Source organism: Mesorhizobium sp. P3_A9 (assembly GCF_056402975.1).
Map to the genome: position 1 here is coordinate 1 of NZ_JBFUGJ010000021.1, position 41,786 is coordinate 41,786.

General features: G+C 63.8%; 34 protein-coding genes and 1 pseudogene. 21 read left to right on the forward strand and 14 right to left on the reverse strand.

Annotated features, from left to right (window positions below; genetic code table 11):
• Window positions 1–162, forward strand: a pseudogene (locus AC1DX0_RS06005) (RtcB family protein); the annotation flags it as partial.
• Between the two features lie 47 nt (window positions 163–209).
• Here AC1DX0_RS06005 and AC1DX0_RS06010 read toward each other — a convergent pair.
• Window positions 210–1,079 (reverse strand): helix-turn-helix domain-containing protein, encoded by an 870-nt coding sequence (locus AC1DX0_RS06010; protein WP_477218889.1) that lies wholly within the window; start codon window positions 1,077–1,079, stop codon window positions 210–212.
• A 93-nt stretch (window positions 1,080–1,172) separates the two neighbouring features.
• Here AC1DX0_RS06010 and AC1DX0_RS06015 point away from each other — a divergent pair, with 93 nt between their 5' ends.
• Both AC1DX0_RS06015 and AC1DX0_RS06020 read left to right on the forward strand, forming a co-directional pair.
• Window positions 1,173–2,717 carry a 4-hydroxyphenylacetate 3-hydroxylase N-terminal domain-containing protein gene (locus tag AC1DX0_RS06015; RefSeq protein ID WP_477218890.1) on the forward strand — a complete coding sequence of 515 codons (1,545 nt, stop codon included), beginning with the start codon at window positions 1,173–1,175 and terminating at the stop codon, window positions 2,715–2,717.
• Between the two features lie 6 nt (window positions 2,718–2,723).
• Window positions 2,724–3,233, forward strand: a complete 510-nt coding sequence (locus AC1DX0_RS06020) for a flavin reductase (RefSeq protein WP_027040919.1) — start codon at window positions 2,724–2,726, stop codon at window positions 3,231–3,233.
• A gap of 3 nt (window positions 3,234–3,236) precedes the next feature.
• On the opposite strand, the gene hpaR is transcribed toward AC1DX0_RS06020, so the two are convergent.
• Window positions 3,237–3,632 (reverse strand): homoprotocatechuate degradation operon regulator HpaR, encoded by a 396-nt coding sequence (gene hpaR, locus AC1DX0_RS06025; RefSeq protein ID WP_477354641.1) that lies wholly within the window; start codon window positions 3,630–3,632, stop codon window positions 3,237–3,239.
• A gap of 214 nt (window positions 3,633–3,846) precedes the next feature.
• Here hpaR and AC1DX0_RS06030 point away from each other — a divergent pair, with 214 nt between their 5' ends.
• Genes AC1DX0_RS06030 through hpaH form a run of 5 tightly spaced genes read left to right on the forward strand, consistent with a single transcriptional unit; the run spans window position 3,847 to window position 8,436 of the window.
• Complete coding sequence (locus AC1DX0_RS06030; RefSeq protein WP_477218892.1) at window positions 3,847–4,233, forward strand: 5-carboxymethyl-2-hydroxymuconate isomerase; 387 nt, start codon at window positions 3,847–3,849, stop codon at window positions 4,231–4,233.
• A 12-nt stretch (window positions 4,234–4,245) separates the two neighbouring features.
• Window positions 4,246–5,763, forward strand: a complete 1,518-nt coding sequence (gene hpaE / locus AC1DX0_RS06035; RefSeq protein WP_477354644.1) for a 5-carboxymethyl-2-hydroxymuconate semialdehyde dehydrogenase — start codon at window positions 4,246–4,248, stop codon at window positions 5,761–5,763.
• A gap of 14 nt (window positions 5,764–5,777) precedes the next feature.
• Window positions 5,778–6,758 carry a 3,4-dihydroxyphenylacetate 2,3-dioxygenase gene (gene hpaD / locus AC1DX0_RS06040; RefSeq protein ID WP_477218894.1) on the forward strand — a complete coding sequence of 327 codons (981 nt, stop codon included), beginning with the start codon at window positions 5,778–5,780 and terminating at the stop codon, window positions 6,756–6,758.
• Window positions 6,759–6,766: 8 nt separating this feature from the next.
• Entirely contained in the window at window positions 6,767–7,633 is an 867-nt protein-coding gene (locus AC1DX0_RS06045; protein ID WP_477218895.1) for a fumarylacetoacetate hydrolase family protein, read from the forward strand.
• A complete protein-coding gene (hpaH, locus tag AC1DX0_RS06050) occupies window positions 7,630–8,436 on the forward strand; it encodes a 2-oxo-hept-4-ene-1,7-dioate hydratase (protein ID WP_477218896.1) in 807 nt (268 codons plus the stop codon). Before AC1DX0_RS06045 ends, hpaH begins: the two co-directional genes overlap by 4 nt.
• 19 nt (window positions 8,437–8,455) lie before the next feature.
• Here the strand turns inward: hpaH and AC1DX0_RS06055 are convergent, their stop codons facing one another.
• The 6 genes from AC1DX0_RS06055 to AC1DX0_RS06080 are packed head-to-tail and all read right to left on the reverse strand — an operon-like array spanning window position 8,456 to window position 14,899.
• Complete coding sequence (locus AC1DX0_RS06055) at window positions 8,456–9,478, reverse strand: phosphotransferase enzyme family protein (RefSeq protein WP_477218897.1); 1,023 nt, start codon at window positions 9,476–9,478, stop codon at window positions 8,456–8,458.
• Entirely contained in the window at window positions 9,475–10,782 is a 1,308-nt protein-coding gene (locus tag AC1DX0_RS06060) for an aminotransferase class III-fold pyridoxal phosphate-dependent enzyme (protein WP_477218898.1), read from the reverse strand. Before AC1DX0_RS06060 ends, AC1DX0_RS06055 begins: the two co-directional genes overlap by 4 nt.
• A 37-nt stretch (window positions 10,783–10,819) precedes the next feature.
• Entirely contained in the window at window positions 10,820–12,169 is a 1,350-nt protein-coding gene (locus tag AC1DX0_RS06065; protein ID WP_477218899.1) for an aminotransferase class III-fold pyridoxal phosphate-dependent enzyme, read from the reverse strand.
• A 20-nt stretch (window positions 12,170–12,189) separates the two neighbouring features.
• Window positions 12,190–12,840 (reverse strand): HAD family hydrolase, encoded by a 651-nt coding sequence (locus AC1DX0_RS06070; RefSeq protein WP_477219112.1) that lies wholly within the window; start codon window positions 12,838–12,840, stop codon window positions 12,190–12,192.
• Between the two features lie 8 nt (window positions 12,841–12,848).
• Entirely contained in the window at window positions 12,849–14,129 is a 1,281-nt protein-coding gene (locus AC1DX0_RS06075) for a Tm-1-like ATP-binding domain-containing protein (protein ID WP_477218900.1), read from the reverse strand.
• A complete protein-coding gene (locus tag AC1DX0_RS06080; RefSeq protein ID WP_477218901.1) occupies window positions 14,129–14,899 on the reverse strand; it encodes an IclR family transcriptional regulator in 771 nt (256 codons plus the stop codon). The genes AC1DX0_RS06075 and AC1DX0_RS06080 overlap by 1 nt, the downstream gene beginning before the upstream one ends.
• A gap of 172 nt (window positions 14,900–15,071) precedes the next feature.
• Here AC1DX0_RS06080 and AC1DX0_RS06085 point away from each other — a divergent pair, with 172 nt between their 5' ends.
• The 6 genes from AC1DX0_RS06085 (at window position 15,072) to AC1DX0_RS06110 (ending at window position 22,214) form a co-directional block, all read left to right on the forward strand.
• Window positions 15,072–16,520, forward strand: coding sequence for an APC family permease (locus AC1DX0_RS06085; RefSeq protein WP_477218902.1), 1,449 nt, complete (start codon window positions 15,072–15,074; stop codon window positions 16,518–16,520).
• A gap of 75 nt (window positions 16,521–16,595) precedes the next feature.
• The gene (locus AC1DX0_RS06090) at window positions 16,596–17,795 is read left to right on the forward strand and encodes a cytochrome P450 (protein ID WP_477218903.1); all 1,200 of its coding nucleotides are present in this window, start codon (window positions 16,596–16,598) and stop codon (window positions 17,793–17,795) included.
• Entirely contained in the window at window positions 17,792–19,279 is a 1,488-nt protein-coding gene (locus tag AC1DX0_RS06095) for an aldehyde dehydrogenase (protein WP_477218904.1), read from the forward strand. Before AC1DX0_RS06090 ends, AC1DX0_RS06095 begins: the two co-directional genes overlap by 4 nt.
• A 255-nt stretch (window positions 19,280–19,534) precedes the next feature.
• Entirely contained in the window at window positions 19,535–20,389 is an 855-nt protein-coding gene (locus AC1DX0_RS06100; RefSeq protein WP_477354647.1) for a MetQ/NlpA family lipoprotein, read from the forward strand.
• A 90-nt stretch (window positions 20,390–20,479) separates the two neighbouring features.
• Window positions 20,480–21,577, forward strand: a complete 1,098-nt coding sequence (locus AC1DX0_RS06105) for a methionine ABC transporter ATP-binding protein (protein ID WP_477218906.1) — start codon at window positions 20,480–20,482, stop codon at window positions 21,575–21,577.
• On the forward strand, window positions 21,558–22,214 hold the full coding sequence (locus AC1DX0_RS06110; RefSeq protein ID WP_477218907.1) for a methionine ABC transporter permease: 657 nt from the start codon (window positions 21,558–21,560) through the stop codon (window positions 22,212–22,214). The genes AC1DX0_RS06105 and AC1DX0_RS06110 overlap by 20 nt, the downstream gene beginning before the upstream one ends.
• Before the next feature lie 38 nt (window positions 22,215–22,252).
• On the opposite strand, the gene AC1DX0_RS06115 is transcribed toward AC1DX0_RS06110, so the two are convergent.
• The 5 genes from AC1DX0_RS06115 to AC1DX0_RS06135 form a co-directional block, all read right to left on the reverse strand.
• On the reverse strand, window positions 22,253–22,807 hold the full coding sequence (locus AC1DX0_RS06115; protein ID WP_477218908.1) for a Fic/DOC family protein: 555 nt from the start codon (window positions 22,805–22,807) through the stop codon (window positions 22,253–22,255).
• A 267-nt stretch (window positions 22,808–23,074) separates the two neighbouring features.
• The gene (locus tag AC1DX0_RS06120) at window positions 23,075–24,190 is read right to left on the reverse strand and encodes an aminomethyl transferase family protein (RefSeq protein WP_477218909.1); all 1,116 of its coding nucleotides are present in this window, start codon (window positions 24,188–24,190) and stop codon (window positions 23,075–23,077) included.
• Window positions 24,191–24,360: 170 nt separating this feature from the next.
• Window positions 24,361–25,137 carry an ABC transporter substrate-binding protein gene (locus AC1DX0_RS06125; protein ID WP_477218910.1) on the reverse strand — a complete coding sequence of 259 codons (777 nt, stop codon included), beginning with the start codon at window positions 25,135–25,137 and terminating at the stop codon, window positions 24,361–24,363.
• A gap of 117 nt (window positions 25,138–25,254) precedes the next feature.
• Window positions 25,255–26,997 carry a hydantoinase B/oxoprolinase family protein gene (locus AC1DX0_RS06130; protein ID WP_477219113.1) on the reverse strand — a complete coding sequence of 581 codons (1,743 nt, stop codon included), beginning with the start codon at window positions 26,995–26,997 and terminating at the stop codon, window positions 25,255–25,257.
• A 16-nt stretch (window positions 26,998–27,013) separates the two neighbouring features.
• Entirely contained in the window at window positions 27,014–29,098 is a 2,085-nt protein-coding gene (locus AC1DX0_RS06135; protein ID WP_477218911.1) for a hydantoinase/oxoprolinase family protein, read from the reverse strand.
• A gap of 220 nt (window positions 29,099–29,318) precedes the next feature.
• Between AC1DX0_RS06135 and AC1DX0_RS06140 the strand changes: the two genes are divergently transcribed.
• From AC1DX0_RS06140 to AC1DX0_RS06170, 7 genes are all read left to right on the forward strand, one after another.
• Window positions 29,319–30,146, forward strand: a complete 828-nt coding sequence (locus AC1DX0_RS06140) for a ferredoxin--NADP reductase (protein ID WP_477218912.1) — start codon at window positions 29,319–29,321, stop codon at window positions 30,144–30,146.
• A 469-nt stretch (window positions 30,147–30,615) separates the two neighbouring features.
• Window positions 30,616–31,794: an efflux RND transporter periplasmic adaptor subunit gene (locus tag AC1DX0_RS06145; RefSeq protein WP_477218913.1), complete on the forward strand. Its 1,179-nt coding sequence runs from the start codon at window positions 30,616–30,618 to the stop codon at window positions 31,792–31,794.
• Window positions 31,794–34,952 (forward strand): efflux RND transporter permease subunit, encoded by a 3,159-nt coding sequence (locus AC1DX0_RS06150; protein ID WP_477218914.1) that lies wholly within the window; start codon window positions 31,794–31,796, stop codon window positions 34,950–34,952. The genes AC1DX0_RS06145 and AC1DX0_RS06150 overlap by 1 nt, the downstream gene beginning before the upstream one ends.
• A 201-nt stretch (window positions 34,953–35,153) precedes the next feature.
• Window positions 35,154–36,209: a deoxyribose-phosphate aldolase gene (deoC, locus tag AC1DX0_RS06155; protein ID WP_095202953.1), complete on the forward strand. Its 1,056-nt coding sequence runs from the start codon at window positions 35,154–35,156 to the stop codon at window positions 36,207–36,209.
• A gap of 67 nt (window positions 36,210–36,276) precedes the next feature.
• Window positions 36,277–38,649 (forward strand): aldehyde dehydrogenase family protein, encoded by a 2,373-nt coding sequence (locus AC1DX0_RS06160; protein WP_477354650.1) that lies wholly within the window; start codon window positions 36,277–36,279, stop codon window positions 38,647–38,649.
• A gap of 299 nt (window positions 38,650–38,948) precedes the next feature.
• A complete protein-coding gene (locus tag AC1DX0_RS06165; protein WP_477354652.1) occupies window positions 38,949–39,680 on the forward strand; it encodes an SDR family oxidoreductase in 732 nt (243 codons plus the stop codon).
• A gap of 26 nt (window positions 39,681–39,706) precedes the next feature.
• Entirely contained in the window at window positions 39,707–40,552 is an 846-nt protein-coding gene (locus AC1DX0_RS06170; protein ID WP_477218917.1) for a fumarylacetoacetate hydrolase family protein, read from the forward strand.
• Between the two features lie 173 nt (window positions 40,553–40,725).
• On the opposite strand, the gene AC1DX0_RS06175 is transcribed toward AC1DX0_RS06170, so the two are convergent.
• Window positions 40,726–41,724: an ABC transporter ATP-binding protein gene (locus tag AC1DX0_RS06175; RefSeq protein ID WP_477218918.1), complete on the reverse strand. Its 999-nt coding sequence runs from the start codon at window positions 41,722–41,724 to the stop codon at window positions 40,726–40,728.
• Window positions 41,725–41,786 lie beyond the last annotated feature (62 nt).

The window sequence follows — 41,786 nt, forward strand, 5'->3', positions numbered from 1 at the left end:
GCCTACAAGAACGCGGCCTCGATGCGCCGCCAGATCGAGCATTTCGGCCTGGCCGAGGTCGCCGACGAGGTGCTGCCCTATGGCTGCATCATGGCCGGCGACTGGGAAGCCAACGCGCCCTGGCGCAAGAAGCGGGAAGCGCGCCAGCAGCAGGGGCGTTAGCCGGAAACAGGATGCGGGCCGCAAGGTCCGCATCCATCGCCGTGTGATCAGTGCCCTTGCAACTGCTTGCGGCGCCAGGCGGCAGGTGCCTCGCCTATCCGTTCGCGAAAGAAGCGGGAGAAATAGGCGGGATCATCAAAGCCGATCTCGTAGGCGATGTCCTCGACCGTGCGTACGGTGAACAGCAGCAGCCGCTTGGCCTCCAGCAGCCGGCGCTCGCTGACCACCCGCTTGACGCCGCTACCCAGCACCGCGCGGCTGGCCTTGTCGAGAAGATGCGGTGTGGTGGCAAGGCTCTCGACATAACGGTCGACCGGCCAGTTGTCGCGAAAATGCGCATCGACGAGGCGGCGCAAGCCTATCGCCAGCGATGCATCGGAAGACGGTGACGCGGCAATTGTCGCCGGTGCGAGGCGCGCAATATGGGAGAGCGCGACGGCGATCAGCGCCGGCAGGACCTTGTCATTGCCGGCCTGCGCCTCGGCGTATTCGGCAGCGATCATCTCCAGCACCGCCGCCAATCTTTGCCATGCGGCGTGCTGCGGCAGGCCGTCGGCGAAGACCGGCCTGTCCAGCGGCAGCAGGCTGTGGCCGGCAAGGGCGGCGAGCGCATCGTCGGCAACCGAGACGACGATAGCGTCGGTGCCGGGGCCGATCGAGAAGCCATGCACGATCGTGCTTGGCACGAAGCTGACGGCTGGCGCCGAAAAGTCCCAGGATCTGTCCTCGATACGATAGGTGCCGGAGCCGCTGGTCCAGTAGGTGATCTGGCCCATCTGCGGATGCTTGTGGGCGGCGACCTGGCCGAGATGGATATTGCTGCGGGCAAGCACCGTCTCGACATGCAGGAAGCCGACATCGAGCGGCCGCACCGGCTCGCCATAGACGAAGAAGTCGGGAATGGAATTCTGGCTCATGGCGCCGGAAAAAGTCCAATCGGTTTTGCCGTTCCGTCCATAACCGATCCACGGCCCAGGCGCTAGGATCGACGTTATCAGTGGAGGAACATCATGCGGTCAGAAGAATTTCGTGCCGACAATGCGCGCCCGTTCACCGGGGCCGAGTATCTGGAGAGCCTGCGCGACGGCCGCGAGGTCTATATCAATGGCGAACGCATCGCCGACGTCACCACGCACCCGGCGATGCGCAATTCGGCGCGGTCGCTGGCGCGCCTCTACGACGCCCTGCATGACCCGAAACGACGCGAGACGCTGACCTCGGCCACCGACACCGGATCGGGCGGTTACACCCACAAATATTTCCGCGTCGCCAAATCCGCCGGCGAACTTGCCGCGCAGCAAACGGCGATCGCCGAGTGGTCGCGTATGTCCTATGGCTGGATGGGGCGCACGCCCGATTACAAGGCGGCGCTGATGAACACGCTCGGCGCCAATGCCGACTGGTACGGGCCGTTCAAGGACAATGCGCTTGCCTGGCACAAACGTGCCCAGGAAGCCGTGCTGTTCATGAACCACGCCATCGTCAACCCGCCGATCGACCGCCACAAGCCGGCCGAACAGGTGAAGGACGTCTTCGTCCACATCACCAGGGAAACCGATGCCGGCATCTACGTTTCCGGCGCCAAGGTGGTGGCGACATCCTCGGCGCTGACGCACTATAATTTCCTGGCGCAGGGGTCGGCGACGGTCACCGAGGATCCGTCGCTATCGGTGATGTTCATCGTGCCGATGAATGCGCCGGGGATAAAGATGTTCTGCCGCGTCTCCTACGAGCAGACAGCCAACACGGTGGCGGCACCCTTCGACTATCCCTTGTCGTCGCGTTTCGACGAGAACGACGCGATCCTGGTGCTCGACAATGTCTTCATCCCCTGGGAGGACGTGCTGGTGCTGCGCGACGCGCAGAAGATCCTGTCGTTCCATCCGGCATCGGGATTCATGCATGGCTATTGTTTCCAGGGTTGCACGCGCTTCGCTGTCAAGCTCGACTTCCTTGCCGGCCTGCTGGCCAAGGCACTGCGCGCTACCGGAGGTGATGCCTTCCGCGGCAACCAGGCGGCATTGGGCGAGGTCATCGCGCTCAGGCACATGTTCTGGAGTTTTTCCAATGCCATGGCCTACAATCCGATCCCGTGGGCGAATGGCGCGGTGCTGCCCAATCTCGACGCGGCGCTTGCCTACCGGACCTTCATGTCGGAAGCCTATCCGCGCGTCATCGACACGGTGCGCCGGGTGATTGCGTCGGGGCTGATCTACCTGCCGTCGTCGGTGCGCGACTTCAACAACCCCGAGATCGACAAATATCTGGCGCAGTATGTGCGCGGCTCCAACGACATGGGCCATATCGAGCGCATCAAGATCATGAAGCTGTTGTGGGACGCGACCGGCACTGAGTTCGGCGGCCGCCACGCACTCTACGAGCTCAACTATGCCGGTGCGCCGGAAGAGGTGCGGCTGCAGGTGCTGAAGGGCGCCGAACGCGGCGGGCGGCTGAAGGCAATGGAGGAACTCGTCGACACCTGCATGGCCGACTATGACGAGAATGGCTGGACGGGCGACACCTGGCTCAATCCGCTAGCCTCACCGGCTGGGTGAACGCCGATGGCCACGCAGATTTCGAAGACCGATTTCCGCGACGCCATGGCAAGAGTCTGCGCGCCGGTCAACATCGTCACGACCGATGGGCCGGCCGGGCGCGGCGGCTTCACAGCCACCGCCATGTGCAGCGTTTCCGACGAGCCGCCGACGCTCTTGGTATGCATGAACGGGCGTTCGACGCAGGCCGCCATGTTCCTCGCCAACCGTCGCTTCTGCGTCAACGTGCTGACGCATGACCATATGCACCTGGCGGGAAAGTTTGCCGGCGCGACACGCGACATGGAGGCGCGTTATTCGGCGGCGCGCTGGCAGACACTGACATCGGGCACGCCGGCGCTGTCGGACGCGATCGTCAATTTCGATTGCGAGATCGAGGACGTGCACATCGTCGGCACGCACAATGTCATGATCGGCCGCGTCATCGATGTCAGGCACGGCAGCGGCGGCTCGGCGCTGCTCTATGTCGACCGCAATTACACGCAGCCGACGCGGCTGGGGAGTTTTGGCGGGTGAGTCTCAGCTCTCGCCGTCGATCAAGGTCTCCAGGAGATCGAGCAACCGCTCCAACTTCTCATGGCCGAAGCGGCGCTCGATGTCGTCGTAGATGACACGGCGTTCGGGCGACAAGGCGTCGATCAAGGCTGAACCGGCCGGGGCGATGGTCAGGATGACGCGGCGGCCGTCGCCTTCCGCCTTGTTGCGGGTGATGAATTTTCGGCCCTCGAGCGCCTTGATGATGCGGGTCAGGCTSGGCGGCARSAYCGAGGCGCGATYGGCAAGTTCCGTCGCCTCGACCGAGCCGGCTTCGCTCAGCACGCGCAGCACACGCCATTGCTGTTCGGTCACGTCATGCGCCGCAAGCATCGGGCGAAACCGCGCCATCACCACTTCGCGGGCGTGAAGCAGCGCCATTGGCAGGGAACGACGAGTGTTTTCAGGCAGCAAGAAGCAGCGTCCCCAATCATGCGGTTGTCAGTCGGATTTGACCCGATATGGACAACGCCAAAACCCGACCTTTCCATCCCGTATAGTCGCCTCAGGCCGGATGCAAGGCTTGACTTCGGCGATACCACATGTAATTAACGCGTTAACTACAACAAAGCAATGATCCAGGGAACGAAACGCGGTGCCTCACTTCTCCATCGAGTATTCGGCCAATCTCGATGCCACGGTCGACATGGGCGAATTGTGCGCGCTGGTGTTGCGCACGGTGCTCGACACCGGGCTGTTCGAGACCGGCGCGGTGCGGGTGCGGGCCTTCCGCGCCGAGGCCTACGCCATTGCCGACAGGCTGCCCGAAAACACCTTTCTCGACATGTCGTTTCGCATCGGCACCGGCCGCAGCGCCGAGGACAAGAAGCGGACCGGCGAGGCCATCTTCGCGGCGGTGAGCCAATACCTCGCCGCGCTGTTCGAGACCCCGCATTTCGCTCTGTCGCTGGAGATCCGGGAAATCGACCCCGTGCTGAGCTGGAAGAAGAATGCAATCCACCCGCGGCTGCGCGGCAAGTGACGGAAGACTGACATGTCCGACCTCGAAGGCAATCTGAAAAAGGCCGAGGCCTATCTGGCCCGCTTCAAGACCAACGGCGTGTTGAACCAGATCGGCGGCGAGGCGGTGCCGGCCGCCGATGGTTCGACCTTCGAGACGCTGTCGCCGGTCGACCTGAAGCCGCTGGCCAAGGTCGCGCGCGGTGGCGCCGCCGATATCGACCGCGCTGCCAAGGCGGCGAAGGCGGCATTCCCGGCCTGGGCCGCCATGCCGGGCGAGACACGCAAAAAGCTGCTGCACAAAATAGCCGACGCGATCGAGGCACGCGCCGAGGAGATCGCCTTCGTCGAATGCATGGACACCGGCCAGGCGCTGAAGTTCATGGCCAAGGCGGCGCTGCGCGGTGCGGAAAATTTCCGCTTCTTCGCCGACCGCGCGCCGGAAGCGCGTGATGGCGAAACGCTGCGGACCACAGGCCAGGTCAACATCACCACCCGCGTGCCAATCGGCCCGGTCGGCATCATCACGCCATGGAACACGCCGTTCATGCTGTCGACCTGGAAGATCGCGCCGGCACTGGCGGCCGGCTGCACCGTCGTTCATAAGCCGGCTGAATTCTCGCCGCTGAGCGCACGCCTGCTGGTCGAGATCGCCGAGGAGGCCGGCCTGCCGAAAGGCGTGTGGAACCTGGTCAACGGCCTTGGCGAGCATGCCGGCAAGGCGCTGACCAAACATCCCGACATCAAGGCGATCGGCTTCGTCGGCGAGAGCCGCACCGGCTCGATGATCATGAAACAGGGCGCCGACACGCTGAAGCGCGTGCATTTCGAGCTCGGCGGCAAGAACCCGGTGATCGTCTTCGCCGACGCCGATCTCGAACGCGCGGCCGATGCGGCGGTGTTCATGATCTACTCGCTCAACGGCGAACGCTGCACCTCGTCGTCGCGGCTGCTGGTCGAGGCCTCGGTCTACGACCAGTTCACCGACCTGGTGGCGGAGAAGGCAAAGCGCATCAAGATCGGCCATCCGCTGGACCCGAAAACGGTGGTCGGGCCGCTGATCCATCCGGTGCACGAGGAAAAAGTGCTTTCCTATATCGAGATCGGCAAATCGGAAGGCGCGGTGGTTGCCGCCGGCGGCGGCAAGTTCGCCGGTCCGGGTGGCGGCTGCTATGTCAGCCCGACGCTGTTCACCGGCGCCAMCAACMRSATGCGCATYGCCCAGGAGGARATTTTCGGGCCGGTGCTAACGGCAATCGCCTTCAAGGACGAGGCGGAAGCGCTGGCGCTGGCCAACGACACGCAATATGGCCTGACCGGCTATCTCTGGACCTCTGATGTGACCCGTGCCTTCCGCTTCACCGATGCGCTGGAGGCCGGCATGATCTGGGTCAATTCGGAGAATGTGCGGCATCTGCCGACGCCGTTCGGCGGCGTCAAGAATTCCGGCATCGGCCGCGACGGCGGCGACCATTCCTTCGACTTCTACATGGAGACGAAGAACGTCGCCTTTGCAACGACGGCGCACGCCATCCAGAAACTCGGCGGCTGACGGAGGAGATCAGAATGCCCTTGCCCAAGCCCAACCTCTATCCCGCCTTCAACATCGTACGCCTCAGCCATGTCGAACTGGCGGTCACCGACCTTGCCAAGTCGCGCGCCTTCTATGTCGACACGCTCGGCCTGCAGGTCACCGATGAGACCTCAGGCGCCATCTACCTGCGCGCCATGGAGGAGCGTGGCCATCACTGCATCGTGCTGCGCAAGGCGACGACGCCGGAAGCGCGCGACCTCGGCTTCAAGGTGTTTTCGGACGAGGATCTCGACAAGGCCGAGCATTTCTTCAGGGCCAAGGGCCTGCCGGTGGAATGGGTCGAGCGGCCCTACCAGTCGCGCACCTTCCGCACGCGTGACCCGCACGGCATTCCGCTCGAATTCTACGCTGAGATGGCAAGGCTGCCGCCGATCCATCAGAAATACGCGCTCTATCACGGCGTGAAGCCGCTGCGCATCGACCACTTCAACTGCTTCTCGCCCAATGTCGACGAGTCCGTCGCCTTCTACAACGAGCTCGGTTTTCGCGTGACCGAATACACCGAGGATGCCTCGAGCGGGAAGCTGTGGGCAGCCTGGACGCACCGCAAGGGCGGTGTGCATGACATCGCCTTCACCAATGGCGTCGGTCCGCGCCTGCATCATGTCGCCTTCTGGGTGCCGACGCCGCTCAACATCATCGACCTGCTCGATTTGATGGCGACGACCGGCTATTTGCCGAACATCGAACGCGGCCCGGGCCGGCACGGCATTTCCAACGCCTTCTTCCTTTATGTCAGAGACCCCGACAATCACCGCATCGAGATCTACTGTTCGGACTACCAGACGGTCGATCCGGACCTCGAGCCGATCAAATGGGACCTCAAGGACCCGCAGCGCCAGACGTTGTGGGGCGCACCGGCGCCGAAAAGCTGGTTCGAGGAAGGCAGCATTTTTGCCGGCGCAGTGTCACGTCAGCCGGACCTGACAGCTTCGCCGATCATTGCGCCGTGAGCAGCGCCATGAACCGGCTCGCAACCTTCTCCATCAACGGCAAGACGCGTTACGGCGCGGTCACCGGCAAGGGCATGGTCGACCTGTCGGCCCGCCACAGCCAGTGGCCGACATTGCGCGAGGTGATCGAGGCCGGCGCCTTGCGGCGGCTGGTGGAAGAGGCCGAAGCGTTTGCCGTCGATTTCCCGCTCGACGCCATCGCCTACGGCATCCCGATCCCGTCGCCGGAGAAGATCATCTGTGTCGGCGTCAACTATCCGGACCGCAACGAGGAGTACAAGGACGGCCAGGCAGCACCTGCCAACCCGTCGCTGTTCATCCGCTTTCCCCGCTCCTTTGTCGGCCATGGCGCTGCGCTGGTGCGGCCGCCGGAATCGCCGCAGCTCGATTATGAGGGTGAGGTCGTCATCGTCATCGGCAAGAGCGGGCGACGCATCGCCGAGGCGGATGCGCTCGGCCATATCGCGGCACTGTCGCTGTGCAATGAAGGCACCATCCGCGACTGGGTGCGGCACGCCAAGTTCAACGTCACACAAGGCAAGAATTTCGACCGCACCGGTTCGATCGGCCCATGGCTGGTGCCGTTCACGGATGAGGCGCAGATCGCCGACATTACGCTCTCCACCCGCGTCAATGGCGAGATCCGCCAGCAGGATCGCACCAGCCGGATGATCTTTTCCTTCCGCAAGATCATCAACTACATCTCGACCTTCACCACGCTGGTGCCTGGCGATATCATCGTTACCGGCACGCCGACCGGCGCCGGCGCCCGCTTCGACCCGCCGATCTGGCTGAAACCCGGTGACGTCATCGAGGTCGAGGCCGACGGCATCGGCGTGCTCCGCAACAGCGTCGTCGACGAGGCAATCGCATGACCCCGGAACAAGTGGAAGACGCGGCGGCACGGTTGTTCGAGGCCGAGCGTTCACGCCGCCAGATCCGGCTGCTCAGCCTCGATTACCCGCAAGCGACCATGGAGGACGCCTATCGCGTCCAGGCGGCGCTGGTGACGCGCAAGATCGATGCTGGGCTGAAGCCGAAGGGCTGGAAGATCGGCCTGACCTCCAAGGCGATGCAATATGCGCTGGCCATCGACACCCCGGATTCCGGCGTGCTGTTCGACGACATGTTCTTCAACGATGGCGCGACAATCCCGGCCGGCCGCTTCATCCAGCCGCGCGTCGAGGCCGAGATCGCCTTCGTTATGAAGGCGCCGCTCAAAGGGCCTGGCGTGACCATCTTCGACGTGTTCAACGCCACCGACTACATCACGCCGGCGCTGGAAATCCTCGACACCCGCATCGAGCGCGTCAATGCCGAGACGAAGAAGGTGCGCACCTTCTTCGACACGATCTCCGACAACGCCGCCAATGCCGGCATCGTCATCGGCGGCCGACCGCAGCGGCCTGATGAAGCCGACATGCGCTGGATCGGCGCCATCGTCTCGCGCAACGCCGAGGTCGAGGAGACCGGGCTTGGCGCCGGGGTACTCAACCATCCGGCGATGGGCATCGCCTGGCTGGCGGACAGGCTCGCCCGCTACGGCCTGTCGATTGCCGCCGGCGAGGTGGTGCTGTCCGGGTCATTCGTGCGCCCGGTCGAGGCGCGGCCGGGCGACACGATCGTCGCCGATTTCGGCAGTTCAGGCACGGTCAGCATCCATTTCGCCAAGAGCTGACGGCTCCTGTCAGTCGTCCCTATTCGCCGCGCAGGTAGGCAATCACCACATCGGCCGCAATGTTTGACATGCGGTGCCCGACCTCCCTGGTGATGTCGCCTTCGACGCGGCTCTGAACCCAGCCAAGGAAAGCGAAGGCCCGCAACGCTGAAAACAGCGGCAAGGCCGCGACATCCTGCGTCGTCAGTTCGCGCTCTTGCCGATAGCCGTCGAGTAGGGCTGCCTCGATCAGCAGATAGATCGGCTCCTCACGGTTCTGGTAGAGCGCAACGGCGAGATCGTACATGTGCCAGCCATGGCCACAATCGTCAAAGTCGATGATGCGCACCGCGCCGTCATGGATGAGCACGTTCTCGCGCACGAGATCAGCGTGGATGATGCCGAAATTGCGGGCGGTGCGTTCATGCGCCGACAGCGCCTTCACGGCCTTGTCCCGTGCCTGGAAAACCAGTTCGCGACGGGAGCCATCGAGGAAGGGCGAGGTCTCGAAACGACCCCATGTCGGGGCCGGGCCGAAGAAGCCGTCGAAATCCCAGGCATGGCGCGCAAAGCCAGCGGGTGGCGTCCAGGCGGCAGTGACATTGTGCATGTGGGCGATGGTTCGCCCGATCGCTGTGAAGACCTGTCTTGCCTGTTCAGGGGTGTAGTCCAGCGGCACGCCTCGCGCCCCGACGGCGCGGCCGTCCAGCCAGGTCAGACAATCGGCTTGCCTGGGCTGTGTCGAAACGACCGTACTGACCAGCACGAACAGATCGCCGGCCTGCGTCGCAACCGGAGACGGTGTGGCGATACCGGCGGATTGCAGAAAGCCCATCCATTGCAGCTCCGAGCGCAGGGCGGCATCGGTGTGATAGCCGAGCCGATGGATCCGCATGGCGGCGGGCCGGCCGTCGGGTAAGCGGACGCGGAAGACTGCATTCTCGCGGTATTTCAGCAGCTCCGGCTCACTGTCGCGGACGCCCCAATGCTCGAGCGCGTGCCGGGCAAGCTCGGTGACATCAGCCGCCGTCTCAGGCTCGGATCGCGCGGGCACTGCGTTCACGCCGCCACTCCGGCGACTTCACCAAGCACCTCGTCGAGCGTGCCGATCAGGAAGGCGGCATTGTCGCGGGAAAACGGCATGGGCGGGCGGATCTTCAGCACATTGCCATGAATGCCGGTCCTGCCCATCAGCACGCCACGATCGCGCATGGCGTTGATGACGCGCCCGGCAGTGTCGGGCGCGGGCTCGCGCGTCTCGCGGTCGCGGACCAGCTCGGCGCCGAAGAACAGCCCGGCGCCCCGGACTTCGCCGATGCAGTCATACCGGTCGGCCAGCGGCCGCAGCAGGTCGAGCGCATATGCGCCGACATTATGCGCGTTGGCGACAAGGTTCTCCTGTTCCAGGACATCGAGCACGGCATTGGCGACCGCGCAGGAAACCGGATTGCCGCCGAAGGTGTTGAAGTAGCGGAAGGCATTGCGGAAGGTCGCGAGGATTTGCCCAGTGGTGACGACTGCGGCGATCGGATGACCATTGCCCATCGGCTTGCCCATGGTGACGATGTCGGGGGTGAAGTCGGCGCGCTGATGGCCCCAGAAATGGCTGCCGGTGCGGCCGAAGCCGGGCTGCACCTCGTCGGCGATGACCAGCCCACCCGCTTCGCGCACCGCCGCGATGGCGTCGTCGAAGAAGCCGGCGGGCAGCGTCGGAAAACCTTCATTGGCGAGCAGTGGGCACAGGATCATGCCCGACAGGCCGATGCCGTCCTTCGCCAGCGAGGCGATGGCTTCGCTCACGGCATCGCCAAACGCCCTGCCGTTGGCCATCGCATCGGGATGGCGAAAACTGTCGGGCGCCGGCACCAGCCTGACATAGGGAGCGCGGCCGCCGACCGGCGGCATGCGGGTTGAGAGCTGCGAAACCGCCGTGGTGTTGCCGTGATAGGTGGCGTCGGTGGCGATGATGCCCATCTGGCCTGAAGTCGCCTGCGCCATGCGCAGCGCGATGTCGTTGGCCTCGCTGCCGGTGCAGGTGAGGATGGCGGTGGACAGGCTGGCATCGAAGGTCGCGGTCAGCCGCTCGACATAGTCGAGGATCGCGGTGTGCAGATAGCGCGTGTGGGTGTTGAGCAGGGTTGCCTGCCGGCACAGCGCCTCGACCACATGCGGGTGACAATGGCCGACATGGGCGACATTGTTATAGGCATCGAGATATTTGCGGCCGTCGGCATCGTGAAGCCAGACGCCTTCGCCGCGCACCAGGTGCACGGGCTCGTCATAGAACAACTGGGATTTCGCGCCGAGCAGGCGAGAACGCCGGCTAATCAGCGTCGCCTCGGTCAGTTTCTTCTGCGATTGTGTCATCTGTAGGTACCTAGACCTCGTTGTATCCGCCGGCTCATCAGACCTTCGCCAGGCCTGCGCCGATCGCCTCACTGATCTTGGCGACATCGGCGGCGCTGATGATCAGTGGCGGCGACAGGATGATGGTGTTGCCGGAGACACGCAGCATGACGCCGGCTTCGTAGGCAGCCTCCGAAACCACGGCCATGGTCTTCTTGTCGGCTGGTTTTTTCGTCGCGCGATCCGAGACCAGCTCGACCGCAGCCATCAGGCCCTTGTAACGGACATCGCCAACGATGGCGTTTCTGGCCTTCAGCCCCTCCAGCACGGCCGCCAGTTCGACACCGCGTGCGGCCGCGTTTTCGTTCAGGCGAAGCCGTTTGGTTTCGGCTAGCGCCGCCAGTCCCGCCGCGCAGCCGACGGGATGGCCGGAATAGGTGTAGCCATGGCCGATGGCGCCAAAGCTGGTCTTGTCGGCCTCGAAGAGATCGGCAACCTTGGCGCCAATCAGCGTCGCGCCGAGGGGGAAATAGCCCGAGGTGATCGCCTTGGCGATGGTCATGAAATCCGGCTTCACGCCCGACAGCCGCGAGCCCGACCAGGCGCCGGTGCGGCCGAAGCCGGTGACGACCTCGTCGGCGATCAAAAGGATTTCGTGGCGGTCGCAGATCTCGCGCACCAGCGGCATGAAGCTCTCATGCGGAACGATGACGCCGCCGGCGCCGAGAACCGGTTCCATGATGAAAGCGGCGATGGTGTCGCCGCCCTGGAAGGCGATCTCGTCCTCCAGCGCCTTGGCGCAGAGTTTGGCCAGGCGCGCCGGGTCGGTCTCGTCGAATGGGTTGCGGAAGGTCCAGGGTGCCGGAATGTGGAAGACGCCGGGCAGCAGCGGCTCGTAGTTGCGGCGAAAATTGGCGTTGCCATTGACCGAGGCGCCGCCGAAATGCGTGCCGTGATAGCCCTTCTTGAGCGCCAGGAATTTTGTCCGGTCACCCTGGCCGCGGATCTTCCAATATTGCCTCGCCAGCCGCAGCGCGGTCTCGACCGAATCCGAGCCACCCGAGGTGAAGAAGGTCCGCACCATGCCTTCCGGCGCGAACCATTCCGCGAGTTCGTAGGCGAGCTCGATCGACGGTCCGGTCGAGGTGCCACGAAAGCCGGAATAGTAGGGCAGCGCGCCGAGCTGATCGGCGATCGCCTTCTTGATCGGGTCGCAGCTGTAGCCGAGATTGACGTTCCACAGGCCGCCAACGGCGTCGAGCACGGTGTTGCCGGCGATGTCGGTGACCATGACGCCCTCGCCCTTCATGATCACCTTGGGCGGATTGGCCCGCATCTCGGCCGGATGCGCCATCGGATGCCAGATCGGCTTGGCGTTGGTCTCGGTGAGGAAATTGATGTCGCGCATGACAAGGCTCCGCAGTGGTCTCAGGGGACGAGATCGAAATGGGCAAGGGCTTCGGCATAGGACTGCGCCGGCCGGGCAACGTCGAAATGAACGGTGCGCATGCCGGCGGCACGGCCGCCATCTACATTGCGCTGCTGGTCGTCGACGAACACGCAGGCACCGGCAGGCAGATCAAGCGCTTCGGTGACGAAGCCATAGGCGCGCGGGTCGGGCTTGAGGATGCCGGTATGGGTGGCGTCTACAATGACGTCAAAGAGGCCGAGCAACGGCAGCCGCCGACGGAAGTCGGCGCCGTAGAACAGGTCGAGTTCGTTGGACAGGATCGCCAGGCGAAAGCCGGCGGCATGGACAGCGCGGATGGTACGGTCGGCTTCGGGCCGCACCACCTTTTCCGGCTCGGCGCCACGCGCTCGCTGGACAAAGGTTTCCATCGCCTGCCAGTCCTCGCCGACCAGTCGGCCGACCTCGCTCGTGCGCGTGCGCCAATAGTCGCGCTCGCTGATCTCGTCGGCCTGCATCGAACGCCACAGCGGGTCGCTGTTCGGATCGAACGGCCCGCGCCATTGCAGCGTGCCGGGCTTCAGCCCAAGCGCCTGTTCGGTCAAGGCATGGGTTTCGAACAGCGTCCTTGTGACGACGCCGCCGAAATCGAGAACCAGCGCTTGGGCCACGGGAGCACTCACGCGGCCACTCCCTTGGCCGGCATGCCCCGCGGGATGACGCCTTCCTCGACCCAGCGGTCGAAGATTTCCAGCGCCTTGCCGACAAAGTCGTCGCTGTTGATGTGAGCGTCGATCTCGTGGAACTCGACGCTGGCGGGGATCGCCTTGCGCATTTCGTCGACAAAGGCGGCAAGCGCTTCCGGTTCATAAAGCGGCTCGCCCTGCGTGTCCCATTCCTGGATGCCCCGAGACGGCAGGATGAAGGCGGAGCGGCCTTTCGAGGCGCCGAGCTTGGCCGCGATGGCCCTGGCGACCTGGCGGCGGTCATCGGCATCAACGGTGACCGAGGCGATCAATCTGTTGTGGGCATGAAAAGGGCGCTCAGAAAATTTAGCCGGCAAATCCTGCCAGGTCGGCAGATCGACCATGTCCACCGCGCCCGGCGCCGCGATCTGCGGGATGCCGCGGGCGCCGGCATTTTCCAGCCGGTCGGCGCCGGAACTGACGACGGAGCCGGCCAGATGGTTGGTGATTTCCTGCAGGCTGAAGTCGAAGACGGCGCAGAAATGGTCCTGGCCGCCGATCGATTCGAAGGCGCGGCCGCCCATTCCGGTGGTGTGGAAGACGGCGACGTCATAGCCGCGCCGTTCCAATGCCGGCTTCAGCGTCTTCATGTAGCGCAGGCAGGAGCTGCCGAGAGAGGTCATGCCGATGGTCGGGCCGATCGCCGGCGCCGACGCGCGTTCGGCAAGCACGATTTTCGCCGCCCCGACTACCGCACCGCAGGCCTGCGACAGGACCAGCTTGCAGATCGAGTTGAGGCCGTAGAGGCCGCCGGCCCAGAGGATCATCATCAGGTCCGGCGCGACGCGCTCGGGCGGGATGAGGTGCGAATAGGCGATGGTCGAGACGACGAATTTCGGCACGCCGAGCGGCAGGGAAAGCGCCACGTCGAGCGCCAGATCGGTACCCATCGAGCCGCCTATGGCGATGAAGGCGTCGATCTCGCCATTCCGATGCAGCTTGCGCACGAGTTGCACGGCGCCGCCGGCCATCAGCGTCATGGCGGTGTTCTCGTCACCGCTCGAAACAATCTCCTCGATGGTCACGTCGACGGCGCGAGCCACGGCATGCTTGTCGTGATCGGGGCTGTAGGGCGGATTGCCGAGAACGCTGACATCCATCATCACAGCGCTGCCGCCCGATGCCTCGATGCACTGCTTCATGAACAGCAGCTCTTCGGCCTTGGTGTCGCCGGTGCCGATGACCAGGATGCGGGGCGTTGTCTGTGCAGACATCAGGCCTGCCTCCTCAGGGTTTGCAAATTGTCGCCATTGAGGCGCATCGAAATTTCCCTTGCCGCTTCCATCACCGCAAGTCCTCGTTCTTCAATTGCGACCGCCGTCGTCCTGGCCTTTGGTGCCGCCACCGCGATGGTGCCGAGCGCGAAGCCATCCGCCGCCAGGATTGCCGCCGCAACACTGATGACGCCTTCTTCGAGACCCTGATCGCAGATCGAATAGCCGCGCTCGCGCGCCTCAGCCATGGAGCGCGAGATGGCAGAGGGCTCGATCAGCGTATGCGCCGTGAACGCTTCGAGCGGACCCGCCAGACATGCCTTGATGGCCTCATCCCTGGCGAAAGCCAGATAGGCGATGCCCGACGCGGTCGAATGCAGGGGCAGAAGCTGGCCGATATCGATGTTGACCCGGTTTGCCCAGCTGGGATGTTCGACATGGACGGTGACCAGCCTGTCGGTGCCGAATTCCGACAGATGCACGGTCTCGGCCGTGGCATTTGCCAGGTCCCGTACCAGCGGCACCGCGGTCTGCAGGAAGGGAAAACGGGCCTCGCGGATGCGCGCCAGCCGCGACAGGCCGGCGCCGAGCCTGTAGTGCCGCGTGCCGGAATCCTGCTCGACAAAGCCATGGCCGGTCAGGGCCACCAGCAGCCGCCGCGTCGTCGCCTTGTCGAAGCCCGAGCGGCGCGCCAGGTCGGTCAACCCGAGCTCGGGCTCGGCCACGGTGAACAGCTCCAGAAGTGAAATCGCCTTGCCAACCGTACCCAACGCATCCTCCTGGATCGAGTAATCAATTAACGTGTGAATTAACTTGACAGGAAGCCGCTTTGTTTGCAAGTCTATATTCAAAATAAGGGTTCAAATAATGAACCGACATCCAGAGCGTGTGGGACAGGCCAAGCGGCCGGCGGACGACGATGTTCGCGAACAGGAGGGACCAATGACAGCAGTTTCGGAACAGGCGCCGGCCAACAGGCTGCGCAAGAACAGTCTCGGCGTCGGCGCCATCACCTTCATGGTGATTTCGGCGGCGGCTCCGCTCACGGCGGTCGCCGGCGGCACGCCGCTCGGCATGCTGATGGGCAATGGCGCGGGCTTTGCCGGCACCTATCTGATCGTGACAGTGCTGCTGCTCCTGTTTGCGGTCGGCTATGTCGCCATGTCGCGCCATGTCGGCAATGCCGGCGCCTTCTATGCCTATGCCGCGCGCGGTCTCGGCGGCTTGGCCGGCGGCGCCACGGCGCTGATCGCCATCCTGTCCTACAATGCCATGCAGATCGGCGTCATGGCCCTGCTCGGTGCGGCCACATCAGGGCTGTTCGCCGGTTGGGGCATCAACCTGCCCTGGTGGGTGTGGAGCTTCATCGCCATCGCCATCGTCGCCGTGCTCGGTTACCGCCAGGTCGACCTGTCGGCCAAAATCCTGACGGTGCTGGTTCTCTGCGAGTATGCCGTGGTGCTGATCCTCGATCTTACAATCCTCAAGACCGGAGGCGACAGCGGCCTGTCGGCGGCTCCGTTCAGCTGGAGCCAGATCACATCGGGCGCGCCGGCGATCGCCATCCTGTTCTGCTTCGCCGCCTTCATCGGCTTCGAGGCGACGACGATCTACGCCGAGGAAGCCCGTGACCCCAAAGTCACCATTCCGCGCGCCACCTATTTCTCCGTCATCCTGATCGGCGTGTTCTATATGGTCACCGCATGGCTGATGGCGGTCGGTGCCGGCGTCGACAAATTGCTGCCGGCATTGCAGGGCCTGCAGGATCCGACGACCTTTCTGTTCGGCCTGTCCGACCGTTATGCCGGAACGCTGCTGACGCATGCGATGAGCATCCTGTTCGTGTCGAGCCTGTTTGCCGGTGTGCTGGCCTTCCACAATGCGGTTGCCCGCTACATCTACGTCTCGGGCCGCGAAAAGCTTTTGCCGCAGTCGATCGGCGTGACGCATTCGGCGCATCAGAGCCCGCATGTCGCCTCGGTGATCCAGAGCGTGCTGGCGGCTGTCGTCGTCGGCCTGTTCGCCGTGCTTGGTCTCGACCCGGTGCTGGCACTGTTTTCGTGGCTGACAAATGTCGCGACGCTCGGCGTCATCGTCATGATGGCCGTCGCCTCGCTCGCCGTGGTGATGTACTTCCGCGCCAACCCGTCCAGCCAAGAGAACGCGCTGAAGACCACCATCCTGCCCGGGCTGACCTTCATTGCCTTCGTCGTTATCATCTACCTGATCGTCATCAATTTCGGCAGCCTGTCGGGAGCCGGCGGCTTCCTCGGCGTGTTCCTGCCGGGGCTGGTGCTCATCGCTGCGGTGATCGGCCTGCTGCTGGCCGGCGCCTTGAAGAGCCGTGACCCGGTCGCCTACGAGAACCTCGGTGTGCCCCTGAAGGACTGAGCGAAACACTGGATTGAGAGACCTGCCGGGGCGGCGTGCCATGCCGCCCCTCTCACCGTGAAGGGAGTGGCGGCCTTGAGCTTTGCCGAAAACATCACCGTCGAAGCATTGGAAGCGGATCCCTACCCGATCTATGCTGAACTCAGGCGCAGTGCGCCGGTCGCCTTCGTGCCCTCGGTCAACCTGTGGTTCGTCACCCGCTGGAATGATGTCGAACTGGTGGCGAAGTCACCCGACATCTTCTCGGCGATCGTCACCGCTGGAGTATCACCCGTCGAGCGCTCCTTCGGCAAACCGACGATCCTGACCAGCGACGGCGAGGTCCACAAGAACCTTCGCCAGGGCGTCGACCCGAAATACCGGCCGCGCACCGTCGCCTCCTACGCCGGCAATCTCGTGCGCTCAATCGCCGAACCCTATCTCGACGCGATCGCCAGCCGGGGCTCCGCTGAACTGATGGCCGATTATTTCGAGCCGGTGTCGACGCTCAGCCTGGCGCGGTCGCTCGGCCTGGCCGACATCGACATGCCGACCCTGCGCCGCTGGTTCTATGGACTCGCCCAGGGCGCCATCAATTTCGAGAAAGACCCGAAGCGGCAGGAAATCGCCGACGCGATCGGTGCCGAGGTCGGCGATGCCGTGACGCCGACGCTGGAAAGGCTCGTTCGCGAGCCTGACGATTCCGCGCTGTCGCACATGCTGCATGACGGCATGCCTGAGGGCAAAACGCGCCCGATCGACTTCCTGATGCCGACCATCAAGGTCATCCTGCTTGGCGGCATGCAGGAGCCGGGCCACGGCGCCGGCTCCATCCTTGTCGGCCTGCTGCGGAACCCCGACCAGTTGCGGCAGGTGCTCGACGATCCCGCGACCTTCGTGCCCAAGGCTGTCGACGAGGGCCTGCGCTGGGTGGCGCCGATCGGCACGCAGACGCGCGAAACGACCCGCGCGGTCGAGATCGGTGGAACGACGATCCCCGCCGGCGCCCCGGTGGCCGCACTTGTCTCCTCGGCCAGCCGCGATGAGAGCCGCTTTGCCGACCCCGACCGCTTCGACATCAACCGCGACGAAGGCAACCATGCCGCCTTCGGTTTCGGCCATCATTTCTGTTCCGGCCGGTTTTTCGCACGCGAGCAGATGTGCCTTGCGGTAAGGCTGCTGCTTGAACGCTTTCCCAATCTCAGCCTTGTGCCCGGCAAGGAGCCCGTATTCCGCGGCTGGGAATTCCGGGCGCCAACCACATTGCATGTCAGTTTCGGAGCCGGTTCCCCATGATCACTCAAAATGCCATCGACACGCTGCGCAAAACGGAGATCGGCGCGCGCGGCCTGTTCATCGATGGCGTGCAGTCGCAGGGAACAAGCGGCGCGACATTGCCTGTCATTTCGCCGATCGATGGCCGTGCCTTCGCCAGCATCGCCGACGGCAATGCCGCCGATATCGACCGCGCGGTGAAATCGGCGCGCAAGGCGTTCGAGAAGGGCTCCTGGTCGCGCGCGGCGCCCGCCTTCCGCAAGAAGGTGCTGAGCAGGCTCGCCGAACTCATCGAAAAGCATGTCGATCAACTGGCCGTACTCGGTGTGCGCGACAATGGCACCGAGATCGGCATGGCCTACAAGGCCGAGCCGCTGTCGGCGGCCGGCACCATCCGCTACTACGCCGAGGCGATCGACAAGGTCTATGGCGAGATTGCACCGACGGCCGAGAATGTGCTGGGGCTGATCCACAAGGAGCCGCTCGGCGTCGTCGGCGTCATCGTGCCATGGAATTTCCCGTTGATGATCGGCGCCTGGAAGATCGCTCCCGCACTCGCCGCCGGCAATTGCGTGGTGGTCAAGCCGCCGGAGATCGCGTCGCTTACGCTGCTGCGGCTGGCGGAACTGGCGGCCGAGGCCGGCCTGCCCGCCGGCGTGCTCAACGTCGTCACCGGCCGTGGCGCGGTCACCGGCGAAGCGCTCGGCCTGCATATGGATGTCGACGCCATCGCCTTTACCGGCTCGGGGCCGGTCGGCCGGCGGCTGCTCGATTATTCGGCCCGCTCCAATTTGAAGCGCGTCTTCCTCGAACTTGGCGGCAAGTCACCCAACATCGTCTTTGCCGATGCGCCTGACTTGAAGCAGGCAGCGGTCGTCTCGGCCAATGGCATTTTTCGCAATTCCGGCCAGGTCTGCGTCGCCGGCGCGCGCCTGCTCGTCCAGTCGTCGGTCTATGACCGCTTCATGGAGGAGCTTGTCTCGGCGACCACGCGGCTGAAGGTCGGCGATCCGCTGGATCTCACCAGCGATGTCGGCGCGGTGTCGAGCGCGGAGCAACTGAACAAGAATCTCGGCTTCGTCGCCAAGGCCAGGGAAGAAGGCGCAACGCTGGTCACCGGCGGCGAGCGGATCCTGGCGGAGACCGGCGGCAGCTACATGGCGCCGACGATCTTCGAGAACGTCACTCAGGACATGCAACTGGCCCGCGAGGAGGTGTTCGGCCCGGTGCTCGGCGTCATGCGCTTCGACACCGAGGAGGAGGCGGTGCGGCTTGCCAATTCGACGGTCTACGGGCTGGCCTCTGCGGTGTGGACATCAAACCTCTCCACCGCCCACCGCATGGTGCGCGCCATCAGTGCCGGCGTCGTCCACGTCAACACTTATGGCGGCGCCGACATCACGGTGCCGCTCGGCGGCGTCAAGCAGTCCGGCTTCGGTCGCGACAAGTCGCTGCACGCGCTGGAGAAATATCTGGAGCTGAAGACAGCCTGGATCGCGCTTTGAGGCCCGTGGCGATATCGGGCTGCCGCCGAATCTGATCTTCCCATCCAGGGCGTGCAGGATTGGGTCCGCGGCCGGCCGCGGTCGGTCCGGCGCCGTCTTGTGCTCCATGTCCGGAAATTTTTGAGAGAATATTCCCGGCATCGGGGGCAAAGGCGAAACACGTTCTTTGATAAAATCAATAGAATTTCTAACGATGTGACCAAGCCTAGGCAATCCGCCTTGCTGCCATGACTTCACAACCGCAGAGATCAAACCATGTCGGACTTCAAGAACACTTTGCCATCTTCCCCCGGGTCAACCATCAACCGGCGCGGCGGCCTTGCTCTGCTGTTCGCCTCGGCTGTCGCGGTCGGCAGCCTGATGGCGCCGCATGCGTCCCTGGCCGAAGACAAGAAGTCGATCAAGGTCGGCATCATCAGCGGCGAGGACGAGGATGTCTGGCGCGTCGTCGTCGCTCAAGCCGCCGAAAAGGGCCTGGCCATTGAGACCGTGGTGTTCAACGACTACACCCAGCCCAACGAGGCGCTGGAGCGCGGCGAAATCGACGCCAATGCCTTCCAGCACCAGCCTTATCTCGACAACCAAATCAAGACGCAGGGCTATCACATCGTGCGTGTCGGCTATACCGGCGTCTGGCCGATCGGCCTCTATTCCAAGAAGTTCAAGGCGGTTGCCGACCTGCCTGAGGGCGCGGTCATCGGCGTGCCGAACGATCCGTCCAATGAAGGCCGCGCGCTGCGCGTGCTGCAGAATGAGGGCGTGATTAAGCTGAAGGACGGCACCGGCATTCTGGCCACCACCGCCGACATCGCGGAGAATCCCAAGAAGGTCGAGATCAAGGAGCTTGACGCCGGCATCGTCGGCCGCTCGGTCGAGGATCTCGACGCCGCCGTTGTCAACACCGACTGGGCGCTGAAAAGCGGCCTGACCCCGGACAACCGCATCGCCCAGGAGCCGATATCAGACAATCCCTACCGCAACTTCATCGCCGTGAAAGTCGGCAATGAGAACGAAGCCTGGGTGAAGACGCTGGTSGCKTCCTACCAGAACGAGGCSGTSAARGCMGAGTTCGACAAGGTCTACAARGGCACCGGSMTCAGCGCCTATTGATCCGACCGGACGCCAGTTCGAGAGCAAATGCGGTCCGCGCCTGAGCGCGGGCCGCAATCGCGTTTTCGGATGGCGAGAACAGGGAACCGCATGAACCAGCATATAACGGCATCCCAGGAGATCGCCGATCCGACCCACGACCAGCCCGATACGTCGCAGGACGTAGTGCGGCTTGTCGAGCTGAAGCGCCGCTTTGGCGCCACGCCGGCGATCGACGGCATTTCGCTGACGGTCCGCAAGGGCGAGATTCTCGGCATTATCGGCCGCAGCGGTGCCGGCAAGTCGACGCTGATCCGCTGTCTGAACGGGCTGGAGCGGCCGGATTCCGGAGAAGTGTTCATCGAGGGCCGCGAGATTAGCCGGCTCGGCGAGCGCGACCTGCAGCCGCTGCGGCGGCGCATCGGCATGATCTTCCAGCACTTCAACCTGCTGTCGGCCAAGACGGTCGAGGACAATGTGGCGCTGCCGCTGAAGATCGAGGGGCGGCCTAAGGCAGAGCGGTTGGCGCGGGCAGCCGAGTTGCTCGAGCTTGTCGGGCTGTCGGAGAAAGCCCGGGCCTATCCGGCATCGCTGTCGGGTGGCCAGAAGCAGCGCGTCGGCATCGCCCGCGCGCTTGCCGCACGGCCGGCGCTGCTTCTGTCGGATGAAGCGACATCGGCGCTCGACCCGGAGACGACGCGCTCCATTCTGGCGCTGCTGAAAGACATCAACCGGCGGCTTGGCCTGACCATCCTTTTGATCACCCATGAGATGGAAGTGATCCGCTCGATCGCCGACCGCGTGGCGGTGATCGACGCCGGACGCATCGTCGAGCAAGGGCCGGTCTGGTCGGTGTTCGCCGACCCACAGTCGGACATCACCAAAAGCCTRCTCGGCGCCATCCGGCCGCAAYTGCCGGCCGARCTGGCGGCGCGGCTGCTGCCGGCGGCCGGCGCTGAGACGATCCTGCGCATCGACGTTGCCGGCGAAGCCGCAAGCGGCCCGCTGCTGTCCGATCTTGCCACGGCTGTTCCCGGCGCCTTCCGCCTCGTGCATGGCGGCATCGACCATATCCAGCAGCAGCCCGTCGGCACGCTGTTTCTCTCCGTTCCCGGTAGCGATGCAAATCATCTCGCCGAAGTGATCACATTCCTGAAGTCCCGCCAGGCGCGGGTGGAGGTGCTTGGCCATGTCGCCAATCCTGTTTGAGCTTCTGCTGCGTTCGATCTGGGAGACGGTGCTGATGACGGCCGCCTCCGGCCTGATCTCGCTGGTCTTCGGCCTGCCACTCGGTCTGGCCTTGATATCAACCGAACGCGGCGGCATTGCCGAAAACCTGTGGGTCAACCGCGCGCTGGGCGCCGTCATCAACGGCTTCCGCTCGGTGCCGTTCATCATCCTTCTGGTGGCGCTGATCCCGCTGACGCGGCTGATCGTCGGCACCTCGATCGGCACCTGGGCGGCCATCGTGCCGCTGTCGATCGCGGCCACGCCCTATTATGCGCGCATCGCCGAAGTGTCGCTGCGCGAGGTCGACCACGGCCTGATCGAAGCTGCGCGCGCCATGGGCGGCAACCGCTGGACGATCATCCGCGAGGTGCTGGTGCCCGAAGCCCTGCCCGGCATCGTCGCCGGCTTCACGGTGACGCTGGTGACGCTGATCGGCGCCTCAGCCATGGCCGGAGCCATCGGCGCCGGTGGTTTGGGCGATCTTGCCATCCGCTATGGCTATCAGCGTTTCGAGACGTCTGTGATGGTGGCGGTGGTGATCGTGCTGATCATCCTAGTTTGTGGCATCCAGTGGGTGGGTGATCGGCTGGTGGCACGGCTGGACCGGCGGGGGTGAGCCGGCCGGCGAGCTAGACTAGGCGATGATGTCTTCTATCAGGGCTTGCAGTGGCGCTCGGAACCGCTGAAACTGTCGATCATGGCCTGAATGACGCGATCTCGTTCAAGGATATCGGCATTGAATGTCAGGCCTGCATGCTCGGCGAGCATCGCGAGGAAGGTGAGCTGGGTTCGGCCGTTGCCTTCGCGAAACGGATGCACGGCATTGATCTCCGCGACGATGTGAGCCGCGTGCCCGGCAAAGCCGACGCTGTCGAGGTCGGCCAAACGGTCGGGATTGCCAAGTTCGCCGAACACCCGCGCCATCTCACTGGCTATGTGTTCGGGATAACAGAACCAACTGCCGGCCTTGCCGATGCGGATCGTGCGCGCCTGACCAGCCCAGCCATATACATCCTGGAACAAGTGCCGGTGCAGGCTGAGGTAGTGAACGTAGTCGAGTTCGCCTGCCGGAAGAGGCTGATCGGCGCGAGTCAGGAACAGGGCGAGCTCGACCTCATCAAGTTCGGCCTGGTCGCGGACGTCCAGCAGATTGATGAGCACCGTCGTGCCGGGATAGCAGAGCGGATCGAACTCGGCGGCGTAGACCAACGTCTATTTCTTTTTGCGAATTTCTTCCTTGATGAGCGAGCGTCGCTCATCCCCGGACAGCCCCTGCTTCACACTATGGCTGAGTACCTTAGCCATGCGGGGCGATAGCTTCAGACCTTCGACTGCGCTGATTTTCTCGCCATGCGCTCTCGTCAACACGAAATGACCAGTCTTGGCCGAACGGCCGATTCTTGAATTAGGAGCCTTCATTCGCAAATCATATCATGGACCCGGAGGGGAAACCAAAACGATTCCAGGCAAGCCGGGCTAACCTCGCAACCTTACCCCTTCCGGATCAAAGAACGGCATCGGCGCCACGACCGCACGCGTCGGCTTGCCGTCGATGTCGACGCTGAGTTCGGTGCCTACAGCGGTGAAGGGCAACCGCAGATGCGCGGTGGCCAGCACCTTGCCGAGGGAATAGCCGTGGTCGCTATAAGTGACGATACCGGCATCCTCGCCATCGGCCAGCACACGCGCATCCGTTGCCGCTGGTTTGTCGCCGTCGAGGATCAGGCCGGTCCAGCGCTCGTCGAGGCCCTTGTCGCGGATCTTGAGCAGCGCTTCGCGGCCGATGAAATCGCCCTTGTCGAACTTGATCCAGCGATCGAGGCCGACATGGAACGGCGTACGGCTCTCGTCCATGTCGATGCCATGCGCCGGATAGGCCTTTTCCAGGCCGAGCGTGAACATTGCCAGCACGCCATAGGGTTTCAGGCCGAAGTCCTTGCCAGCCCGCATCAGCGCATCCCAGACGGAGGCTGCCTCGTCGGCCGGCACGAATAGTTCGAAGCCGAGTTCGCCGGTGACACCGGTGCGGGAGATCAGGACTCGGGTGCCGTTGATCTGGCCTGAGGTGAACGCCCAGCGTTTCAAGCCGTCCAGATCGGCATCCCTGACCAGCACCTTCAGCAGTTCCCGTGAGCGCGGGCCCTGGATGGTCGGGAAGGCAACGGCGGCGGTGATATCGGTGACATAGGCTTTTCGCCCTTCCGAATGGTGCTGCAGCCAGGGCAGCATCTTCAAGCGGTTGACCGAGCCGGTGACCAGCATGAAATGCGCCGGCGCCAGCCGGAACACGGTGAGGTCGTCCATGATGCCGCCGTCCTCGCGGCAGATCGTGGAATAGCGCACCTGGCCCGGTTTCATCGCCGCGGCATCGTTGACGATGACATGGTTGACCAGCGCCTCGGCGTCCGGCCCCTTGATGTCCATCTTGCCCATGGTGCTCAAGTCCTGGACGCCGACATTCTTTCGGGTGTTCAGGTGCTCGTCGGCGATGCCGGAATAGTATTTGGCCGAGATGAAATCGCCGCCGACCCGACCCATGGTCGCGCCGAGCCCGACGATGCTGCTGTAAAAAGGGGAACGCCGCTCAACCAAGAAGGTCTCCATGTTTTATTGCCGTCCCGAGACCGTTTCGAAATTCGCTCTGGCGAGTCATATGATGGTGGTTTCGAGAACCGGCGCGCAGCGGACATTCGAGTCCGTGAGCACCGGAAGCGCAGAAAACGCCTTCAGATGGCCGCGAGAGTAGAGTTTCCAAAACGGTCTCAATTCCCGTAGACGTCGAACGAAAAATATTTGTCGTTGATTTCTTTGTATTTTCCGTTGGCACGCAGCGCGTCTATGGCCGCGTTGAACTTGTCGGTCAGTTCCTTGTTGCCCTTCTGCAGCGCGATGCCGACGCCAGGCCCGTGAATGGCCGGATCTGCGGTCAGCGTGCCAAGCAGCTTGCAGCAGGCGCCGTCGGGCTTCTTCAGCCATTCGGTCAGGATGATCGAGCCGTCCATCATCGCATCGAGGCGGCCATTGGCCATGTCGGTGCGGGCATCATCGCCGGTCGGATAGGCCTTGACGGTCGAGCCGGCGTATTTCTGCTCGGCGAATTTCTGGTGGATGGTGGCGGTCTGCACGCCGAGCGCTTTGCCCTTCAAATCGTCCGGCGAGGTGCCCGCGATGGTCGAATCCTTCGGCACGGCGATGGCCGGCGGCGTCTGGTAGTATTTGTGGGTGAACTCGACCTTCTCGGCCCGTTCAGGCGTGATGGTGATGTTGATAATGGCATCGAACTTGCCGGCCTGCAGYGCSGGAATMGARCCGTCGAAATCCTGCACGATGAATTCGCATTCGGCCTTCATCTCAGCGCACAGCGCCTTGCCGAGATCGATGTCGAAGCCGCCCAGCGTGCCGTCGGAACTGGCGTAGTTGAAGGGCGGATAGGCGCCCTCGGTACCGATCCTGAGCTTCTTGTCCTGGGCGGAAGCGGCACCTGTGGCAAGGGTGAGAGCGACGGAAGCGGCAAGCACGAAACGACTGAAAAGACGCATGTTCCAGATCCCCGTTGAGGACGAGAAGTCTACGGGCTTTCGTGCCTCCGGCGGAGACGGAAGCGACATGTCATGCGSCGATCACGGCGCGGCGGGTGGTCCGCGCCATAGAGGGCGTTAGCCGGCGCGGTGCTTGTCCGTTGCTTCCCGGTCAATGGTGAGATCGCCCGCCGACAGGACAACGCCGAATTTTTGGCTGGCTTCCTCTGAGGTGTAGTACCCCAGCGCCACGTCGCGCAGAACGAGATCGGCATCACGCTCGCGCGGATCGCCATAGCCGCCGCCGCCCGGCGTGCCGACGCGCACGCGGTCGCCGGCCTTCAGCGGGATGTCCTGCTCCTTGGAGAGGTGGGGCGGCACATGTTCCTCGCCGTTGCGGAAGACCGTCACCGTGTTGACCGCGCCATCCCCACCGCCGAGCGCGCCTTGCGGGCCGAAACGGCCGTGATCCATGACGAAAGAGGCGCGGGCATCGCCGCGCAGGATTTCGACCTCGTAGGCGAGGCCGAAACCGCCGCGATGCTTGCCGGCGCCGCCGGAGCCTTCGCGCAAGGCATAGTGGCGATAGAGCACCGGAAAGGCCTGCTCCATGATCTCGACCGGCGGTGATTTTGAAATGCCGATGGTCGAGCAGCCATTGGTCAGGCCGTCATGGCCCGAATTGCCGCCATAGCCGCCGCCGGAGATCTGGTACATGACGTAATCGCGGCCGCGCGCCGGGTCGTTGCCGCCAAGCGCGAAATTGCCGCTGGAACCGGCGGGTGCTGCCGTCACCTTGTCCGGCAATGCCTGCACCATCGCGGCGAACACCGCCTCGGCGATGCGCTGCGAAACCTCCGCGGCGCAGCCTGAAACAGGCCGCGGATACTTCGCGTCAAGGAAGGTGCCTTCCGGCCGCTTGACAATCAGCGGCTCGAAGGCGCCGGCACTGATCGGCACATCCGGAAAGATGTGGCGCATGGCGAGGTAGACCGACGACAAGGTCGTCGCCAGCACGCTGTTCATCGGTCCAGCGCAGGGTTTTGACGAGCCGGTAAAATCGAAGGTCAGTGTATCGCCCTGCTTCTCGACCGCGAGCGCGATGGTCAGCGGCTCGTTGACCACGCCGTCGGAATCGACAAAGGCTTTTGAGCGATAGGTGCCATCGGGAATGGCCGCGATGTTGGCCCGCATCTGTTCGGCGGCGCGGCGGCGCAGTTCGGCGATTGCCTCGACAACGGTTTCGTCCCCGTAACGATCCAGGATTCCATTGAGCCGGTCTTGGCCGATCAGCAGTGCGGCGGCCTGGGCCCTGATATCGCCAATGCGCTGATCGGCGACGCGGATGTTGGAGCAGATGATGGCGTAGATTTCGGGATCAAGCACGCCCTTCTTGAACAGTTTTACCGGCGGCAGCCGCAGGCCTTCCTGTTCGACGGCGGTCGCGGAGGCCGAAAAGCCGCCCGGCACCGAGCCGCCAATGTCGGGCCAGTGACCGGTGTTCGACAGCCAGCAGAAGATTTTGCCGCCCCGGTAGACCGGCATGGCGAACCGCACATCCATCAGATGCGTGCCGCCGAGATAGGGGTCGTTGACGATGTAGATGTCGCCGGGTTCCGGCGCCAGGCAGCGGCCATCGGCGATCATCTCGATCACCGTTCTGGTCGAATACTGCATGACACCGACGAACACCGGCAGCCCTTGGCTACCTTGCGCGATCAGCGAGCCGTCGACGGCCGAATAGATGCCGTCGGAGCGGTCATTGGCCTCGGCGATGACAGGCGAGAAGGCGGCGCGCGAAAAGGTCAGGTCCATCTCGTCGCAGACCTGCTGCAAGGCGGCCTGGAGGACCGAAAGGGTGATGGCGTCGAGCTTTGCCATATCAATGTCCGGCATCTCAGGCCTCGCCAATGTCGATGATGATGTTGCCGTCGGCATCCGAGCGTGCGCGGTCGCCGGGTTCGAGCACGGTGGTGGCATCCATCTGTTCGAGGATCGCCGGGCCTTCGATGACGGCATCGAGCGGCAGTTTTTCGCGCGCATACACCGGCGTGTCGTGCCACTGGCCGGCATACCAGACAGGCCTGATTTCGCGCCGCGCTTCTTCGAGCGTTTTTTCACGCCCTGCCGGATCGATCAGCCGCGACAGGTCGATCGCTGGCCTGACGCCGGTGACCGAAGTGTTGAGGTTGACAAGGTTGGCGCGGATTTCCGGCAGCTCGACCTTGAAGCGGGCAAAATAGGCCTTTTCGAACAGCGCCTGCAGCTCGTTGCGACTCACCGTCGACGACGGCAACGGCACGTTGATGATGTGGGTCTGGCCAACGAACTGCATATCGGCGGAATGGTTGACGCGGATCGTCTCCGGCTTCACCGCTTCCTTTCCAATCAGCTCCTCGCCTTCGTTTCGGTGCCGTTCCAATACCGCGTGAAGCTTGGTTTCATCGAGCACGGCCACCGGCTGGTTGATGGTGTTGACGAAGTCGTGGCGCAGATCGGCAACGACGCAGCCGAGCGCGTTGGTGATGCCTGGACGCGCCGGCACCAGCACCCTGGGCAGGCCAAGTTCGCGGGCGAGCGCTGTGGCATGCAGCGGCCCGGCGCCGCCGAAGGCGAACAGCGCGAAATCGCGGGGGTCATGACCGCGCGACACCGAGACCATGCGGATGGCGCCGGCCATCTTCATGTTGCCGAGCCTGAGCACGGCACCCGCCGCCTCGACGCCGGACAGGCCGGTGACCTTGCCGATCTTCTCCTCGAAGATGCCGGTGACACGCTCTGATGTGACAGGGTTTTCGACGGCCAACAGCTTTTTCGGGGCCAGCCGGCCGAGCACCAGATTGGCGTCGGTGATGGTCGGCTCCAGCCCACCGCGGCCGTAGCAGATCGGGCCGGGATTGGCGCCAGCGCTTTCCGGGCCGATCTGGATCAGGCCGGCCGCATCGACGCGCGCGATAGAGCCGCCGCCGGCGCCAACCGTGTGCACCGCCACCATCGGCACGTGGATGGGCATCGCATATTCGATCTCGATCTCGTTCGATACCGCCGGCTCGGCGTTGCGGATCAGCGCCACGTCGGTCGAGGTGCCGCCCATGTCGTAGGTGACGAGGTTTTCGAAGCCGGCGCGCTTGCCGGTATAAGCGGCGGCGATGACGCCGGAGGCCGGGCCGGACATCACCGTCTTGGCCGACTCACGTGTGACGAAGCGGGCCGAGATCATGCCGCCATTGCCGTTCATGATCAGGAAGTCGCGGGCATAGCCTTTGGCGGCGAGCTCCTTGCGCAGGCGCTCGACATAGCGCTCGAGGATCGGCTGCACCGAAGCGTTGACCGAGGCGGTGACGCCGCGCTCGAATTCACGCGCCTCAGACAGCAGCGCATGGCCTGACGTGATGTAGCTATTCGGCCAGAGCTCGGCGGCGATTTCGGCGGCGCGCCGCTCATGCGATGGGTTGGCGTAGGAATGCAGGAAATGGATGACCAGGGATTCGCAGCCGGCCGCGATCAGCGTCTTTACCGCTTCGCGCATTTCGGCTTCGTCGAGCGGCGTGCGCACCGCACCCGAGGCCTCGACGCGCTCCGACACTTCGAGCCGGAGATTGCGCGGGATGATCGGGACGAAGGTGCCGGTCATGCCATAGGGTTGAGGCCGCGTGCGCCGACCGAGCTCGATCACGTCGCGAAAGCCGCGTGTGGTGATCATGCCGGTCCTAGCCAGCCGGCGCTCCAGCACGGCATTGGTGGTGGTGGTCGTGCCATGGACGATGAGGTCGATGCCGTCGATCGCAAATCCGGTGGCGCCAAGAGCCGAAACCACGCCGAAGGCCTGGTTGTCGACCGTGGTCGGCGTCTTGGCGATATGCACCTTGCCGCCGTCCTTGCCGTCGATCAGAAGCAGGTCGGTGAAGGTTCCGCCGACATCGATGCCGGCAACGACATTTCCCAGGGAATCGCGCGCTTGCGCTGGAAAATTCTCTTTCATCGTCGAAACCCGAAATGCTGAGACTACGGATATGCGTCAGTTTGGAAAGCTGTTTTAAGGTAGCATCTTGACGCAAATATCGTTTGTATACTAATAAATTCCGGACACAAGAGCTTACCGCTTTGGAGTGTGCGAACAGCACGCCGGGACCTGAACGGTCCGGGCGCGCAGGTGAAAGTTTTGCGCCCGCGTCCTCGTTTGGGCCAGAAGGTTGGATTTGATGAACACCACATCCGCTCTCAACACCGCCGGCTCCCGCCCGCTGCAGTTTCCGATTCCGGCCAATGTCTATGCCGAAACCGTCGTCTCGGTGAAGCACTACACCGACCGGCTGTTCTCGTTCCGCATCACCCGTCCGCAGTCGCTGCGTTTCCGCTCCGGCGAGTTCGTCATGATCGGCCTGCCCAATGCAGAGAAGCCGGTCTACCGTGCCTATTCGGTGGCGAGCCCGGCCTGGGACGAAGAGCTGGAATTCTTCTCGATCAAGGTGCCGGACGGCCCGCTGACCTCTGAACTGCAGAAGATTCAGGTCGGCGACACCGTCATCATGCGGCAGAAGTCGACCGGCACGCTGGTGGTCGACGCGCTGACCCCGGCCAAGCGGCTGTTCATGATCTCGACCGGCACCGGCATCGCGCCCTTCGCCAGCCTGCTGCGCGACCCTGACACCTATGAGAAATTCGATCAGCTGATCCTGACCCATACCTGCCGTGACAATGCCGAGCTGACCTATGGCCAGGAATTGGTGGCAGCACTTGAAAGCGACCCGCTGATCGGCGAGCTGACAGCTGGCCGCGTCACGCTTTACAATTCGACGACCCGCGAAGAGTCGGCCTGCATGGGCCGCATCACCGCGCTGATCGGTTCCGGCAAGTTCTATTCCGACCTCGGCCTCGAGAAGCTCAATCCCGAGACCGACCGCATCATGATCTGCGGCTCGATGCATATGCTCAAGGACGTCAAGGAACTCGCCGAGAGCCTCGGCTTCCAGGAAGGCTCGCTCAGCCATCCAGCCACATTCGTGGTCGAGCGCGCCTTCGTCGGCTGAGGTCAGCTGCCCGGACATGCTGCCTTCCAGGTGAATGCCGCAATAGCTCGGGCCACTCCATTCCCAACCGAAAACACGGCAAGCGCGCGCCTGTCGGCGCCCACCCGCCATATCCGATTTCTGGTCAGGCAAGTTTTGCCCCGGAACGGCACCGACGACGTCTGCCGCGTCGACCGGGCCGGCATAGCCGTGGGTGGTTGAGACGCTCCTCGAGCCCTCACCCGGGCGGACCATAGAAGTCACTTTATTGCGATGCAGCATTCAAGGTGGCCTCACGCATCGTTGAATGCCGCAGCGCAACATGACCGACTTGTAACCTGACAGGGCTGGGTCATCGGGACTACTCTCCCGGTGATCGACACGGTCGGTCCTAACCCCCAACCATCCTGAAAAGGCTTGATATTCTTGCCCGCAGGTGGACGGCATCATGACCATTTCCACAACACAGCAAGTCAGGCGAAACCGACCCATGCGTTCTCGGCGTATCGTCCTATTGACCACAATCCTCGTCCTGAGCGGCGGCTACGGACTATGGCGCAACCACGCCGGCGGCGTGGCAAGGGCTGCCACTGCCACTCAATCGGCGCAGCCCGCACCCAAGATCCCGGTCACCGTGGCCACCGTGCAAAAAACCGACTTCCCGCTTTACCTCTACGGACTCGGAACGGTGACGCCGCTGAACAATGTCAGCATCTCGAGCCGTGTCGCCGGTGTCGTCACCCAGGTTCCGGTCGAGGAGGGGCAGATGGTCAAGCAGGGCGACCTGCTCGCCGTGATCGACCCCCGCCCCTATCAGGCGGTGCTCGACCAGGCGAAAGCCAAGGAGGCGCAGGACCAAGCGACGCTCAGGAATGCGCAGGTCGTTCTCGACCGTCTTTCCACGCTCCTGAAAAAGACCTTCGAAACGCAGCAGGACGTCGATAACCAGCAGGCTGTGGTCAACTCCACCGCCGCCACGATCGAGGGCGACAAGGCCGCTATCGAGGCGGCGCAACTCAACCTGGATTTTACCAGCATCACGGCGCCGCTGACCGGCAAGACGAGCTTCCGCACCATCGACCCCGGCAACATCGTGCAGATTGGTCAAAGCCCCGGGCTTTTCACGGTCGTGCAGCTTCAGCCTATCTATGTGTCGTTCACGGAACCGCAGGACAACGTTCCGACCATCAACAAGGTTTTCGCTTCTGGCCCGGTTTCGATCGACACGCTGGGCGCGGATATGAAGACCGTGCTGGCAAGCGGCAAACTGGAGGCAGTCCAGAACGCAGTCGACCAGGCTTCCGGCACGATTTCGCTCAGGGCGACATTCGCAAACCAGGACGATGCGTTGTGGCCGGGCCTGTCCGTCAACACACGCATACATATCGGCACGATGGCAGGCGCGATCGTGGTGCCGGACGAAGCCGTCCAGCATGGCCCTGACGGGCTCTTCGCCTATGTCGTCGGCGACGATGGCAAGGTCCGTCGTCAGACCGTCAAGACGGGTCCTTCGGACGGCGGCGAAACGGTCGTCACAGACGGCCTCGGCCAGGGGCAACGTGTCGTGGTTGGCGGCCAGTACCGCGTGGTTGACGGTGCAAGCGTCGATCCGACGCCAGCTCCAGGCGCCGGGCAGGTGCAGAACGGCGCTGCCGGAGGTGCAAGCTGATGGCATCGATCGGTGTTTCCACGCCTTTCATCAGGTATCCCGTAGCCACGTCGCTGTTGATGATCGGCGTGCTGTTCGTCGGCGTGGTCGCTTATCTCAACCTGCCGGTCGCGGCGATGCCGAATGTCGACTTCCCGACGATCCAGGTGTCGACCAGCCTGCCGGGCGCCGACCCGATCACCATAGCGTCGTCGGTGACCCAGCCGCTCGAGACGCAGTTCGCGCAGGTTCCCGGCGTTGCCGAAATGACGTCGAGCAGCCTGTCGGGTTCCAGCCAGATCACCCTGCAATTCGCTCTCGACGTCGACATCGCATCGGCCGCCGGGCTGGTGCAGTCGGCCATCAATGCCGCCGGTGGACAGCTGCCGAAGAACCTTCCCAATCCGCCCACCTACAGGGAGGTCAACCCGACCGATTCGCCGATCATGCTGATTGGCGCGAGTTCGACCGACTTGCCGCTGACGACGTTGAGCGACGACGTCTACACCAAGCTCGCGCAGGTGATCAGCCATGTCGACGGCGTCGGCCAGGTGCTGGTCGGCGGCCAGCAGACACCGTCGATCCGTGTCCAGCTCGATCCGGCCAAGCTGGCGGCAAGGGGCCTGTCGCTGGAGGCGGTGCGCACCCCGCTGTCGATCGGCACGGTGGACCTGCCCAAGGGCAACATCCAGGGCGAAGTGCGCTCCTTCACCATCTTCTCCAATGACCAGATGACCGCCGCCGATGACTGGAACAACGCCATCATCGCCTATCGCGACGGAGCCCCGGTGCGGGTCAGGGATGTCGGCCGGGCCGTGCTCGACGCGCAGGACTACACCCAGGCCGGTTGGACCGACACGACGCGCGGCGTCGTCCTCGTCATTTTCAAGGAGCCCGGCGCCAACATCATCGACACGGTCGACAAGATCAAGGCGGAGCTGCCGATGCTGACCGCCTCGATGCCGGCTTCGCTGAAGCTGCAGGTGCTTTCCGACCGGACGCAGACCATCCGCGCCTCGGTGGCCGACGTGCAGTTCACGCTGATGCTCACCATCGGAATGGTGGTGATGGTGATCTTCCTGTTCCTGCGCAACGTCTGGGCAACGGCGATCCCGGCCTTCACCGTGCCGCTGGCGCTGCTTGGCGCATGCGCCCTGATGTGGTCCGCCGGTTACAGCATCGACAATCTGTCGCTGATGGCATTGACGATCTCGATCGGCTTCGTCGTCGACGACGCCATCGTCATGCTGGAGAACATCGTCCGTTATATCGAGCACGGCGAGAAACCGATGGATGCCGCGATCCGCGGCGCCAGCGAGATTGGCTTCACCATCATGTCGATCTCGATTTCGCTGGTGGCCGTGCTGATCCCGCTGCTCTTGATGAGCGGCATTATCGGCCGCCTGTTCAAGGAGTTCGCGGTGACGCTAGCCATGACCATCCTGGTTTCGGCCTGTGTTTCGCTGACGCTGACGCCGATGCTGGCTTCGCGTTTCATCAAGCCGGCCAACGAGGAGCATCACGGCAGGCTCTACCGGTGGAGCGAAAGCGTCTTCGACGGCATGCTGCGCGCCTATGAGCGCGGCCTCGACCGGGCGCTTGGGCATCGTTTCATCACGCTGCTGGTGTTCCTGACCTGCGTCGGGCTTACCGGCTATTTCTTCACCCTGGTTCCAAGCGGCTTCTTCCCGCAGCAGGACACCGGCCTGATTTTCGGCCAGGTGATCGCAGGCCAGGATGTCTCCACCGGCCAGATGCAGTCCTACATGGCGCAATTTGCCGGGATCGTTTCCAAGGATCCCGCGGTGGCGCATTTCGCGGCATCGACGGGCGGCAGCGGCAACACGCAGAACACCGGCCGCATGTTCATCCAGTTGAAGCCACGCGACGAGCGCGATGTTTCGGCCGACCAGATCATCCGGCGATTGCAGCCGAAGCTCTCGGTCGTCCAGGGCGCGCGCCTGTTCATGCAGGCCTCGCAGGACGTGCGCGTCGGCGCCAGGCTGTCGGCGTCGCAATATCAGTACGTGCTGGAAAGCAGCGACCTCGACACGCTAGACGACTGGGCGCCCAAGCTGTTGACGGCTTTGCAGCGCCTGCCCGAATTGCGCGACGTCTCGACCGACCAGATGAGCTCCGGCACGACGCTGACGCTGCAGGTCGATCGCGACCAGGCCGCCCGCTACGGCCTGACGGCGAACGATGTCGACAACACGCTCAACGACGCCTTCGGCCAGCGCCAGGTCGCCCAGTACTTCACGCAGCTTTCGACCTATGACGTGATCCTGGAGGTGCTGCCGTCGCTGCGCGGCAACCTCAAGGCGCTCGACCAGATCTATCTGACGACGTCGAGCGGTTCGCAGGTGCCGCTCTCGGCCATCGCCAAATGGACGACGAAGCCCGTACAGCCGCTGGTGATCAACCATGAAGGCCAGTTTCCCTCAGTGACGATCAGCTTCAACCTGGCGCCCAACGTAGCACTCGGCCAGGCCACCGCCGCGATCGACAGGGCCGCCGCCGAGATGCGGCTGCCGGCGACCATCCAGACCAATTACACGGGAACGGCGCAGGCCTTCCAGCAGTCGCTGTCTTCGGTGCCGGTGCTCATCCTCGGCGCCCTGGTCGTGGTCTATCTGATCCTCGGCATCCTCTACGAAAGCTACGTCCACCCGCTGACCATTCTCTCCACGCTGCCCTCCGCCGGGCTTGGCGCGCTGGGCACGCTGCTCGTCTTCCATATGGAGTTCAACCTGATCGGCCTGATCGGCATCATCCTGCTGATCGGCATCGTCAAGAAGAACGGCATCATGATGGTCGACTTCGCCATCGCGGCGGAGCGGGACCAGCATCTCAGCTCGCTGGAATCGATCCGCCAGGCCTGCCTGCTGCGGTTCCGGCCGATCATGATGACCACCATGGTTTCCATGCTGGGTGCGCTGCCGCTGATGCTGGAGAACGGCACCGGGGCGGAAATCCGCCAGCCGCTTGGTTACACGATGTTCGGCGGGCTGCTTATCAGCCAGGCGCTGACGCTTTTCACCACGCCGGTGATCTATCTCTACCTCGACGACCTTTCTCATTGGCTCACCTCATTTCGCAAGCATGAGCAGGATGACAGTGAACCCGAACACATCGAGGCTGAAATCGGCCCGCCTGGGCGTAAGCTGGCGGCCGAGTAGGCTGCCTCAACGCTTAAGGTCCGCATCAGACAGGACAGGCTTGTGGCCTCGACCGAAACGATCGTGTAAGTATCGCCCTAAAGCGCGTCGCGTCGAAACGGATTCGTGCAACGCGCTTTAGGTTTTTGTTTTTATGCATGTCGTTCCCCCAAAACCGAGGTCACTTTTGGGCGACATGCATTGAACGAGAAAGGGCAGGAAATGAGCAACACGATCCGCGAAGCCGAGCCTGGCACCAGCGCGTCCAAGGTGACGCCGCTGCCGGCCCGCGCCGCCGCCAACACCCCCGTGGCGCTGGACCACCGCATCGCGCGCAATCCCGGCATGAAGCTTGATCTCGGCTTCATGGAATCGGTGCGCAGCGTCAACCGCTCGGCGCTGGAGCGCCGTGTCGCCAGCCTGACCAAGCGGCGCTCGATCAAGGCCGACAACCAGGCGGCCTGGCTGCTGCGCGCYGTCGCCTGCATGGAYCTGACGACGCTGAATTCCAACGACACCGARGAGCGCGTGCGCCGGCTCTGCGCCAAGGCGATCAACCCGTTCCGCCGCGACATCGTCGAGGGCCTCGGCATTGCGGGCGAAACCATCCGCCCAGCGGCGGTCTGTGTCTACCATCCCTTCGTCGCCACGGCCGTGGACGCCGTGCGCGGCACCGGCATTCATGTCGCTGCCGTCTCCACCGCCTTTCCGCATGGCCTGGCACCCTTGTCGACCCGTCTGCAGGAGATCGAGGCCTCGGTGCGCGATGGCGCCGACGAGATCGACGTCGTCATTCCGCGCGGCCTGGTCTTCGGCGCCAAATGGCGGGAGCTCTACAATGAGATCGTCTCGATGCGCGCCGCCTGCGGTGACGCGCATCTGAAGGTCATCCTCGGCACCGGCGACCTCGCCACTTTGCGCAATGTCATGCTGGCCTCGATGGTGGCGATGATGGCCGGCGCCGACTTCATCAAGACCTCGACCGGCAAGGAAAGCGTCAACGCCACGCTGCCCGTTGGCCTGGCCATGGTGCGCGCCATCAGGGCTTATTTCGAGGAAACCGGCTATCTCATCGGCTTCAAGCCGGCCGGCGGCATCTCCACCGCAAAAGCCTCGCTCGACTGGCTGGTGCTGATGAAGGAGGAGCTCGGCCGTCCCTGGTTGGAGCCCGAGCTGTTCCGCTTCGGCGCGTCCAGCCTGTTGACCGACATCGAGCGCCAGCTCGAGCACCATTTGACCGGGCACTATTCGGCCAATCACCGCCACGCAATGGCTTGAGCACCCACCCCGATCGGCTAGGCCGATCGACCCTTCCCGCGAAGGGGAAGGGTGAAGGAGGCACCCCATGAACATTCTCGACCGCTATCACGCCATGGAATACGGCCCGGCGCCGGAAGCCCGCAACGAGGCCGATGCGTGGCTTGCCGCGCGCGATTTCGGCAAGGCGCTGTTCATCGACGGCGGCTGGAAAGCCGCCACCGGCGGCAAGACTTTCGACACCAGCGAGCCGTCTTCCGGCAAGTTGCTGGCCAAGGTGTCCGACGCCAGTGCGGCTGATATCGACGCGGCGGTTGCGGCCGCCGCCAAGGCGCTGCCTAAATGGGCGGCGTCCTCGGGCTATCAGCGCGCCAAAGTGCTCTATGCGATCGGCCGTGCCATGCAGCGGCACCAGCGCCTGTTCGCGGTGCTGGAATCGATCGACAACGGCAAACCGATCCGCGAAAGCCGCGACATCGACGTGCCSTTGGCSATCCGCCATTTCATCCAYCACGCCGGCTGGGCGCAGGCTCTGGACAAGGATTTCCCCGGCCACAAGGGCGTTGGCGTCGTCGGTCAGATCATTCCGTGGAATTTCCCGCTGCTGATGCTGGCCTGGAAGATCGCGCCGGCGCTTGCCGCCGGCTGCACCGTGGTGCTGAAGCCAGCCGAATTCACGCCGCTGACCGCCATCCTGTTCGCCGAAATCTGCGAACGCGCCGGCGTGCCGAAGGGCGTCGTCAACATTGTTCACGGCGGACCGGAAGCAGGTGCCGCCATCGTCAACCATGCCGGCATCCAGAAGATCGCCTTCACCGGCTCGTCCGAGGTGGGCAAGATCATCCGCAAGGCAACCGCCGGGTCGGGCAAGAAACTGTCGCTGGAGCTTGGCGGCAAATCGGCCTTCATCGTTTTCGAAGACGCCGATCTCGACAGCGCCGTCGAGGGTCTGGTCGACGGCATCTGGTTCAACCAGGGSCAGGTCTGCTGCGCCGGYTCRCGSCTTYTGGTGCAGGAAGGCATYGCCGAWGCCTTSATCGCCAAGGTCAAGACGCGGATGAGCCGRYTGCGYGTCGGCAGCCCGCTCGACAAGAACACCGATATCGGCCCGCTGGTCGACATCAGCCAGCTCGACCGCGTCAAGGGTCTGGTTGCCGAAGGCGCCAAGCAGGGCGCCGTTTGCTGGCAGCCTGATGCGGTGCTGCCGTCCACCGGCTATTACCATCTGCCGACGCTCGCCACTGGTGTTTCGCCGGCTAACATACTGGCCCAAGAAGAAGTTTTCGGACCGGTTCTGGCGACCATGACCTTCCGCAACACCGAGGAAGCGATCGAGCTCGCCAACAACACCCGCTACGGCCTCGCGGCGAGCGTATGGAGCGAGAATATCAACCTCGCTTTGCATGTCGCGCCGCAGCTGAAGGCCGGCGTCGTCTGGGTCAACGGCACTAACATGTTCGACGCCGCCTGCGGTTTTGGCGGTTATCGCGAAAGCGGGTTCGGCCGCGAGGGCGGGCGCGAAGGCATGTTCGAATATCTCACGGCAAAACTGCCGCTCGGCCCGGTCATCAAGCCGGCGACGCTCTCGGCGCAACCGGTCGAGCAGGCCGATGGCGGGGCCATCGACCGCACGGCAAAACTGTTCATCGGCGGCAAGCAGGTGCGTCCGGACGGCAATTATTCACTCGCCGTCGCCACCGCCAAGGGCAAGCTGGCCGGCGAAGTCGGGCTCGGCAGCCGCAAGGATATCCGTGACGCTGTCGCGGCCGCCCGCGCCTGCAAGGGCTGGCCGGAGGCGACCGCCTACAACCGCTCTCAGGTGCTTTATTATCTGGCGGAGAACCTTTCGGGCCGTGCCGACGAGTTTGCCGCCCGTCTGACCGAACTGACCGGTGCTACGCCCAAGGCCGCGCGGGAAGAAGTTGACCAATCGATCGAACGGCTGTTCCTCTATGCCGGCCTTGCCGACAAGTTCGAGGGCCGCGTGCACCAGCCACCGGCCCGTGCCGTSACGCTGGCGCTGCATGAGCCGGTCGGGGTCGTAGGCGTCGTCGCACCGGACGCGTCGCCGCTGCTTGGCCTGATCTCGCTCATCGCGCCGGCGCTTACCATGGGCAACACCGTGGTCGCGGTGCCATCCGAACGCTATCCGCTGCTCGCCACAGATCTCTACCAGGTGATCGAATATTCCGACGTTCCGGCCGGCGCCATCAACATCGTCACCGGCCACACGGCGGAGCTTGCCGGCGTGCTGGCCAAGCATGACGATGTCGATGGTCTCTGGATATTCGCCGATGCCGACACCTGCGCCAAGGCGGAAGCCGACTCCATCGGCAACCTCAAGCGCGTCTGGAGCGGCAATGGCCGCAGCCTCGACTGGGCATCCGACGAAGCGGCTGGCGATGCCTTCCTGCGCCGCGCCGTCGAGGTCAAGAACGTCTGGGTGCCTTACGGAGATTGATTGATACTGCCAGCAATGAGCCCATTTTGCTGCAATACGCATGAACCCGTGTGGCGACGCGACTCATTGTCCGGTTGTCATACATGTCGTTGCACAGGGCAAGCGATATGCATTACATCTGACGTCGCGAAGGTGATCGTGTTCGGGCTTGACGCCCGGACGCATGTTCTTTAACGAGAAAAAACATCTTTATCTGTGAACTGGCTGCGACACAGGCCGCACAATCGAGCCTGGCTGGCACATGACGCCTTCGCCGGCCACCGATAAAGGCAGTTGACCCAAGCAGGCGAGGAAAAGACATGGCGGATCTGGCAGGCAAGGTCGTTGTCATCACGGCAGCGGCGCAAGGCATCGGCAAGGCGAGCGCGCTGGCCTTCGCCAAGGCTGGAGCCACCGTCTACGCCACCGACATCAACGAGACGCTGCTTGCCGAACTCGCCAAGACGTCCGGGATCAAGACTCGCAAGCTGGATGTGCTGAACGACGAGGCGGTCAATGCCGCCTTTGCCGAGATTGGCCGCGTCGAYGTGCTGTTCAAYTGCGCCGGYTTYGTTCATTCCGGCTCGATCCTCGASATGAAGGACGCCGAYCTCGATTTYGCYTTCAACCTCAATGTCCGCGCCATGATCCGTACGGTACGTGCGGTGCTGCCCGGCATGCTGGAGCGYGGTGACGGCTCGATCATCAACATGTCGTCGGTCGCCGGCGCCGGCAAAGGCGTGCCGAACCGCTTCGCCTATGGCGTCACCAAGGCCGCGGTGATCGGCCTGACCAAGGCGATTGCCGCCGACTATGTCGGCAAGGGCATCCGCTGCAACGCCATCTGCCCCGGAACGGTCGAGAGCCCGTCGCTGCAGGACCGCATGCATGCGCAAGGCGACTACGAAGCGGCACGGGCCGCCTTCATCGCCCGCCAGCCGATGGGCAGGCTCGGCACGCCTGAAGAAATCGCCGATCTCGCCGTCTATCTGGCCGGCGCCACCTATACGTCCGGACAGGCCTATAATATCGACGGCGGCTGGTCGATCTGAACCAATCTGACTGAGGAGAGCATTCTATGAAACTGCTGCGCTATGGCGAAGTCGGGAGCGAACGTCCCGGCCTGCTCGATGCGGATGGAACGATCCGCGATCTCTCCGCCCATGTCGCCGACATTGCCGGCACGGTGCTTCATCCGGCCTCGCTGGAGATGCTGGGCAAGCTCGATCCGAAATCTCTGCCGGCGGTTTCCGGCAAGCCGCGCCTCGGCGCCTGCGTCGCCGGCACCGGCAAGTTCATCTGTATCGGCCTCAACTATTCCGACCACGCCGCCGAAACCGGCGCCACCGTGCCGCCGGAGCCGATCATCTTCATGAAGGCAAGCTCGGCCATTGTCGGCCCGGACGATGACGTGCTGATCCCACGCGGCTCCGAGAAGACCGACTGGGAAGTCGAGCTCGCCGTGGTCATCGGCAAGACGGCAAAGTATGTCAGCGAGGCCGACGCGCTCGATTATGTCGCCGGCTATGCCGTTGCCCACGACGTCTCCGAGCGCGCCTTCCAGGCCGAGCGCCAGGGCCAGTGGACCAAGGGCAAGAGCTGCGACACGTTCGGCCCGACCGGCCCCTGGCTGGTGACCAAGGACGAAGTGGCCGATCCGCAGAACCTCAAAATGTGGCTGACCGTCAACGGCAAGACCATGCAGAACGGCTCGACCAAGACCATGGTCTACGGCGTCGCCTTCCTGGTCTCCTATCTCAGCCAGTTCATGTCGCTGCACCCCGGCGACATCATCTCCACCGGCACCCCGCCCGGCGTTGGCCTCGGCATGAAGCCGCCGGTGTTCTTGAAGGCCGGCGATGTGGTGGAACTGGGCATCGAGGGACTCGGCCAGCAGAAGCAGACGTTTAGGGCTGACGTGTAAACTGCGGAATTCCGTCGCTGCAGCCCTACGAAGTCCCCCTCATCCGGCCGCTTCGCGGCCACCTTCTCCCCAAGGGGAGAAGAGGCTGGCGCCAGCGCTCGTAATCTCCTCTCCCCTCGGGGAGAGGTCAGCCGAGCGAAGCGGAGGCTGGGTGAGGGGGAGTTGCTCCAGAACTACTTCAGCACCTTCCCATCCGCGCCAAACCGATAGGTCTTCGCCGGATCGGGCGTTGCGTAGAGCGTCGCACCAGGCTCCGCATCATACACCCCGAAAATCCGAACCGTAATCAGCCCGGCCTTCTCGCAGTCGAGATACAGATTGGTGTCGGCGCCGAGATGCTCTGCATGGACCACGGTCCCTTTCCAAGCGCCCGACTTCGGATCGACGGTCAGATGTTCCGGCCGCACGCCGATGGTCTTGGCGGTCTCGCCAAGCCGGGCGCCATCGATGAAATTCATCTTGGGCGAGCCGATGAAGCCGGCGACGAACTCGTTTGCCGGCGAATTGTAAAGTTCCATCGGACCGCCGATCTGCTCGATTTGACCGGCGTTGAGCACGACGATCTTGTCGGCCAGCGTCATCGCCTCGACCTGGTCGTGGGTGACGTAGATCATCGTTGCCTTCAGCCGCCGGTGCAGCTGCGCGATCTCCAGCCGCGTGTTGACGCGCAGTGCGGCATCAAGGTTCGACAGCGGCTCGTCGAACAGGAACAGTTTTGGCTCGCGCACCACGGCGCGGCCGATGGCGACGCGCTGGCGCTGCCCGCCGGAGAGTTCGGCCGGGCGCCGCTCCAGATAAGGCTCCAGCGACAGCATCGAGGAGGCGATGCCGATGCGGCGTTCGATCTCGGCCGCCGGCGTGCCGGCCTGCTTGAGGCCGAGGCCCATATTGTTCTTCACCGTCAGATGCGGATAGAGCGCATAGGTCTGGAACACCATGGCGATGCCGCGCTTGGCCGGCGGCGTGGCCGAGACATCGGCACCGTCGATGACGACCCGGCCCGAGGTCGAATCCTCGAGCCCGGCAATGACCCTGAGCAAGGTCGACTTGCCGCAGCCCGAAGGGCCAACGAAGACGACGAATTCGCCGTCCGTCACTTCGAGGTTGATGCCCTTCAGCACCTCGACCGGCCCGAAGGCCTTCTTCACATTCTCGATCTTCAGCGAGCCCACAATATTTGTTCCTAGCTCTAGAGTTTGACGGCACCGCCGCTGCGCACGCTCTCGTCGGCGGC

Excerpts from the sequence above, each read along its gene's own strand:
- hpaH (WP_477218896.1), top strand. The coding sequence starts at position 7,630 with ATGACCCCGGAACAAGTGGAAGACGCGGCGGCACGGTTGTTCGAGGCC.
- AC1DX0_RS06140 (WP_477218912.1), top strand. The coding sequence starts at position 29,319 with ATGAACACCACATCCGCTCTCAACACCGCCGGCTCCCGCCCGCTGCAG.
- AC1DX0_RS06045 (WP_477218895.1), top strand. The coding sequence starts at position 6,767 with ATGAACCGGCTCGCAACCTTCTCCATCAACGGCAAGACGCGTTACGGC.
- hpaD (WP_477218894.1), top strand. The coding sequence starts at position 5,778 with ATGCCCTTGCCCAAGCCCAACCTCTATCCCGCCTTCAACATCGTACGC.
- AC1DX0_RS06010 (WP_477218889.1), bottom strand. The coding sequence starts at position 1,079 with ATGAGCCAGAATTCCATTCCCGACTTCTTCGTCTATGGCGAGCCGGTG.
- AC1DX0_RS06145 (WP_477218913.1), top strand. The coding sequence starts at position 30,616 with ATGCGTTCTCGGCGTATCGTCCTATTGACCACAATCCTCGTCCTGAGC.
- AC1DX0_RS06085 (WP_477218902.1), top strand. The coding sequence starts at position 15,072 with ATGACAGCAGTTTCGGAACAGGCGCCGGCCAACAGGCTGCGCAAGAAC.
- AC1DX0_RS06095 (WP_477218904.1), top strand. The coding sequence starts at position 17,792 with ATGATCACTCAAAATGCCATCGACACGCTGCGCAAAACGGAGATCGGC.
- AC1DX0_RS06150 (WP_477218914.1), top strand. The coding sequence starts at position 31,794 with ATGGCATCGATCGGTGTTTCCACGCCTTTCATCAGGTATCCCGTAGCC.
- AC1DX0_RS06020 (WP_027040919.1), top strand. The coding sequence starts at position 2,724 with ATGGCCACGCAGATTTCGAAGACCGATTTCCGCGACGCCATGGCAAGA.
- AC1DX0_RS06065 (WP_477218899.1), bottom strand. The coding sequence starts at position 12,169 with ATGCGCGACATCAATTTCCTCACCGAGACCAACGCCAAGCCGATCTGG.
- AC1DX0_RS06110 (WP_477218907.1), top strand. The coding sequence starts at position 21,558 with ATGTCGCCAATCCTGTTTGAGCTTCTGCTGCGTTCGATCTGGGAGACG.
- AC1DX0_RS06135 (WP_477218911.1), bottom strand. The coding sequence starts at position 29,098 with ATGAAAGAGAATTTTCCAGCGCAAGCGCGCGATTCCCTGGGAAATGTC.
- AC1DX0_RS06170 (WP_477218917.1), top strand. The coding sequence starts at position 39,707 with ATGAAACTGCTGCGCTATGGCGAAGTCGGGAGCGAACGTCCCGGCCTG.
- AC1DX0_RS06060 (WP_477218898.1), bottom strand. The coding sequence starts at position 10,782 with ATGACACAATCGCAGAAGAAACTGACCGAGGCGACGCTGATTAGCCGG.
- AC1DX0_RS06015 (WP_477218890.1), top strand. The coding sequence starts at position 1,173 with ATGCGGTCAGAAGAATTTCGTGCCGACAATGCGCGCCCGTTCACCGGG.
- AC1DX0_RS06130 (WP_477219113.1), bottom strand. The coding sequence starts at position 26,997 with ATGGCAAAGCTCGACGCCATCACCCTTTCGGTCCTCCAGGCCGCCTTG.
- AC1DX0_RS06075 (WP_477218900.1), bottom strand. The coding sequence starts at position 14,129 with ATGTCTGCACAGACAACGCCCCGCATCCTGGTCATCGGCACCGGCGAC.